Annotated in this window: 62 protein-coding genes (2 of these 62 cut by a window edge); 21 read left to right on the top strand and 41 right to left on the bottom strand. The window is 62.0% G+C overall.

Annotated elements, in window-relative coordinates:
- The 3 genes in view from AB6724_RS12480 to AB6724_RS12470 are tightly spaced (at most 25 nt apart) and all read left to right on the top strand, a layout consistent with a single transcriptional unit that may run on beyond the window.
- A protein-coding gene (locus AB6724_RS12480) for a quinone oxidoreductase family protein (RefSeq protein ID WP_369338844.1) crosses the window boundary here: on the top strand, window positions 1-297 show its final stretch. Its footprint begins 690 nt before the window's first position; 297 of the gene's 987 nt are visible here — the last part of the coding sequence; its start codon lies beyond the left edge, outside the window; it ends in the stop codon at window positions 295-297.
- Between the two features lie 12 nt (window positions 298-309).
- On the top strand, window positions 310-660 hold the full coding sequence (locus AB6724_RS12475; protein ID WP_369338843.1) for a cupin domain-containing protein: 351 nt from the start codon (window positions 310-312) through the stop codon (window positions 658-660).
- Between the two features lie 25 nt (window positions 661-685).
- Complete coding sequence (locus tag AB6724_RS12470; RefSeq protein WP_369338842.1) at window positions 686-1,666, top strand: Bug family tripartite tricarboxylate transporter substrate binding protein; 981 nt, start codon at window positions 686-688, stop codon at window positions 1,664-1,666.
- Window positions 1,667-1,697: 31 nt separating this feature from the next.
- Here AB6724_RS12470 and AB6724_RS12465 read toward each other — a convergent pair whose 3' ends face one another.
- Complete coding sequence (locus tag AB6724_RS12465) at window positions 1,698-2,714, bottom strand: LacI family DNA-binding transcriptional regulator (protein WP_369338841.1); 1,017 nt, start codon at window positions 2,712-2,714, stop codon at window positions 1,698-1,700.
- Between the two features lie 178 nt (window positions 2,715-2,892).
- On the opposite strand from AB6724_RS12465, the gene AB6724_RS12460 reads away from it, so the two are divergent.
- Both AB6724_RS12460 and AB6724_RS12455 read left to right on the top strand, forming a co-directional pair.
- On the top strand, window positions 2,893-3,402 hold the full coding sequence (locus tag AB6724_RS12460) for a PH domain-containing protein (protein WP_369338840.1): 510 nt from the start codon (window positions 2,893-2,895) through the stop codon (window positions 3,400-3,402).
- A 179-nt stretch (window positions 3,403-3,581) separates the two neighbouring features.
- Window positions 3,582-3,914, top strand: coding sequence for a cupin domain-containing protein (locus AB6724_RS12455; protein ID WP_369338839.1), 333 nt, complete (start codon window positions 3,582-3,584; stop codon window positions 3,912-3,914).
- Between the two features lie 85 nt (window positions 3,915-3,999).
- Here the strand turns inward: AB6724_RS12455 and AB6724_RS12450 are convergent, their stop codons facing one another.
- Both AB6724_RS12450 and AB6724_RS12445 read right to left on the bottom strand, forming a co-directional pair.
- Entirely contained in the window at window positions 4,000-4,767 is a 768-nt protein-coding gene (locus tag AB6724_RS12450) for a hypothetical protein (protein ID WP_369338838.1), read from the bottom strand.
- A 76-nt stretch (window positions 4,768-4,843) separates the two neighbouring features.
- Window positions 4,844-6,310, bottom strand: coding sequence for an aminotransferase-like domain-containing protein (locus AB6724_RS12445; RefSeq protein ID WP_369338837.1), 1,467 nt, complete (start codon window positions 6,308-6,310; stop codon window positions 4,844-4,846).
- 129 nt (window positions 6,311-6,439) lie between these two features.
- Between AB6724_RS12445 and AB6724_RS12440 the strand changes: the two genes are divergently transcribed.
- Both AB6724_RS12440 and AB6724_RS12435 read left to right on the top strand, forming a co-directional pair.
- On the top strand, window positions 6,440-7,057 hold the full coding sequence (locus AB6724_RS12440) for a LysE family translocator (protein ID WP_369338836.1): 618 nt from the start codon (window positions 6,440-6,442) through the stop codon (window positions 7,055-7,057).
- 9 nt (window positions 7,058-7,066) lie between these two features.
- Entirely contained in the window at window positions 7,067-7,603 is a 537-nt protein-coding gene (locus AB6724_RS12435) for a GNAT family N-acetyltransferase (RefSeq protein ID WP_369338835.1), read from the top strand.
- A gap of 4 nt (window positions 7,604-7,607) precedes the next feature.
- Here AB6724_RS12435 and mnmH read toward each other — a convergent pair whose 3' ends face one another.
- Both mnmH and AB6724_RS12425 read right to left on the bottom strand, forming a co-directional pair.
- Entirely contained in the window at window positions 7,608-8,663 is a 1,056-nt protein-coding gene (mnmH, locus tag AB6724_RS12430) for a tRNA 2-selenouridine(34) synthase MnmH (RefSeq protein WP_369338834.1), read from the bottom strand.
- Window positions 8,664-9,108: 445 nt separating this feature from the next.
- On the bottom strand, window positions 9,109-9,651 hold the full coding sequence (locus AB6724_RS12425; protein WP_369338833.1) for a retropepsin-like aspartic protease family protein: 543 nt from the start codon (window positions 9,649-9,651) through the stop codon (window positions 9,109-9,111).
- Between the two features lie 118 nt (window positions 9,652-9,769).
- On the opposite strand from AB6724_RS12425, the gene AB6724_RS12420 reads away from it, so the two are divergent.
- The gene (locus AB6724_RS12420) at window positions 9,770-10,528 is read left to right on the top strand and encodes a DsbA family protein (RefSeq protein WP_369338832.1); all 759 of its coding nucleotides are present in this window, start codon (window positions 9,770-9,772) and stop codon (window positions 10,526-10,528) included.
- 185 nt (window positions 10,529-10,713) lie between these two features.
- On the opposite strand, the gene icd is transcribed toward AB6724_RS12420, so the two are convergent.
- Entirely contained in the window at window positions 10,714-11,976 is a 1,263-nt protein-coding gene (icd, locus tag AB6724_RS12415; protein WP_369338831.1) for an NADP-dependent isocitrate dehydrogenase, read from the bottom strand.
- 696 nt (window positions 11,977-12,672) lie between these two features.
- On the opposite strand from icd, the gene AB6724_RS12405 reads away from it, so the two are divergent.
- Window positions 12,673-13,179 carry a DUF192 domain-containing protein gene (locus AB6724_RS12405; RefSeq protein ID WP_369338830.1) on the top strand — a complete coding sequence of 169 codons (507 nt, stop codon included), beginning with the start codon at window positions 12,673-12,675 and terminating at the stop codon, window positions 13,177-13,179.
- 264 nt (window positions 13,180-13,443) lie between these two features.
- Here AB6724_RS12405 and AB6724_RS12400 read toward each other — a convergent pair whose 3' ends face one another.
- From AB6724_RS12400 to AB6724_RS12390, 3 genes are all read right to left on the bottom strand, one after another.
- Window positions 13,444-15,675, bottom strand: coding sequence for an NADP-dependent isocitrate dehydrogenase (locus AB6724_RS12400; protein WP_369338829.1), 2,232 nt, complete (start codon window positions 15,673-15,675; stop codon window positions 13,444-13,446).
- 588 nt (window positions 15,676-16,263) lie between these two features.
- The gene (locus AB6724_RS12395) at window positions 16,264-16,437 is read right to left on the bottom strand and encodes a hypothetical protein (RefSeq protein WP_369338828.1); all 174 of its coding nucleotides are present in this window, start codon (window positions 16,435-16,437) and stop codon (window positions 16,264-16,266) included.
- A 1,146-nt stretch (window positions 16,438-17,583) separates the two neighbouring features.
- The gene (locus AB6724_RS12390) at window positions 17,584-17,811 is read right to left on the bottom strand and encodes a DUF1010 domain-containing protein (RefSeq protein ID WP_369338860.1); all 228 of its coding nucleotides are present in this window, start codon (window positions 17,809-17,811) and stop codon (window positions 17,584-17,586) included.
- Here AB6724_RS12390 and AB6724_RS12385 point away from each other — a divergent pair.
- On the top strand, window positions 17,810-17,983 hold the full coding sequence (locus tag AB6724_RS12385; protein WP_439329863.1) for a tyrosine-type recombinase/integrase: 174 nt from the start codon (window positions 17,810-17,812) through the stop codon (window positions 17,981-17,983). The two genes, AB6724_RS12390 and AB6724_RS12385, sit on opposite strands and share 2 nt — an antisense overlap.
- A gap of 95 nt (window positions 17,984-18,078) precedes the next feature.
- On the opposite strand, the gene AB6724_RS12380 is transcribed toward AB6724_RS12385, so the two are convergent.
- The gene (locus tag AB6724_RS12380) at window positions 18,079-18,465 is read right to left on the bottom strand and encodes a YkvA family protein (RefSeq protein WP_369338827.1); all 387 of its coding nucleotides are present in this window, start codon (window positions 18,463-18,465) and stop codon (window positions 18,079-18,081) included.
- Window positions 18,466-18,783: 318 nt separating this feature from the next.
- Between AB6724_RS12380 and AB6724_RS12375 the strand changes: the two genes are divergently transcribed.
- On the top strand, window positions 18,784-19,071 hold the full coding sequence (locus tag AB6724_RS12375) for an H-NS histone family protein (RefSeq protein WP_369338826.1): 288 nt from the start codon (window positions 18,784-18,786) through the stop codon (window positions 19,069-19,071).
- Between the two features lie 76 nt (window positions 19,072-19,147).
- On the opposite strand, the gene AB6724_RS12370 is transcribed toward AB6724_RS12375, so the two are convergent.
- The 10 genes from AB6724_RS12370 to AB6724_RS12325 all read right to left on the bottom strand — a co-directional run bounded on the left by AB6724_RS12370 (window position 19,148) and on the right by AB6724_RS12325 (window position 30,959).
- Window positions 19,148-19,939: a DNA adenine methylase gene (locus tag AB6724_RS12370; protein WP_369338825.1), complete on the bottom strand. Its 792-nt coding sequence runs from the start codon at window positions 19,937-19,939 to the stop codon at window positions 19,148-19,150.
- On the bottom strand, window positions 19,860-20,093 hold the full coding sequence (locus AB6724_RS12365) for a Com family DNA-binding transcriptional regulator (protein WP_369338824.1): 234 nt from the start codon (window positions 20,091-20,093) through the stop codon (window positions 19,860-19,862). The genes AB6724_RS12370 and AB6724_RS12365 overlap by 80 nt, the downstream gene beginning before the upstream one ends.
- Window positions 20,094-20,253: 160 nt before the next feature.
- On the bottom strand, window positions 20,254-20,475 hold the full coding sequence (locus AB6724_RS12360; RefSeq protein WP_369338823.1) for a hypothetical protein: 222 nt from the start codon (window positions 20,473-20,475) through the stop codon (window positions 20,254-20,256).
- Complete coding sequence (locus AB6724_RS12355) at window positions 20,468-22,297, bottom strand: hypothetical protein (RefSeq protein WP_369338822.1); 1,830 nt, start codon at window positions 22,295-22,297, stop codon at window positions 20,468-20,470. Before AB6724_RS12355 ends, AB6724_RS12360 begins: the two co-directional genes overlap by 8 nt.
- Window positions 22,298-22,300: 3 nt before the next feature.
- On the bottom strand, window positions 22,301-22,699 hold the full coding sequence (locus AB6724_RS12350) for a hypothetical protein (protein ID WP_369338821.1): 399 nt from the start codon (window positions 22,697-22,699) through the stop codon (window positions 22,301-22,303).
- Window positions 22,696-23,082 carry a hypothetical protein gene (locus AB6724_RS12345; protein ID WP_369338820.1) on the bottom strand — a complete coding sequence of 129 codons (387 nt, stop codon included), beginning with the start codon at window positions 23,080-23,082 and terminating at the stop codon, window positions 22,696-22,698. The genes AB6724_RS12350 and AB6724_RS12345 overlap by 4 nt, the downstream gene beginning before the upstream one ends.
- Window positions 23,079-24,356, bottom strand: coding sequence for a hypothetical protein (locus AB6724_RS12340; RefSeq protein ID WP_369338819.1), 1,278 nt, complete (start codon window positions 24,354-24,356; stop codon window positions 23,079-23,081). The genes AB6724_RS12345 and AB6724_RS12340 overlap by 4 nt, the downstream gene beginning before the upstream one ends.
- Window positions 24,357-24,374: 18 nt before the next feature.
- Window positions 24,375-27,977 (bottom strand): hypothetical protein, encoded by a 3,603-nt coding sequence (locus AB6724_RS12335; protein ID WP_369338818.1) that lies wholly within the window; start codon window positions 27,975-27,977, stop codon window positions 24,375-24,377.
- Between the two features lies 1 nt (window position 27,978).
- Window positions 27,979-28,374: a hypothetical protein gene (locus AB6724_RS12330; protein WP_369338817.1), complete on the bottom strand. Its 396-nt coding sequence runs from the start codon at window positions 28,372-28,374 to the stop codon at window positions 27,979-27,981.
- The gene (locus tag AB6724_RS12325; protein ID WP_369338816.1) at window positions 28,371-30,959 is read right to left on the bottom strand and encodes a tape measure protein; all 2,589 of its coding nucleotides are present in this window, start codon (window positions 30,957-30,959) and stop codon (window positions 28,371-28,373) included. Before AB6724_RS12325 ends, AB6724_RS12330 begins: the two co-directional genes overlap by 4 nt.
- Between AB6724_RS12325 and AB6724_RS12320 the strand changes: the two genes are divergently transcribed.
- A complete protein-coding gene (locus AB6724_RS12320) occupies window positions 30,939-31,232 on the top strand; it encodes a hypothetical protein (RefSeq protein WP_369338815.1) in 294 nt (97 codons plus the stop codon). The two genes, AB6724_RS12325 and AB6724_RS12320, sit on opposite strands and share 21 nt — an antisense overlap.
- Window positions 31,233-31,858: 626 nt before the next feature.
- Here AB6724_RS12320 and AB6724_RS12315 read toward each other — a convergent pair.
- The 21 genes from AB6724_RS12315 to AB6724_RS12215 all read right to left on the bottom strand — a co-directional run bounded on the left by AB6724_RS12315 (window position 31,859) and on the right by AB6724_RS12215 (window position 48,488).
- A complete protein-coding gene (locus AB6724_RS12315; RefSeq protein WP_369338814.1) occupies window positions 31,859-32,860 on the bottom strand; it encodes a hypothetical protein in 1,002 nt (333 codons plus the stop codon).
- Window positions 32,861-32,863: 3 nt separating this feature from the next.
- The gene (locus tag AB6724_RS12310; protein ID WP_369338813.1) at window positions 32,864-33,067 is read right to left on the bottom strand and encodes a DUF7210 family protein; all 204 of its coding nucleotides are present in this window, start codon (window positions 33,065-33,067) and stop codon (window positions 32,864-32,866) included.
- A complete protein-coding gene (locus AB6724_RS12305; RefSeq protein ID WP_369338812.1) occupies window positions 33,064-33,573 on the bottom strand; it encodes a hypothetical protein in 510 nt (169 codons plus the stop codon). The genes AB6724_RS12310 and AB6724_RS12305 overlap by 4 nt, the downstream gene beginning before the upstream one ends.
- Window positions 33,570-34,070: a hypothetical protein gene (locus AB6724_RS12300; RefSeq protein WP_369338811.1), complete on the bottom strand. Its 501-nt coding sequence runs from the start codon at window positions 34,068-34,070 to the stop codon at window positions 33,570-33,572. The genes AB6724_RS12305 and AB6724_RS12300 overlap by 4 nt, the downstream gene beginning before the upstream one ends.
- Window positions 34,067-34,744, bottom strand: a complete 678-nt coding sequence (locus AB6724_RS12295; protein WP_369338810.1) for a hypothetical protein — start codon at window positions 34,742-34,744, stop codon at window positions 34,067-34,069. The genes AB6724_RS12300 and AB6724_RS12295 overlap by 4 nt, the downstream gene beginning before the upstream one ends.
- A 115-nt stretch (window positions 34,745-34,859) precedes the next feature.
- Window positions 34,860-37,223, bottom strand: a complete 2,364-nt coding sequence (locus AB6724_RS12290) for a phage major capsid protein (RefSeq protein ID WP_369338809.1) — start codon at window positions 37,221-37,223, stop codon at window positions 34,860-34,862.
- Between the two features lie 3 nt (window positions 37,224-37,226).
- Entirely contained in the window at window positions 37,227-37,442 is a 216-nt protein-coding gene (locus AB6724_RS12285) for a hypothetical protein (protein WP_369338808.1), read from the bottom strand.
- Between the two features lie 794 nt (window positions 37,443-38,236).
- On the bottom strand, window positions 38,237-38,851 hold the full coding sequence (locus tag AB6724_RS12280; protein ID WP_369338807.1) for an ImmA/IrrE family metallo-endopeptidase: 615 nt from the start codon (window positions 38,849-38,851) through the stop codon (window positions 38,237-38,239).
- A 13-nt stretch (window positions 38,852-38,864) separates the two neighbouring features.
- Window positions 38,865-39,233, bottom strand: coding sequence for a helix-turn-helix domain-containing protein (locus AB6724_RS12275; protein WP_369338806.1), 369 nt, complete (start codon window positions 39,231-39,233; stop codon window positions 38,865-38,867).
- A 290-nt stretch (window positions 39,234-39,523) separates the two neighbouring features.
- Window positions 39,524-40,480, bottom strand: coding sequence for a putative phage head morphogenesis protein (locus AB6724_RS12270; RefSeq protein ID WP_369338805.1), 957 nt, complete (start codon window positions 40,478-40,480; stop codon window positions 39,524-39,526).
- Complete coding sequence (locus AB6724_RS12265) at window positions 40,473-41,996, bottom strand: hypothetical protein (RefSeq protein ID WP_369338804.1); 1,524 nt, start codon at window positions 41,994-41,996, stop codon at window positions 40,473-40,475. The genes AB6724_RS12270 and AB6724_RS12265 overlap by 8 nt, the downstream gene beginning before the upstream one ends.
- Window positions 41,993-43,663: a phage terminase large subunit gene (gene terL / locus AB6724_RS12260; protein ID WP_369338803.1), complete on the bottom strand. Its 1,671-nt coding sequence runs from the start codon at window positions 43,661-43,663 to the stop codon at window positions 41,993-41,995. The genes AB6724_RS12265 and terL overlap by 4 nt, the downstream gene beginning before the upstream one ends.
- Before the next feature lie 2 nt (window positions 43,664-43,665).
- A complete protein-coding gene (locus tag AB6724_RS12255) occupies window positions 43,666-44,163 on the bottom strand; it encodes a DUF1804 family protein (RefSeq protein ID WP_369338802.1) in 498 nt (165 codons plus the stop codon).
- Window positions 44,163-44,435, bottom strand: a complete 273-nt coding sequence (locus tag AB6724_RS12250; RefSeq protein WP_057092523.1) for a hypothetical protein — start codon at window positions 44,433-44,435, stop codon at window positions 44,163-44,165. Before AB6724_RS12250 ends, AB6724_RS12255 begins: the two co-directional genes overlap by 1 nt.
- A 25-nt stretch (window positions 44,436-44,460) precedes the next feature.
- On the bottom strand, window positions 44,461-44,988 hold the full coding sequence (locus AB6724_RS12245) for a hypothetical protein (RefSeq protein WP_369338801.1): 528 nt from the start codon (window positions 44,986-44,988) through the stop codon (window positions 44,461-44,463).
- Window positions 44,985-45,629: a lysozyme gene (locus tag AB6724_RS12240; RefSeq protein WP_369338800.1), complete on the bottom strand. Its 645-nt coding sequence runs from the start codon at window positions 45,627-45,629 to the stop codon at window positions 44,985-44,987. Before AB6724_RS12240 ends, AB6724_RS12245 begins: the two co-directional genes overlap by 4 nt.
- A gap of 126 nt (window positions 45,630-45,755) precedes the next feature.
- Window positions 45,756-46,250: a hypothetical protein gene (locus AB6724_RS12235; protein ID WP_369338799.1), complete on the bottom strand. Its 495-nt coding sequence runs from the start codon at window positions 46,248-46,250 to the stop codon at window positions 45,756-45,758.
- A gap of 16 nt (window positions 46,251-46,266) precedes the next feature.
- Window positions 46,267-46,890, bottom strand: a complete 624-nt coding sequence (locus tag AB6724_RS12230) for a hypothetical protein (RefSeq protein ID WP_369338798.1) — start codon at window positions 46,888-46,890, stop codon at window positions 46,267-46,269.
- A gap of 32 nt (window positions 46,891-46,922) precedes the next feature.
- Window positions 46,923-47,468: a hypothetical protein gene (locus AB6724_RS12225; protein ID WP_369338797.1), complete on the bottom strand. Its 546-nt coding sequence runs from the start codon at window positions 47,466-47,468 to the stop codon at window positions 46,923-46,925.
- An 85-nt stretch (window positions 47,469-47,553) separates the two neighbouring features.
- Complete coding sequence (locus AB6724_RS12220; protein ID WP_369338796.1) at window positions 47,554-48,036, bottom strand: hypothetical protein; 483 nt, start codon at window positions 48,034-48,036, stop codon at window positions 47,554-47,556.
- Window positions 48,033-48,488, bottom strand: a complete 456-nt coding sequence (locus AB6724_RS12215; protein WP_369338795.1) for a helix-turn-helix domain-containing protein — start codon at window positions 48,486-48,488, stop codon at window positions 48,033-48,035. The genes AB6724_RS12220 and AB6724_RS12215 overlap by 4 nt, the downstream gene beginning before the upstream one ends.
- A 95-nt stretch (window positions 48,489-48,583) precedes the next feature.
- Here AB6724_RS12215 and AB6724_RS12210 point away from each other — a divergent pair, with 95 nt between their 5' ends.
- From AB6724_RS12210 to AB6724_RS12170, 9 genes are all read left to right on the top strand, one after another.
- On the top strand, window positions 48,584-48,910 hold the full coding sequence (locus tag AB6724_RS12210; protein WP_369338794.1) for a helix-turn-helix domain-containing protein: 327 nt from the start codon (window positions 48,584-48,586) through the stop codon (window positions 48,908-48,910).
- A complete protein-coding gene (locus tag AB6724_RS12205) occupies window positions 48,907-49,476 on the top strand; it encodes a KilA-N domain-containing protein (RefSeq protein ID WP_369338793.1) in 570 nt (189 codons plus the stop codon). Before AB6724_RS12210 ends, AB6724_RS12205 begins: the two co-directional genes overlap by 4 nt.
- 11 nt (window positions 49,477-49,487) lie before the next feature.
- Window positions 49,488-51,665 carry a Mu transposase C-terminal domain-containing protein gene (locus tag AB6724_RS12200; RefSeq protein ID WP_500683334.1) on the top strand — a complete coding sequence of 726 codons (2,178 nt, stop codon included), beginning with the start codon at window positions 49,488-49,490 and terminating at the stop codon, window positions 51,663-51,665.
- 63 nt (window positions 51,666-51,728) lie between these two features.
- Entirely contained in the window at window positions 51,729-52,466 is a 738-nt protein-coding gene (locus AB6724_RS12195) for an AAA family ATPase (RefSeq protein WP_369338791.1), read from the top strand.
- 32 nt (window positions 52,467-52,498) lie between these two features.
- Window positions 52,499-53,074: a hypothetical protein gene (locus AB6724_RS12190; protein ID WP_369338790.1), complete on the top strand. Its 576-nt coding sequence runs from the start codon at window positions 52,499-52,501 to the stop codon at window positions 53,072-53,074.
- The gene (locus AB6724_RS12185; RefSeq protein WP_369338789.1) at window positions 53,071-53,538 is read left to right on the top strand and encodes a hypothetical protein; all 468 of its coding nucleotides are present in this window, start codon (window positions 53,071-53,073) and stop codon (window positions 53,536-53,538) included. Before AB6724_RS12190 ends, AB6724_RS12185 begins: the two co-directional genes overlap by 4 nt.
- Window positions 53,522-53,767 carry a hypothetical protein gene (locus AB6724_RS12180; RefSeq protein WP_369338788.1) on the top strand — a complete coding sequence of 82 codons (246 nt, stop codon included), beginning with the start codon at window positions 53,522-53,524 and terminating at the stop codon, window positions 53,765-53,767. Before AB6724_RS12185 ends, AB6724_RS12180 begins: the two co-directional genes overlap by 17 nt.
- A complete protein-coding gene (locus AB6724_RS12175) occupies window positions 53,760-53,948 on the top strand; it encodes a hypothetical protein (protein ID WP_369338787.1) in 189 nt (62 codons plus the stop codon). Before AB6724_RS12180 ends, AB6724_RS12175 begins: the two co-directional genes overlap by 8 nt.
- A gap of 40 nt (window positions 53,949-53,988) precedes the next feature.
- A protein-coding gene (locus AB6724_RS12170; protein ID WP_369338786.1) for a DUF3164 family protein crosses the window boundary here: on the top strand, window positions 53,989-54,271 show its beginning. 347 nt of this gene lie beyond the right edge of the window; the window shows 283 of its 630 coding nt (coding positions 1-283); the start codon lies at window positions 53,989-53,991; its stop codon lies off the right edge, out of view.

Raw genomic sequence — 54,271 nt, 5'->3', positions numbered from 1 at the left:
CTGCAGTCCCTGGCCATCGGCGGCACGCAGATTCTGATCTCGACCATAGAGCGCCAAGTCTCCTTCGACATTCTGGCCTTCTACCGCCGCAACCTGCAGATGCTGGGAGTGGACAGCCTCAAGCTCACGGTCAGCCAGTGCGCAGAAGTGCTCAATAGCCTGCTGCCGGGCTTCGATGACGGCTCGCTCAAGGCTTTCGATGTCGATGAGGCCACGCTGATTCCGCTGTCCGGCGCCGGGGATGCCTATCGCAAGGTGCTCAGCGGCTCCATGGACCGCGTCGTGCTCGCCCCCTGAAGAAAGCCGGCCATGCATGTCGTTGCCTTTCCCCAGGCGCCGTTCTACAGCGCCCCCGGCCATGCACACATGGTCATGCAACGCCTACAGGGCATGGAGGCAGGCCCTTCCGACTCCGTCTGGATAGGCTGCTCCCTGATCGAGCCCGGCGGCGGAACCACCTCCGGCGCCTCGGATGTGGAGAAGTTCTACATCTGCCTGGAAGGAGAGCTGCAAGTCACGGCCAGCGACGGCAGCAAAACCCAGGTGACCGTGCTTCGCCCCATGGACAGCTGCCGCATCGCGCCACAAGAAGCGCGCCAGCTGTTCAACGCAGGATCGTCGCCAGCACGCGTGCTGCTGGTGATGCCCAACCGGATCTGAGACCACCTTTTGAGGAGACAAGTCCATGAGCCCGTTTCGCAAACTGATGACCGCCATGGTCAGCGCCGCAGCCTTCGGTGCGACCGCCTCCAGCGGCTTCGCCGAGGAAAGCTATCCTTCCAAGCCCATCAAGATCGTCGTCCCGTTCACCGCGGGGTCGGCCACCGACATCATCGCGCGCGCCGTGGGCGAAGGCATGCGCAAGGAGCTGGGCCAGCCCATCATCGTGGAGAACAAGCCCGGTGCCGGCGGCACGCTGGGCGCAGCCCAGGTCGCGGCGGCGCCGGCCGACGGCTATATCCTGCTCGTGCATTCTGCGGGTCATGTGGCCAATGCCTACCTGTACCCGTCGCTGCGCTACGACCCGGTGAAGGACTTCAAGCCGCTGGCCATGCTGGCCTCGGTTCCCAATGTGATGGTGGTCAACCCGCAAAGCGGGCTCAAGGATGCCAAGGCCGTGGTGCAGAAAGCAAAAGCCGAGCCCGGCAAGCTGCTGTACGCGTCGGCCGGCAATGGCAGCGCCACCCATATGAACGCGGAGAAGTTCCGAGTGGCCACGGGCATCGATGCCGTCCACGTCCCCTACCGGGGCACGCCCGAGGCCATGACCGACGTCATTGCGGGACAGGTGCAATGGTTCTTCGCGCCCATCACCAGTGCGCTACCCATGATCAAGGACAGGAAGATGGTCGCCCTGGCCGTAGGGTCCCCGCATCGCGCGGCGGCCCTGCCCGATATCCCCACCACGGTGGAAGCGGGCTTTCCGGGCTCGGACTATGACTTCTGGATTGGCCTGTTCGCCCCATCCAAGCTCCCCGCCCCCGTTGCCGAGCGGATCAGAAAGGCCACGGACGCCGCGCTGAAATCCGAAGCCATGAAGACCCGGCTGCTTGCCCTGGGAGCCGACTACCCATCGGTGGAGCCGGCTCGGTTCGAGGCCTTTGTGCGCAATGAATCCGCCGAGGTCGGCAAGCTCGTGACCAGCGCCAAAATCACCCAGAACTGAGCACCTGCCACCGGCACCGGCGCGGGTGAGGCTATAGCCCGCCCGGCGCCTTTGCCGTGGACTGCCGCACCACCAGCGTGGTCTGCAGGATGCGCGTGGTGGCAGGCATGGCGCCTTCGCGCACATGCTCCATGAACATCTGCGCGGCCTGCCGGCCCATCTCCGCAATCGGCATGTGCACCGTGGTCAGGGGCGGCTGGACGATGTCGACAAACGGCATGTCGTTATGCCCCACGACCGACAGCTCCTGCGGCACCGCCACCCCGCGCTCACGCGCGGCATCCAGCATGCCCAGCGCCAGCAGGTCATTGCTGGCGAAAACGGCGGTAAACGCTCCGGGCCCCAGGTCCAGCAGCTGCAGCCCTGCCCTCAGCCCTTCCTCGCGGGTAAAGGCCTGGGCTTCGGCAATCGGCAATACCCCGTCGCACGACGGCTGGGCCAGCTCCTCAAAAGCCTTGCGCCGGGCCAGACCGGTCGACAAAAAGGCCGGGCCGGCGATATGCGCGATGCGCCTATGCCCTAGAGCATGCAAATGCTCGACGACGAGGCGCACGCTTTCGTGGTCGTCGTTGACCACACTCGAAAACCTGCGGTCTCCCGACCCGCGGTTCACCAGCACCGTCGGAATCTTCTGCTGCATGGCCATCTCCAACATAGCGTCATCCTGCTCGGCCGCCAGGATCAGCAGGCCGCTGACCTGGTGCATCACCAGCGCGCGAATCAGCTCGGCACGCTCGCGCCTGTCTTCGGAAGGTTGCGTGATCAGCGCCAGCATGTCATGCCTGCGCAGCTCCTGTTCCAGTGCTTTGACCAGTGGCGCAAACATCGGGTTGGCCAGATCCGGCACCACGATGGCCGCGATATTGGTGCGCTTGGTGCGCAGCGATGCCGCCACCACATTGGGCGTATATCCGAGTTTGCGCGCAATGGCTTCGATCTCCGCCCGTTTTGCCGCCGACACCTTGCCCGCCACACCGCGCAATGCGCGCGACACGGTTGCCGGGTTCACGCCCGCAGCCGCGGCTACGTCATTAATGGTTACAGGCATTCCGCATCGATTCAGGCTATGGACATGGCCGTCGATTTTAGAGCAAGCCATGGCGCGACTTTCTCTCGCGGCGGAGGCTGGCGTCGGCCGTCCAGGGAACGAAATCCAAGCCTCGGGTGCTAGCATGTCACGACCGCCGGGCCGGACCTTTGCCCATCAGCCACCCACGCCACAGGCCATGCATCCCAAACAGCACCTTGCCCCCTGGGGCCGCGCACTGATCGTCATTTCCTTGCTGAGCAGCCTGCTATGCCTGGGCATCTCTGCCGGTTTGATGCTGAGCCGCGTCCGCGGCCTGTCTTGGCCCGCCCTGCTGCCCTTGGCCGTGCTGGCGATCTGTGCGCTGTTCACGGTGCGCGGCTATGTGGTCACGGCCGATGCGCTGCTGGTGCGGCGCTTGCTGTGGAACACCCGCCTGCCCTGGCGCGGATCGGCCGCACTGCAGTCCGTCCAGGCCGAACCCGATGCCATGCGTGGCAGCATCCGCCTCTGGGGCAATGGCGGAATGTATTCCTTCACAGGGCTATTTCGCAGCAAGGCCCTGGGCAGCTACCGCGCCTTTGTGACGGACCGGCACCGCACCGTGGTGCTGCGCTTTGCAAACCGCACGGTCGTGGTCTCGCCCGCCTCACCACAGGATTTTGTGCGCGATGTGCAGCAGGTTCTGGGACTCCCCGCCGCCTCTTGAGGGCACATGCCGCACTTCGGAAGGTCGGCATGCCCGGCTGGCGATGCGTGCAAGGTGCCCATGGCTGACAAGCAGCGGCGACAAGATCCGACCGCCAATTTGTCATCAAGCCGAGGTTGAAGTCTGCGTGCAGGCAATGGACAATAAAGTGTTTGCCGTTACTTCGCGGAGGTATCGCCATGGCTCTTCTTCACGCTTCACCTGCCGAGGCCATCGACGTGACTCCCTACGGTGCCCGGCTGGGCAGCGCCCGCACCTATGCACTGTTCAAAGCCGATGATATGGAAGTCATCCGCGTGGTGCTGCATGCCGGGCAGTCGCTGCCGCCCCACCATGTGCCCGGCAGCGTCAGCCTGCATTGCCTCGAGGGTTGCTTCGAGGTGCTGCTGGGCCAGTCCGTGCGCCAGCTGGAACGCGGGCAGCTCATGCACATACCGCCCAATATGCCGCATGCGGTGCGAGCCATCGAGGACTCCTCGGCGCTGGTGACCATTGTGCTCTGCCAGAGCTAAGGCACTTGTCTGGAAGCTGCTGCCCATCGGCACCGAGCCGGGGCCTGCCGCGGCGCAGATGCGCTCCCGCGGCGACTCCGGGAAATCAATGCACCGGCAGAAACTGCATGAACGGCCCGGCCAGCAGGCCCTGGCCGTAGCCTATGACGGCGCGCCGGTAGCGCTCGGTGGTGTAGCTGGCAATCAGGTCCAGCCGGCCTATGATCTTGCCCATTTCCCGCTCGAAGCTCAGATTGCGGCCCTCCTCGCTTATCTGGTTGGACAGCAGCAAAGGCTGGCCGCTGGCCGACCGGCGCGAGTTGAGAATCCAGTTGGCGATCTCCAGATTGCGCGCGGCATTAAACACATGCTGGGGCTCCAGCCCGTCAACCAGGGTGAATGAAGTGCGCCCGCCATGGGCGGTGACCAGCATGTCGGCCGCCGCATAGGTAAAGGCCGCCACCCTGTCGCCTCCGAAATCGGGCTGCAAGGCCAGGGACAGGGCCGCCACATCGCGCCGGCCCTGCAGCTCCTGCCAGGGCTGGCGCTCCATGACGGCGCTGCGCACATGGCCGATGGCCACTTCGCGGCTGGAAGCCGTTTTTTTCCATTCGGCAGGATTGCGCCGATAGAGCTTGTCCATGAGCAGGAACAGGCTCTCGAGATTCTGCTTCATGGCCAGCGTCGCCATGCGGTTGCTGTCGGACTGCAGCAGCTCACGCGAGCGAAAGCTCTCGCCCTGCACCTGGCCGTGATCTGCGCTCGGACTGGAGCAGGCCGCGAGCCCCAGGCCGAGCAGCAGACAGACGGCCCGGCAAATCCCCGAGCATGGCAGATCGGCGGCCGCAGGGACCAAGGTTCGTGCTGCTGTCATGCTACAAACATAACAGCAGACAGCGCCCTAGCGGCGATTCTGGCGGGCTCCGATTGTTATCAATCGTGAACGCCGCCTATCTGCGCAATTGCCGCAATATCTGCTCCAGCACCGTCCATGGCGCGGCCTGATCGGCCATGGCCACAGGCACACGCAACATGCTGCTGGTGGCCTGCCTGGGCGAGAACAGCAGGCCCGGCGCCAGCAGCAGATCGCTCATGGCCGCCTGGCGCGCCAGCACTTCGGAGTCCACGCCGCAGTCCACCCAGGCAAAGGTGCCGGCCACTGGTTCGTATTCGGCATGGCAGCCCAGCGCTTCCAGCTTGCGCAGGCAGCGGCTGCGCGCACGGTCAACGCGCTCGCGCAGCCGATCCACATGTTTGCGAAAAGAGCCATCGGCCAGGATATGGTGGACGATCTGCTCTGCCGGCAGCGAAGAAGTCAGCCCGGCCAACAGCTTCATGTCGGTGAGGCGGTGCACATACTCGGGCCTGGCCGCGATATAGCCCACGCGCAAACCACCCGACAAGGTCTTGGAATAGCCACCCACCAGGATCACGCGTTGCAACCGGTCCATGGCCGCCAGCCGCAGCGGCATGGCGCCCAGAAAATCGGCATAGGTATCGTCTTCGACCAGCAGAAAATCATGGCGTTCGGCAATGCGCAGCACCTCGTGGGCCACGCCCGCAGACAGACTCAGCCCCGTGGGGTTGTGCACCACCGTATTGAGGATGAAGAGCTTTGGCTTGTGGCTCTGGGCCAGGGACGCCAGGGCCACCACATCGGGACCGCCGGGCAGGCGCGGCACGCCCGCGACATTCACGCCCATATATTTGAGCCGCCCGAAGATCAGAAACCAGGCCGGGTCCTCGACCAGCACGGTATCGCCAGGCTTGAGAAAGCAGCGCACGACCAGATCCAGCCCGTGGGTCACCCCGCCCACCGTCATGAGATTCGCCTCGGGGTGGGCAGGTACCTCCTGGGCCTGCAGATTAGAGGCAATCTGCTGGCGCAGTGGCAAAAAGCCCTGAGGGTGGCCATAGCTGAGGAAACTCTGCTCGGCCCGCGCATTGTTGCGGGTGATAGCGCGCATGGCACCGGTGATCAGGCCCTGATCCATCCAGCTTGAAGGCAGGCAGCCTGCGCCCCCCATGCCCGCGCTGTCATCGCGAAAAATGCCACGCAGCAGATAGGCGGTGTCAAAGTCTGCCGGCTGCGAAGAGGCTGCGGCCACGGCGGCAGGCTCCATCACGCGGCGCTGGGCCGCCACATAGAAGCCGCTGCCGCGCCGCGATTGCACCAGACCCTGGGCAGTCAGCTTGTCATAGGCCTGCACCACGGTGTCGCGGCTGACGCCGGCGCTTTCTGCCAGCGCCCGCACCGAGGGCAGCCGCATACCGGCGCGCAGGCCATGGTTGCGTATCAGCCCGCCGAAATGCTCCACCAACTGCTCCACCAAGCCCAGGGCACTGGAGCGCACGGGGCGCCACTCCATGGCGGAGGAAGCCGGCAGCGCCGGCGGTTCGGTTTCGGCATCAAACATGGGCGGACCTCAAAGTGTCAGGGTGGCACGGGCAGGCCAGCTCATCAACTGGCATGGTCAAGTGTACTGTTACTGTACTGATAACTGCACATAGGATTAGCCATACCAATGTTTTTCACCTCTGCAGCCATGTCTCTGTTGCCCGACTCTGCCTCATTCCTGCTGCCGCTGGCCATGTTTGCCTTTGTCAGCTCCGTCACGCCCGGCCCCAACAATGTGATGCTCACCGCCTCGGGCGCCACCTTCGGCTACCGCCGCAGCGTGCCGCATATGCTGGGCATCTGCCTGGGCGTGGTGGTCATGGTGCTGCTGATCGGCGCGGGCCTGGGCAAGCTGTTCGAGGCCGAGCCGCGCATCTACACCCTGCTCAAATACCTGGGCGCCGCCTATCTGATCTGGCTGGCCTGGAAGATTGCGCGCGCCGGCGGCGTGGATCAGGGACAGTCCGGCAGCCGCCCGTTCAGCTTCTGGCAGGCAGCGGCCTTCCAGTGGGTCAACCCCAAGGCCTGGATCATGGCCGTGGGCGTGGTCGCCACCTATACGCCGCGCGAAGGCTTTTTTGCCAATCTGATGCTGTCGGCCATCGTGCTGGGCCTGGTCAACTACCCCAGCATCAGCGTCTGGACGCTGTTCGGCAGCACCGTGGGCCGCGCGCTGCGTACGCCCCAGGCCTTGCGCGTCTTCAACGGCCTGATGGCGGGCCTGCTGCTGCTGTCCCTGGTGCCGATTTTTGCGGAGCACGCCTAAACTGTGCCCATGTCCCAGCCCCTGCATATCCGCCGCCTCGCCGGCTCCGACCTGAATCCCTACCGCCGGCTGCGCCAGCAGGCGCTGCAGGAATGCCCGGGCGCCTTCAGCGCCACGGCGGCCGGCGAGCGGCAGCTCAGCGACGTGCAGTTGCTGGCACGCTTTGCAGGCGCACCTGGTCAGGCCATGTGGGGAGCCGTCACGGAAACCGGCGCCTTGTGCGCCACCCTGGGCATGGACCGCGACCTGGGCGAGAAACTCGCGCACAAGGCCCAGCTCTACGCCATGTATGTGGCTCCCGAAGCACGCGGCCAGGGCCTGGCGAAGCGCCTGCTGCACATCGCCCGGGCCCATGCAGCACAGCTGGGTCTGCGCCAGCTGCTGCTGGGCTGCAATGCCGACAACGGCCATGCGCTGCGCCTCTATGAGCAGGCCGGCTTTCGCCGCTACGGACTGGCGCCCGAGGCGATAGGCATAGACGGCCGCTTCTTCGATGAGGTGCTGATGGTTATGACGCTGACCGCAGGGCCGCCCGAAGCAGGCTAGCAGGCTAGCGGGCTTGCAGCGCCTGCACCTGCTGCGCGAGGCCGACGATCGCAGCATCGGAAAGGTCGGCCGTCTCCAGCACCTGGCGCCGCGCCCATTGCTCGAAATGGTTGGACTGGGAGCGCTCGTAATGCGGGTCGTAGTGGCGCAGCATCAACTCCTCGAACAAAGGCGCCAGATCCCGTGCCTGTGCCCATTGCTGCCAGCGCCCCACGGTTTCATTGCCCTGAAGCTCCTTGAGCCAGCCCAGCTTGAGAGCCAGCGCTTCGGGGTCGTCGCCCAGATAGGCATAGTCGCGCAGCAGATAGGCCAGACGCGCCTGCGTGGTGGCACGCACCTCGATCACCGGCGCCTTGCGCATATATTCCACCAGTACCAGGGGCACGCCGAGGCGGCCGATCTTGGCGCTCTCGCCCTCCAGGTATACGGGGCGCGAGAGGTCGAAGCGCTCCAGCTGCTCGGCGATCAGGGTCTCGAAGCGCTTCTGGCTGGGCTGCTCCACCCCGGGCAGATTGCCCAGCAGCGAGCCCTTGTGGCTGGCATAGCCCTCCAGGTCCAGTACCTGCTCCCCCTGCTCGGCCAGTGCGTGCAGCACCCGGGTCTTGGCGGAACCCGTGGCGCCGCAGAGCACGCGCATCTGCAGCTGGGGCACGATTTCCTCGAGCTGGCTGATCACATGGCCGCGAAAAGCCTTGTAGCCGCCGGCCAGCTGCTGGGCGTCCCAGCCCACCAGGCGCAGCCAGGTCACCATCGAGCCGCTGCGCAGGCCGCCGCGCCAGCAATAGACCAGCGGCTTCCAGTTGGCGGGCTTGTCGGCAAAGGTCTCGCGCAGATGGCGGGCCAGATTGGCCGACACCATGGCCGCCCCCAGACGCTTGGCCTCGAACGGGCTGACCTGCTTGTAAATGGTGCCGATCTGCGCGCGCTCCTCGTTGTTGAGCACGGGGCAGTTGATGGCGCCGGGAATATGGTCCAGCTCATACTCGGCAGGCGAGCGGGCATCGATCAGGGCGTCGAACTGATGGCGGTCGGGAACGCGGATGGGCAGACGGTGGGACACGGCAGGCTATGAATGGCGGTGCCCGGCAAAGCGCAGGGCCGCCGGGCAATGGGCCGGGCGTAAAGCAGCGATCGCGCAAGATCTGGCTCGAAGCTCGGCAACATGAAACACCCGCTGCCGGCCAAGCCGGCAACAGGCCACGAAGCAAGGGTGTGGATCGAGCCTCGATACGCACGACGGCGGCCGCGGCAATGCCCGGCCCGTCATACCCTGAGGCTTGGCATTTTCGCAGATGCCGCGTCGCATCCGCATCCGGCGCCCCAAAACCGCACCGGGCGCAGCTGCTTGCAGCTCCGCTGCCCAGCCAATTCCCATCAAACCATGTTCAAATCATTGGCAGAATTGCGCAAACAGCTATCAATCCGGGAGTCACCTCGACCTGCCTCACACACTCTTGCGAGTCTCGCGGGCCTGGAGCCAGTATCAGGACCGCCGGTCAACGCCCCTACCGGCGCGGACGCAGCAGCATTTCATCGCCGCTCATCTGCACGTCGAAGAAGCGCAGAAAGTTCTGGCCCAGCAAGGCATCTTCGCTGTCTTCGCCCGTATAGCCCGTGCCCACGCGCACATCGCGCACGCTGAGGCTGGCGATGCGCACCTCGTCGGCCACGACGAGGCGGCCGTCGCGCTCGCCGTTGGCGGTGCGAAAGCGCGTCTTCTGCCCGCCCTCCAGCCCGGCCCTGGCCGCCAGCGCATCCGTCACGCTGACCGAGGAGGCGCCCGTGTCCACCAGAAAGGTCACGGGCTGGTTGTTGACATAGCCCTTGACGCGGAAATGCCCGTCCATGCCGCGCTCTATGCGCACGGCGCCATCGGCCGTGACCTTGGCCTGCGCGGGCTTGAGGAAATACTGCATGGCCAGATACATCACGCCCATCACCAGCAGCCAGAACAGCAGAAACAGCAAGGTGCTGCGCCGCGCCACCGATTGCGGCGTGGGTTCGGATTCCGGCGAGGACTTGGGCGGTGGTGTGACATTCAGGCGCATGGGCGGCAGACATGGAAACAATCCGGCCATTTTGCCAAGGTCATAGCCAAGGCTCCAGCGGCTGCGCGGGCGCAGCGCTTACATTGAAGCCTGTTTGCATTTCATTGTCTGAGCTCACATGGACACCTCCACCCTGCCCCCGCTGGTCCTGCACTATATTTTTGATCCGCTGTGCGGCTGGTGCTATGCGGCCGCGCCGCTGGTCAAGGCGGCACGCAGCGTGCCCGGCCTCGCGGTGCAATGGCATGCCGGCGGCATGCTCACGGGCGCGCATACGCGCACCATCACCGCCGACTGGCGCGAGCATGTCATGGCCAGCGACCAGCGCATTGCCGAGATGACCAGCCAGCCCTTTGGCGACGCCTATTTCAACGGCCTGCTCAACGATATCGGCGCTCCGCTGGATTCCGAGCCACCAACCACGGCGCTGCTGGCCGCCGAGGCGCTGGCCGGCAAGGGCCTGGAGATGCTGTCGGCCCAGCAACAGGCCCACTATGTGGACGGCAAGCGCATCAGCGAACCTGCCGTGCTGCGCGCCCTGGCCCAGGACCTGGGCCTGGATGCGGACGCCTACGACCAGGCCTATGCCGCCCAAAGCGGCGCGGCCACGCAACAGCACATCGCCGAGAGCCGCCAGTGGCTGGGCATGGTGCAAGGCCAGGGCTTTCCCACGCTGGCGCTGGAATTCAACCATCCCGAGCAGCCCGGCCAGCGCGCCGTGCAGCGCATAGACATCGGCCCCTGGCTGGGCGATGTGGAAGGCTGGAAGCAGCAACTGGCCGAGTGGGCCGAGCAGGTGGCCGGGCTCGAGCAGCAGGCCGATGCCGAAGCCGCTCCGGCCTGCGGCCCCGACGGCTGCGAACTGCCTCAGCGCTGATCCGGCAACCTATTCCCCCTAAACAAGAACAGCCCTTTTCAGGGCTGCTTTTATATCGATGCGACGGACCGAGCGATGCGGGGCCTGCTCCAGGTCAGGGACGCCAGCCAGGGCCCGGCCGGCCGCGCCATCCCGCGGCCAAGGCGTCGTCCCCAAGCCGCCACGCGGCCCGGGGGATTGCAGGGTCAATCCATCATGGAAATCACGATGTCCCCGAACCTCGAGCAAGACACCTGCACCGCGCCATCCATCAGGCGCGCAAAGTCATAGGTCACATGCTTGCTCTGGATGGCTTTCTCTAGCGAGGCCACGATGAGGTTCGCGGCCTCGCTCCAGCCCATGTGGCGCAACATCATCTCCGCGCACAGAATCATGGAGCCGGGGTTCACATAGTCCTTGCCCGCATAGCGCGGCGCCGTGCCGTGCGTGGCTTCGAAGCAGGCAATGGACTCCGACATGTTCGCGCCGGGCGCAATGCCTATGCCGCCCACCTGGGCGGCCAGCGCGTCCGAGATGTAGTCGCCGTTGAGGTTGAGCGTGGCCACCACCGAATAGTCGGCCGGGCGCATCAGGATCTGCTGCAAAAAGGCATCGGTGATCGAGTCCTTGATGATGATGTCCTTGCCCGTCTTCGGGCTCTTGAGCCGGCACCATGGGCCGCCGTCTATGGGCTGGGCACCGAACTCGCGCTGCGCCAGCGCATAGCCCCAGTCACGGAAAGCGCCTTCCGTGTACTTCATGATGTTGCCCTTGTGCACCAGGGTCACGCTGGGGCGGTTGTTGTCGATCGCGTACTGTATGGCCTTGCGCACCAGGCGCTCGGTGCCCTCCCTGGACACGGGCTTGACGCCGATGCCCGAGCTCAGCGGAAAACGGATCTTGTTGACCCCCATCTCCTTGGACAGAAAGTTGATGAGTTTTTGCGCGTTCTCGCTGCCTGCCGCGTATTCGATGCCCGCGTAGATGTCTTCCGAGTTCTCGCGGAAGATGACCATATCGGTCTTTTCGGGCTCCTTCAGCGGCGAGGGCACGCCGTCGAAGTATTTGACGGGACGCAGACAGACGAACAGGTCCAGCTCCTGGCGCAGCGCCACGTTCAGCGAGCGTATGCCCCCGCCAACGGGTGTGGTCAACGGCCCTTTGATGGACACGGCATAGTCGCGCACCGCGGCCACCGTCTCCTCGGGCAGCCACATATCGGGACCGTAGAGGCGCGTGGCCTTCTCGCCCGCAAACACCTCCATCCACTGGAGCTTGCGCTTGGCGCCATAGACCTTGGCCACGGCGGCATCCGCCACCTTGCGCATCACCGGCGTCACATCCACGCCCACGCCATCGCCTTCGATGAAGGGAATGATGGGCTGATCGGGCACGTTCAGCGTCATGTCCGCATTGACGGTGATCTTCTCGCCCTGCGGCGGTACCTGGATGTGCTGGGAAGCGCTCATGCTCTGGAATCTCCTAGTCCTTGATGGTGTGCGGCAACGCACCTTGCTGGTGCATTTTGCATATGACCGAATTCTGACACCACTGCACGGCGCAAATTCTAAGAAACCGCTGGTAAAAACCTGTCAACGCCGGCACAGCGCCGCCGTTGAATGAGTGTGAGGCGCAGATAGTCTGCACTGCACAAAACCCTGAAACCTGGCATTGCCGCATCTTTAGGAAATTGGCACACATGAAAAAACTACTCGCTGTCCTGATTGCCGGTACGTTCGCCGCTGGCGCATTCGCCCAAGCCGCTGCGCCTGCGAAACCTGCCGCCGCCCCTGCTGCGCCAGCCGCAGCCACCACACCTGCTGCCATGCCGGCCGCAGCAGCCCCTGCCGCTCCCGCTGCGGCACCAGCTGCAGCACCAGCCCCCGCAGCAAAGCATGCGAAGTCCATGCACAAGCATGCCAAATCGCACACCAAACACAGCACCAAGAAAGCCGAAAAGCCCGCTGCTTGACAGACGCTGAACTGCTGCACCGGCACAGAGCCTAGGTCCTGACCTCCGGCCTCTGTGGCCGGCAAGCGCGCAAAGCCCGCAGAATGCAAATTTCTGTGGGCTTTGTGGCTTGAGGCAGGCCGATTTCAGCCGAAATTCAGGCTCCATGCCTTAGGCTCTCGGCTTTCGATTCCTTTTTTGGCATGCAAGGCTTATGAAGAATTTCTCCAGCCAGACCTCTGACTCGCGCCAATACGGCTGGCGCGCCATGGCGCTGGCCGCAGCTACCCTGCTCGGACTGCTGGGCACGGCTCCGGCCATGGCCGGCGATCAAGGCCAGCCGCAGATGAATTTGCGCCGCACGGATCTGACGGCGGGCATGTACCGCATCGACACCCAGTTGGCCGTGACCGAGCGCCAGCGCGAAATCGGCCTGATGTTCCGCAAGGAAATGCCTCAGCAGGAGGGCATGCTGTTTGTGTTCGAGGTGCCCGGCGTGCAGTGCTTCTGGATGCGCAACACCATACTGCCGCTGACCGCGGCCTTTGTGGCCGACGACGGCACCATCGTCAATCTGGCGGACATGCAGCCCATGACCGACGACTCCCACTGCTCGGCCAAGCCCGTGCGCTATGTGCTGGAGATGAACCAGGGCTGGTTTGCCAAGCGCGGCATCAAGGCCGGCACCAAGCTGGGCGGCGCGCCCTTCGGCCGCCAGTAGCGCTCATCGCTCAAAGCGCTTTGCGCTATCTAGCTTCTGACTGACTCGCCTCCGCCCAACCCAGCCATGCAGCAAAGATAGAGCCGGCAGTGCTTGCAGCGCCGCCGGCTTTTTTCGCGCTAAAAACTCACTGCAACGCATGCCCAAACAGCGCCAGAAGCTTCATATTTCATAGCATCAGACGTCAAAAAGCCGGCGGCCTTTTCAGGTCCGCCGGCTTGGCGCTGGCAGGCGGAGCGAGCCCCGCACTGCAAACAGCTTGGCTTACACCGCAGCGATGGCGGCGTTGAAGGTGGCGCTGGGGCGCATGATGGCGTCCATCTTGGCCACGTCGGGCAGGTAGTAGCCGCCGATATCGGCAGCCTTGCCCTGCACGTCCTTGAGCTCGGCCACGATCTTGGCCTCGTTCTCGGCAAGCTGCTTGGCCAGGGGCGCGAACTTGGCGGCCAGTTCCTTGTCTTCGGTCTGGGCGGCCAGAGCCTGGGCCCAGTACAGAGCGATGTAGAACTGCGAACCGCGGTTGTCCAGCTCACCGGTGCGGCGCGAAGGCGACTTGTCCTCGTCCAGCAGCTTGCCCGTGGCTTCGTCCAGGGTCTTGGCCAGCAGCTTGGCGCGGCCGTTGTTTTCCTTGATGCCCAGGTCTTCCAGCGACACGGCCAGGGCCAGGAACTCGCCCAGCGAATCCCAGCGCAGATGGTTTTCTTCCACCAGTTGCTGCACATGCTTGGGAGCCGAGCCGCCGGCACCGGTTTCGTACATGCCGCCGCCGGCCATCAGAGGCACGATGGACAGCATCTTGGCCGAGGTGCCCAGTTCCATGATGGGGAACAGGTCGGTCAGGTAGTCGCGCAGGATGTTGCCGGTCACCGAGATGGTGTCCAGGCCGCGGGCCACGCGCTCCAGCGTGTAGCGCATGGCGCGCACTTGCGAGAGGATGTGGATTTCCAGGCCGCTCGTATCGTGATCCTTGAGGTACTTGTTGACCTTCTTGATCAGCTCGGCTTCGTGCGGACGGTAGGGGTCCAGCCAGAACACGGCGGGCATGCCGGAGTTGCGGGCACGGGTCACGGCCAGCTTCACCCAGTCGCGGATGGGAGCGTCCTTGACCTGGCACATGCGCCAGATGTCGCCCTGCTCCACGTTCTGGCTCATCAGCACTTCACCGGTGGCCAGATCGACGATGTTGGCCACGCCGTCTTCGGAGATCTCGAAGGTCTTGTCGTGCGAGCCGTATTCCTCGGCCTTCTGGGCCATCAGACCCACGTTGGGCACGGTGCCCATGGTCTTGGGGTCGAAGTTGCCGTGCCACTTGCAGAAGTTGATCATCTCCTGGTAGATGCGGGCGAAGGTGGACTCGGGCATCACGGCCTTGCAGTCGTAAGGCTTGCCGTCGGCGGCCCACATCTTGCCGCCGGCGCGGATCATGGCGGGCATGGACGCGTCAACGATCACATCGTTGGGCGAGTGGAAGTTGGTGATGCCCTTGGCGGAATCCACCATGGCCAGACGCGGACGGTCTTCCTGGCACTTGTGCAGGTCGCGCTCGATTTCTTCGCGCAGCGAGTTGGGCAGCGTGGCGATCTTCTCGTAGAGGTTGGCCATGCCGTTGTTCACGTTCACACCCAGCTCGTCGAACAGCTTGCCGTGCTTCTCGAAAGCTTCCTTGTAGAAGATCTTCACGCAGTGGCCGAACACGATGGGGTGGGACACCTTCATCATCGTGGCCTTGACGTGCAGCGAGAAGAGGATGCCGGACTCCTTGCAGTCCTCGATTTCCTTCTCGTAGAAGTCGCACAGCGCCTTCTTGCTCATGAACATGGAATCGATGACCTCGCCGTCCTTCAGCGCGACCTTGGGCTTCAGGACAATGGTCTGGCCGCTCTTGGTGACCAGCTCCATCTTCACGTCGCGGGCCTTGTCCAGCGTCATGGACTTTTCACCATGGTAGAAGTCGCCCTTGTCCATATGGGACACATGGGTCTGCGACCACTGCTTCCACTCGGCCATGGAATGGGGGTGCTTCTTGGCGTAGTTCTTCACGGCCGCGGGAGCGCGACGGTCGGAGTTGCCCTCGCGCAGCACGGGGTTCACGGCCGAGCCCAGGCACTTGCTGTAGCGGGCCTTGATTTCCTTCTCGGCGTCGCTCGTGGGGTTCTCGGGGTAGGCCGGAATCTTGTAGCCCTTGTGCTGCAGCTCCTTGATCGCCGTGGTCAGTTGGCCCACGGAAGCGGAGATATTGGGCAGCTTGATGATGTTGGCTTCGGGCGTCAGCGTGAGCTTGCCCAGTTCGACCAGGTTGTTGGGAACACGCTGTTCCTCGGTCAGGTAGTCGGGGAACTCGCCCAGAATGCGGCCGGCCAACGAGATGTCGCTGGTTTCCACATTGACGCCGGCGGAAGTCGCGAAGGCGCGGACCACAGGCAGGAAAGCGCTGGTGGCCAGACGGGGCGCCTCGTCAGTCAAGGTGTAGATGATGGTGGATTGCTGCGTGCTCATCTCTTGTCTCAGGTTGTGAAAAAGGTGGGGGCGTGCCTTGGGCCTGCATCCCGAGTCTGCGCAATGGGGCCTGACACAGCGGGAAGCATTGCTATCTTTTGCAATACGTTCCCACGATACAAAATTCTAAGCCCAACCGGGCCGATTTTTTTAAGTCTTGTACAAGACTCAGGGATTTAGCTGTACTTCTGCAAGGCACTTTCATTGGAGAAGCATCTAAAGACCCCTGTTTTCTGCCATGTAAAAAGTTGCGGCGCTGCGTCGTGCATTTCGGCCGCCTTGCGCCGTCTCAGGCACCAGAAAGTTGCGTTGAGTTGCGTTGCGCGGCCTTTGGCACAAATTTGCGCGAGCTTTGGCACAAAGTAGCACAGCCTTTGGCACCAAGGCTGACAAAACAGCAAGCGATCGCATCATGCGATGTGTTGCTTTGTTGTCTATTGGCTGGTGTGCGTCTGTCTCAGAACGACCCGTTACGCACAGTCGGCACTGCGAAAGTCCATCAACGTTGAAGATATGCGAACGCCGCAGGCGGCTTGTTTGACTAGCTAGGCGTGGTGCCGGGGGCTCAGCAGCAGAGGCCCTCAAAAATCACAGCGGCACACTGCCTTGCCCTGAATTACTTGTTTCCAGCAGCACCTCGGACGCCACATTTGGCGGGGTTCCCTCAGTCGCTGCAGCTTTCCGCTGAGCCTTCTCGGCCTTTTTTTTCTTCTTCTCTTGCTCGCGTTGTCGTTTTTCGAATTGGTAGTTGGGTTTGGGCACCAGACGATTCCTTTTGTGGTTTAGCTGCTCACCATACCTGATGTACCGCTCCCGAAAACTCCAACCTCTAGCGACGGTGCTTTTTTTGTGCTGTGGTCAGCTCAGCAAAGTGGGATGTGTCCAGTCAGATTTGTCCAAAGTGAAAGCGCTCTTGGCCACACCGTAGCAACGTATCTACTGCCACGATCTACATACACTGAAGGTCGCTGCGGATGACATGATCAGTCCGTTGGATCTGCTTACTGGAACTTGAATGTCTGTGCCTGTCCGGTAGCAACCTGCGACCGAGGACGGCTCACGACCCAAAGCGGTAGTAGCGGACTTTGGAAAGAAGTCGTTCAACGTTCGACATGGGCGCCAACCGTAGGCCTACGAAGTAGGCCGTAGGGCATCCGTTCTATGGAAGTGTTAAGTTGCCGCAGGGCGTGCCATCTTAGCCACCGCAACGAGCTGCCGTAACGTCTTGCGGGGCTCCTGCATCCCCTCGCCCAACCCACCGAAAATGATCTTTATCGACCATTTGGTACCTATCCTGAAACCCATTCTTAAGATGCACGGTAAATTCGGTGTCGCTTAGGAGGCTAACTGTTCCAGTATTTCCCGACTTACTCCCATCGTTTCCAGAAAAAGCGAAAGTAATAGTCCCGTTTGCAATCACTATTCGATTACTCCCATATGAATCTTGCGCACACCACGTTCCATTTATATATAAGGTCAATGGAGATTTCGGTGTGCCCAACTTCGTGCCAACGTCTCCTTGGGGGCCGGCATGCGTAACGGATTTGCAGATCTTGCAACTGACGCCGTTGATATTCTCGCGCGTGATCGGTTTTTGCCCCCAACTGCTGTCCGTTCCGCGGTTGCCTTGACTGAGGATGGTGAAATACGGCGTACTATCGATATAGTAATCGACCTTGGAACAGGCGGGCGCCGATGACTGAATCGTCAGGTCGACCGCATACGACCCTTTTTCAGATTTGGTAGGGATGACGGTGATAGAAGCTGAACACGATCCGACGAGCTCCTGACAGTCGCAGTTACTACTCTGGGCGCGTGCCACACCGCTAACACAGATGACGATGATGGATACGATAAGCCAATCGATAAGTAGGGCGATGCTTCTCATCATATTTTCTCCAATGCAGCCTAAAGACTGAGGTAAGCCAACTGCCGTAGGCGGGCCGGTTTGACCGATGGGTTAGACCCAAAGGCCAAAAGGAAGCACCCAGATTTGAAGACGGGCGCGACCCACGAAAAAGCGCTGTGCCACGGAAGCGGCGTTGAACGGCGCCACCATTTGTATGAGGATCGTGTGCAGTGGGCGCTTAAAAAGCGGTGACACTGGTGGAGTTTATATGCCGATTCAGCCCATATGTTGCGTCACTCGTTTGCCACGCGCCTGCTGCAATCAGGGACCGACATTCGCAACGTGCAAGAGCTGTTGGGCCACAGCTACGTCAGCACCACCATGATTTATACACATGTCCTCAAGGTGGCGGCGGGTGGTACGCCCAGTCCATTGGACTCGCTCATGGCGTGCCGATGACCGCTTTCGCGTCATTCTGCGAAGGCCCCCTTTTGGCCGGTAGCAGCCAACGACCGGTTGAATCCGCCACCCTGAGCGGCCCTTCATGCACGTATCTAAGGAGTCAACCAGTACCAGGCTGCAGCTCCAATGGCTATCCACAACACGATGATCATGATGGCGCCTGTGCGGCTACTTGGCTTCGATCCTTTCTCAGCCATCCATGCATCCGCTTGAACACGGCATGCAGCAAGAACTGGCTTTGGCAGGAGATTGACCGTCAACCAGATCAGTGCCGGAAGCAGGAGGATATCGTCCACATATCCTAGAACGGGGATGAAGTCAGGTATCAAATCAATCGGGCTTAGCGCATAAGCCACTACAAAGAGGCCCAAAGCCTTCGCAAACCAAGGCGTGTCGGGGTGTTTTCCAGCGAACCAGAGTGTCACGCCATCACGCTTGATCCGCTTTGCCCAAACCTTTAGGTTGCCACTGATCGTCATAAAAAGCTTTGAAGATGAGCCAAAATTTTCTCATCATTTGCGAAGACGGCTTATGGCCGAACGCAGCCAGTCCCCCTATCGCTTGCGATAAGACAGTGGTCGTGCAAGACAAGACGCTTTAGGGCCGGCCTGTCTCTACAGCACAGCCAACTTTTTTGGGTTGTTCCTCAGTTTTTTGGAATTGGCACGCGTCAAACTGGGACACAATGTGCGCGGTTACTTTCGCTTGAAAGCGAACCAACTGCATATACGACGTATCTCATGTATGAGTGCATCCTTTTGGTGCTAATTCGAACATTTACAGAGGACCTCTTTTAGATGAGTACACATTCTTATAAGGACTTGTTGGCACAACGCGAAGCTCTTGAGCAGCAGATTGCTGCTGCTCGCAAGTCTGAAGTCGCAGGTGCGGTGCAAGAAATCAAGGGCTTGATCGAGGCTTTTGGTCTGACGCAGGACGATGTCTTTCCTCCCGCCAAACAAAAGCGGGAGACCGGCTCTGTAGCCCCAAAATATCGTGACCCCGCGACCGGCCAAACATGGACTGGCCGAGGAAAGCCTCCGGCCTGGATCAAAGATCAAGACCGTTCTCAGTTTGAAATTTAAAAGTGGCCCTCGAGGCCACTTTTTTATTTCTTGGAGGCGCTGCAGCCTCCTATCTTGCTGATCCAGCTGGCATTGTTCAAAACAGCCCGGCAGGCTCCTCGCTCCTGGCCCAGCTGTAAATCACCAGCTCTCCTCGCTCTACCCGGTTCGCGCCACCACCGACGGTGTAGTCCAGTTTTAAAGCCTCCATCTCAAAATCCTTGAAGCACTCCCTGATCGCCGGGTGATCGTTGATGCTGATGACGGCCTTGCCCTTGATCGTCTTGAGCTTCTGGGCCATCCGCTCGTACTGTTCCCAGGGGAACGGCACGCCATAGCCCTCGGTTTCCCAATACGGGGGGTCCATATAAAACAAGGTGTGGCTTCGGTCGTAGCGGTCGATGCAGGCGGCCCAATCCAGCTGCTCGACATAGGTTCCAGACGCCAGGCGCAGATGCGCGGCCGAAAGGTTCTCCTCAATGCGCAGCAGATTGATGGCCGGGGCCGTGGTTGCCGTGCCAAAGGTCTGACCGGAGACCTTGCCGCCGAAGCTCTGCTGCTGGAGGTAAAAGAACCGGGCCGCGCGCTGGATGTCGGTCAGGGTTTCGGGCCGGGTGTCCTGCAGCCATTTAAAGACCTGGCGACTGGTCAAGGCCCATTTAAATTGCCTGACGAACTCCTCCAGGTGGTGGGTCACCACCCTATAGAGGTTCACCAGGTCGCCATTGACGTCGTTGAGTACCTCGACGTCGGCCGGGTGGCGGGCAAAGTACACCGCCGCGCCACCGGCAAAGACCTCTACGTAGCAGCTATGGGCTGGAAAGCGCTTCAGGAGTAGATCGACCAGGCGGCGTTTGCCTCCGATCCAGGGGACGATGGGGTTGGTCATGGGGTTCAGCTGTCGGCCCTCTTGGCGGCTCTGATGTGGCGCTCGAGGCGCTCAGCTGATTGAAGGCCCCACACCTGGGGCACTTGATGTTCAGACGTTGATATACGCCCTCACCTAACTTTTTGCGGCAGTTGCCGCAGCGGATCTCGTTCATTTGCAAGCCTTTAAACCTTTAAAACTCTGGTAGGCTCAGCGCCGCTCTGTACAGGGTGAGCGGGCCTTGCCGGCTTGCAGGTGTGTTCTGCAGTTGGGGCTTTGCTGGGTGTTACAGCACCTGGCAAAGTCGCCCGTTCTTTTTTCGTGGCGCTACATGGCTACACCTCCCCTTCGGTGTAGGTCAGTTCGGGAGCCGGCCCTTCGATAGCACCGTCCCGCACAAACACCCGCAGGCCCGCAGCGGCTTGGCCACGCGCCTGGACCATGGCGCCGCCTGGCAGCTTCACGGTGGCCACGCCGCCGATCACATATTCCACCGTCCCCACCATGAGCGGCTTGGGTGGCTGCAGATCCATGAACTGCTTGTAGAGGTTAGGCATGGGTCTCGACCTCCAGCACCTGGCGCAGCCTGGGCGCTGCCCAGTTGATCGCCGTCGACCGCACGATGCCCATGACCGTCTCCGGCCCCTTGTAGCGCACGAACTGGCCCGGCAGGATCACGCCGGTCTCCGGCAGCACCTGCATCGAGAGGGAAACATGAGCCTGGCGGCCAGTGTCGGCCAATTCGGCTAGGCCGCGCTGACGCTGGGCGGTCGCGTCCGTGATCAGGGCATGTGTGGCCTGGGGCGCGATCAGCTCGCCGGCCGTGCCGGCCCGCGTGACGGGGCCGAAGACGCCGGCACTGATGCCGCCCACAAAGACGCGGTTGTAGATCGGCTTGTCCATGAACTCGGTGCCCTCGACCTCGGCCGCAGCGGCCGGGATCTCGAAGTCGGGCACCACGTCGCCCCAGGCCCAGGGCGCCGTGGGGTACTTAGGCAGGATGCGCAGGATCTGTTCTGTGTTGTGTGGCTGGACATAGCCGCCCGCAGCCGACGCAATGTCGTTGATCGCGTCGATGTAGCTGCCTTGCATGGCCCAGGCCCCGGCCGGCACGACCCAGTCTTCCAGCTTCCAGTCCACGCCCCAGCCGATGGACACGCCGTTGATCTTGAGCGCCTCGACCGCGAGCTGCTGGGCGGTCAGCAGTTGGCCAGGATTGCCGAATGGCAGGCGCTTACCCCAAGGCTCACTGATCACGGCCGCCAGCCCTCGGCCGGAGACTGCCCAGCGCTCCTGGGGCATGAAGCGGCGGTCACGGCCGGTGCGCTCCAGGCGCAGCTTGAACGGCACGCCATTGACGACGGCCAGCACCACGGCGGGGTCACCCTGGGCGTCCCGGCCGAGGTGATGGGCCGCATCCTTGTGCAGCGAGGCGCTCCAGGTCCAGGTCCATGAATTGAAGTCGAGGGACATGCTGAAAGCCAGGGCCTGCAGCTCCACGCCCGTGTCCAGGCAGGTGAGCATGACTTGATTGAGCACGATATAAGCCTTTCGTGTCGGAGCGACGATCAGGGCACCAGGGCCGTCGTCCTTGCACTCACAAACAAAAATCAGCCGGCCATTGCGGACCGCAGCCGCACCAAACACCAGGTGCGGATCTGGCACATAGCAGCGGTCAATGGGCGGCTCGGGGTCAACCGGAGGCCCCGGCCGTTTGCTGATGCCGGGCGGTGGCGGCACCGCCTCTTGCCAGCGGCTGGCGATGCCCAGCAGCCATGGCAACGCGCTCTGGAAGTCCGTGGCCAAGCCCGCGACCAGCGGCAGAGCCACCTGGTGGCGCACGCGTTGCAGCGCAAAGCGGTCGTGCAGTCCATCCTGGTGCGGCAGCTCGGCCTGGCGCTGCATATGCGCCGCCACCTGGTGGCGGGCCTGCAGGTCGATATCCGAGCGCAATGCCGACTGCGCCTGTACGGCCGCCGAGGTCTGCAGGGGCTCGCCGTCCTGATGGCGCGCGGCCGTGGCCATGTCGCCCGGTCGCAGCGTGCCGGCCTGGCGGGCCTCCGTGCCCTCGGGCTGGGCCTGGGCCGTCTGCCACCGGGCCTGCCAGCCGGCCGGACTGCGTATCGTGCCCTGCATGCCGGAGGCAATCCCGGCCTGAAGCTCGTCGGTGGACCGCCAGGGCGCGACCGTGCTGCTCACCATGGGCCGCTGCGCGCGGCTGTCGTATGCCATGTCGCACACCAGGGTCAGCTCGGGCAGCTCGCCATCGAGCGACAGATCGACGCCAGGCACCCCGACCTCGCCACTGTCGTTCAAACCAAACACCAGCCGGCCGTCTGTGGCCGGCTTGCGTTTAAAGATCAGGCGGGCGTCCGTCATCGATCACCCCATGATGGCCGAGACCAGGCGCACGGCGCCGCCTGCATAGAGCTGCAGGGCCGATAGTCGGAAGGGGCCGTCGCCATTGGACGCCGTGCACAGGCCGTCGCAGACGATCTCGCCCGCGCCGTTGACCAGGCGGCCCCAGCCGACCACGCCGGTCAGTACGGCCATGCCGTCACCGGCCGGCACCAGGTGCAGCGCGTTGCTCACGATCTCTCCGGCAGGCAGCTGCAGGGTGATCACGGCCAGCAGACGGGCACTGGTCACCGCATCCGGGGCGCTGGGTAGCAGGCCGTCGAACAGCTCGATACGGGCAGGATTCGGCCCGGCATTGATGTCCGCCAGCGTGGCCTTGAGCCGCTCCAGCCGGTGCCTGGGCGTGACGCGCAATCCGCTCATCGTGTCGGCGCCAGGTTGTCGGCCAGCACGCCGCGGAACTTGTGCAGATGGTCCAGCGCCACGACCGTGAACCGGGCATCGGGATTGAGGCCGTCGAAGCGATAGGCGCCGGTATCGGCATTGCTCACGGTCTCGGCCACCAGTTGCATGGTGGGCTCCAGGAACAGCAGCACGCGGCGCGCAATCGGCAGGGGCGCGGGGTCTTCGGCCTCCTGTTTCTCGACGGTCGACGCGATATGGCCCAGACCACCGGCACCACTGAGCAGCGGCTTGATCAGCACTGCAGAGCCAAACAAGGACATGCGCGGCTTGCTTGAAGAAAAATCCAGCGGCGTCAGCAATGGCAAGAAGGCCGGCCCCACCAGCAGCGCGGGACCGCTCATCGCCAATCCTTCACCAGCTCGACAAAGTAACCACCGATACCCGCCAAGCTAGGGCTGCCACCGCCGTAACTGCCGTTCGATCCGATATGCGCGGGCAGCGGCAGCAACACGGAATGGGGCATACCGGCGGGTGTTTCGAGCGGGGTTACCGTCATTGGCCACAACATATCGGCAGGTACCGAATACAGGCCAGGCATCAAGGCGCGCGCGGTGAAGTTGGCGCCATCATTCAAGCCCGTCGGGCTATGCGTTGCAATGATGGCCTGCCCAAGCACGAATCCAGAGTCCGCAGGATTGACCGCATCCAAGCCGGCGCCTTGAACGGTATTTGACAACCACCGCTTGCCACTGGTGAGCCAGCCAAAGGGGGTGCCAGCGTACTGATTCTGCATCCCGAGGCCCAAATAGCGCATCGGTATGGCAACTCCCGTTTGGGCCAATGCCCTGGCGATCATCCGAGTGCCATTGTTCATCGCGTTCATGCTGCCGCCAGCCGCCCCGATCCCGTTCATATTGGTCGCAGGAGCATCGATAGATGGTGCGGCGCCCTCCAGCATCGTGGCGTACTGATCGCCTGCAGCCCGAGTATTGAGCTGTATGAAGTGGTTGCTGACGACCCCTATGCCGTTACCGATGACATCCACCGCCGAATAAAAACCGAGGGCGTCGCCCGTGATGATCCAGGGGCGCGCGACGGTGCCAGACACAGCAGCAGACTTGTACCACCAGGTAGTACCCAAGGTGGTAAAGGAGTCGATGGCGATCACGTCGCTGACCAGGCGCACCGATGCCATCGCTTTGTTGGTACCTGTGTTCCACCCGGAGACGGTGTTGGTGTCATCCACAAACAGGCTCACGGCATTGCGGCGCGGGTCTTTGCTGCGGTAGATGCGCTGATTGGCGGCCGTGGCCTGGATCTCGAAGCCCAGAGGGGCCACCTTGGTGGAGCCGCCGTTGTAGGTGCCGTTGGGCACGCCAGCCGCCTCAAAGGTGTAGGAGCTGCCCGTCAGCGCAATGATCCGGAATTCGCCATTGAGCCCGGCATGGCCGGCGTCGGCATTGAGCGCCACCTGCCATTTGCGGAACTTGTGGCCCAGCGTGGTCGTGGCCACGGCCATGCCATCGGTCACGACGATCTGGTTGATGACGGCCGCGCCGTAGCCGTTGACCAGCACGGCATCGAGCAGCGCCACATAGGCGCCGGCATCGGCATACAGGGCCGGCGCGCCGGGCGTGTCGGAGGTAAAAAACTTGGTCTGCGTCCCGTAGGGCATGGCAATGTGCTCCAGTGATTAGGGTTTGGGGTTGTCCACGTCGCCACGGCCGAGCAGCGTGAAGGTGTCGTCGGGGACGGTCTCGGGACCGGGCTGGACGGTGCGGGCCACCCACAGCGGCATGCCGGCCTCCACGGTGTTGAAGCGCAGCACGTTGCCCACGGCCCAGTTGTTGCCCCAGCCCTGCCAGGGCAGCACGAAATAAGGCACGCCCTCGGCCGGATTGATCGGCTTGCAGTCCGTGCTGGTGTTGCCCACGGCGATCACGCCCACGTTCTCGCCGATGACGTCGAAGGCCGTGGGCGTGGTAAAGCGCAGTGCCCAGCGCTGCGTGATGGCGCCGCGATTGGTGACCTTGATCGGGTACTGCGCCGCATTGAAGGACGCCAGCGCATCGGCGCCCTGGGGCACGTCGGCCCAGGTCGGCACCCAGGTCTGCTGGTCAAACACCGCGTTGACGCGGGCAAACAGGTCGCTGGCCACACCCGAGCCGGCCGTCAAGGCGCTGGAGATGTAGCTGCCCAGCGGGTAGTGATGCGAGAGCGCGCTCGCAAACGAGATCTCGCCGCTGATCTGCACGTCGCGCACCACGGCCATGTCCTCGATGCGGTGCTCGATGGTCGCGGGCTGCGACCAGGTGGCCACGTCCACGATATGCACGGTACCGGCTTCCAGATTGGCGGTGTAGCCGCCGTGGATGACCTTGCCGTCGGCTCCCACAATGCGCACCCGCGACAGGCGCACACGGCCGCAGTCCACGGTCTGGTCATTGGCGAAGGTGGCGGTGATCGACCCCGTATGCCCCACCACGGCCACGCCGCCCGGCCGAAAGATCGGCACGCGGCCGTCGCTGGGCAGGCGCACCGGGTCGATGCCCAGCAGGTCCGCATCCAGCGGCAGGTAGCTATAGGCCACGGCCGAGTAGCGCAGCGCGCTGGCGACCACCGGGGCGGGTTTAAAGATTTTGCCGTCCGGCTGCACGTTGGCCGGGTCGTACCAGGGCTCGCCCGCGTTGCCGGCCGCGTTGACCAGGACGCCGAACCCCAGGCGCACCAGGCCGGTCTCGTAGTCCACGGTGCCGACGACGCCAGCCGCGGAGATCGTGCCGTCGATGCCGGCAGTGACGTTCTGCACGCCGCCGCTGGCCCGGGGCACTTGCACGGTCAGCGAACCGGGGCGCAGCGGGCTCGATGCGGTGCGGAACACGTAGGCGCTGGAGATGGCATCGCCCAGGGTCGTGATGCAGCTGGCCCGGCGCACGGTATTGGCGTTGCCCGGCGTCCAGGATGTGAGCGCAATGCGCCCGGTTGCGTAGTTGACCGTGCCGCGCGTCACAAAGCCGGCCGGCGTCAGCACCCGCAGCGTGCCACGGCCGTCATCGCTCCAGGGTTGGCCGCTGGCCGGCAGCATGACGACCGAGCCCGGCACGACCGGCGCCTGCACGCCCGTGACCAGTGCGAACTCGGGAGCAAACTGCACTTGCAATGTGTGGCGGGTCGCGCTGCCCGTGGTCCGAAACCGCAGCTTGACGTAGCCGCTTTCGTCGTTCGGGTAGATCGAGGGCGCGTTGATGTACTCGATGCCCGAGTAATTGAGGCGGTACTTGGCGGCGTCGGCAAAGAAACCGCCGCTGCCACTCACCATGCTGGCCGAGTAATGGGGCTTGGGGATCTGGATCGTGACGTCCGGCAAAAAATCCATGGTGCCGGCCGCATAGTCCACGGTGCCGACCTGCAGGGTTCCCAGCATCAGCTTGCCCGCGCCATCGTCGCGCGCGATCTGGGTGGGGTCCACCAGGGTGACCCCCATCTCTGCGAGCTGGGCCCGGGTGTAAGTGCCGAGCACGCTCTGATCGGTTATGGTGTTCCACTCGACCTGGACCGTAAAAGGCACCAGGCCGCCCACGCCGGCAGCCACGGCCAGCCGCCCCTGCCCGTTGCGGGACGGATGGGCCAGGGTCACCTCGTTGGCCGGGGCCGTGTCGACCGTCACATCGAGCACGGTGCCGATGGCCGGCAGCAGCTTGGGCGCGAACAGCACTTCGGAGCGGCCGACGCGCACTTCGCCGCTCGCGTCACCCTGGAGCTGCCAGGCGGCGTTGGCGGTCGCCGCGCGCGGCGTTGTGCCATCCATCCACTTGATGTCGAACGCCCCGGGATACAGCGCCTGGCCCGCAGGCAGCTGCAGCGCAATCGTCTGCGAGATCAGCATGTCCAGGGCGGCATGCACGGTCTCTTGGGTCGGGACACCCCATCCGATGATGATGGAGCTGCCCGCATCGGGCAGCGCGCCCAGGGTGATGACGTAGGAGCCGGTGTCGGGGTTATAGGTGCCCGCGCCATAGCTGGAGTCGATGCCGCGCAGGGAGCCGTCGCCAGCGTCCGACAGCACATACCAGCGGCCCTGGGCGCGGTAGCTGAAAGACAGCGTGCCACGCGCGGCCGTGGGCGTGATGAAGCCCACATAGGACTGGCTGCGGGTCTCGGGGGTGATGCGGATCTCGCTGGACTGCGGCATGCGCTGCATATAGGCAGCCGGCCGGTAGCTGATGGTCTTGCTGCCGGCATAGTTGCCCGAGCTGCTGGCCACGATGCCGTTGGCGTAGTCGACCGTGCCCACTTGCTGGGTGCCCGACATGAGCATGCCCGCCGCATCGGTGAACTGCGCGCCGGAGCCGAGACGGATCTTGAGCGAGCTTGGCAGGCAGCCGCCCGGCAGCACCAGCGTGGTGTTGTTGTCCCAGGCCTGCGTCGTGGTGAAGGTCACCTCTTCGGCGCCGGCGGCCGGCAGGCCGGCCATCGCGTAAGGGATACCGCCCGGGATCGGTGTCTCGGTCTGGGCCGAGGGCACCAGCTGCGTGAACACCGACCGGGCCACGGCCGTGAAGTCGCCCAGCGCTGCGGCCCTGGCCAGGGGGCTGACGCCCACATAGCTGCCGGCATCGGCCACCACGGTGTCCCGAATCCGGGCGGCATTCGCCGCGCGCGTGAAAAAGCGCGAAGCAGGCGAGCCGATGAAGTCGGTGCGCAGCTTGTCGCTCAGCTCCACGGTGACGATGGCGGCCTTGTAGTCGGTGCCGTTGGGGTCAGTGAACATGCGGACAACGGAACTCACGCGGGTAGCCCGCACATACTGCTCGATCTGATTGGCGGCGCCCTCGTTCTGGATGATGACCAGGGTTTGGCCCACGGCCGGCCGCGCCTCGGCCTCGCGCTGGAAGATCTGGATCACGCGCTGGCCTGCGAGGTGGCCCTCGTACAGATAGCCCGCCCACTCCGGCCCTTTGTTCAGATAGGCCTCCACGCGCCGGATCGCTTCACCGCGCACGTCGAAGGCCTGGCCCGTACGAAACAGGGTCACGCTGACGCGCGGGTCTTTGGGTGGATCGGCCACGATCACGTTGGCGCCGAAGTAGGTATCGGTGTCGTCGGTGCGCACGCCCAGGGTCACTTTGCGCAGGCTGACACGGCCGATGGCCCGGTCGAGCTGCGAAATGTCTGGGAATATGGCGTTGCTCACGCCGTCGGGAATGGCCTCGCCCGTGGGAGCGCCGCCACCCTCGGGGGCGTCGCTCATGACCGCGGACTTGAGCAGCTTTACGTCGCCTGTCTGGATCGGCATGTCAAACCTCAATGAAACGGAAAGTCGGGAGATAGAGCTGCTCGGGGGACTCTTCGCCGTCCTGCAGCTTGAAAACGGGCTGGCCCACAAAGCCGCCACGGGCGTGGTCGAACATGACCTGGCGGGCCTGGCCACGCAGCACCAGGGTGAGCTCGATGCCGGGCAGCTCGGCCCAGGCCTGCAGCGTTGCGCAGAGCGCGCGGGTGATCCAGGCGGCGGTCTCGGTGCCCATGAGCGTGATCGGGCGGCCGGCCTGCTTTAAAGCCACGTCGACCAGCAGCGCGCCCGTGGTGCTGTAGCTGGTAGCCTGGTCGACCGGGCTCCAAGAAAACTCGTCCTGCCAGTCCAGGCGGTCGCTGATATGGGCCGTGACGCCGCTGTATGTGAGGGTGATCATGTGGAGGACCCTTTCTGGCGGCCCAGCTCGTTGAGGTACTGAGTCAACGTGGCGCCGCCTGCAGGGTCGGTGTTGACCTGGCCGTAGGGCTGGCCGTTGATCTGCAGATTGACGGTGGAGACCTGGCGCGAGACCATGGCTTCCAGCGGGGTCTTGCTGGAGGTCTCGGCGTTGCCGTTGCCCTTCATGGTGTTGCGCAGGTTCATGGCATCCACTTCCCTGCCCCACTCGAACATCATCAAGTCGTAGCCCAGGTTGCCCAGGGCGCCATGGCTGTTGGTAGAGAACGGGTTGTCGCGCTGGTACTGCTCTTTCTTCTTTTCAAGCCAGGCATCGGCCTGGGCCTGGCTTTCAAAGGAAGGCACGGCGTCCAGTCCTTTGATCGTCCCGGCGTTGCGTTTGGCCTCCATGAGCTGCAGCTCTCGCGTAGCCAGCTCGTTTGCCTTTTCCTGAGAGGCAATTTCGCGCTCACGCTCGGCATTCAGGCGCTCAAGAGCGGTACGGTGCTGGTCGACGGCGTTTGCGGCGCGGGTATGCGAGCCCGCCGCATCATCGGTCGCGCCCTTGAGCCTGAGCGTGGCCTTGCCTGCGCTGTCGACCGCCACCTCATAGCCACGCATGGCGGCTTCGGCCTGGACCCAGGACGGCGCAATACCTTTGTTGGCGGCAATCGCAGCATCCGCTGACTTCTTGAAGGCCTCGCTCAGCTCCCGAGCGCTGGTCGTGCCGCTGTCGCGCAGCACGTCATAGGCGGCTTTAGCGTCTGCAGCCGTCTTTTTAAGCGTTTCGTCCGAGGTAATGCCCAGCTGCTTGAGGGCTTCGCGCACGCTGTTGATACCGGGTTTGGCGGCGTCCAGTGCGTCCTTGAGCGCATCCGCTTTCTTTTTAGCCTGGTCAAGCAGCCCATCCGTAAGCTGCTGGCCCAAAGCGCTGCGCACCGATTCAATTTGCCCACGAACGGCTTTTAATGCAGCCTCACTATCCGCCGCTTCAATGGCTTTGCTGAAACTGGCCGTGAGCACGCGCCCGGTGTCGATACCCTCCTGCTTGAGTTTGCCCATTTGATCGATAAGGGCCTGGGTATCATTAATCGCGCTACGCGAAGCGGCACCGATACCGCCTTTGAGCACGTCATATTCAAGACCTGCGCGTTTGACCGCCTCGACCAAAACCGCCTCGGTTAATTGGGCAAGGCGTTCTGCCTCACGAGTACTGCCCAGAAATGCCGCGCGGGCTCTGGCTTCAAATACCGCTAAATCCTTGCCCGATAAAGCCTTGGCCCAGGCCGCCTCCACTTCACCGGCAGCAATCTTTCCGGTCTCGCCCAGTTTGTCCAGGGTCGCAGCAAAATCCTTAATGCCTTGGACCTTATTCAAATCAAAGCCATCGGTGACGCTCTTTAATGCATCCGCACTGGTTTTTCCCGATTTAGTGAGCTGCTCGAATTCGGCAACGGCATTGCGCGCGGCTTTGGACAGGTCAAACAGTTTGTCGGCGGCCAGTTGGGTCTTCTGGGCTTCAGCCGCCCTCGCCGCAGCCGCCTCACGAGAAACTTCTGCAGCGGCCTTTTCGGCTTTTGCAAGCTCCTCCGTCATATCTTTGTAGCCCATGAGCTTGGCGGTGGCCTCGCCCAGCCAGGTGCCGATATCCTTGATATTGGTCGCCAGACCGACCAAGGTGAAGGTCTTGAGTCCGCCCATGACGGCCGCAAAGCGGCCGGTACTGGCGGCAGCTCCAGCAGCCGCTGCCTGAGTGGCCACGAGCTGAGCATTGGCCGCTGCAATACCTGCTGCTGCGGCCTGGGTGGCTTGGCTAATGCCCAGAAAATGCTGCGCCAGGCGCAGTGCGGTAAAGGCGGCAGCCGCCTGGCCCAGGTCCATGAGCAGGCCGGCAACGCCCTGCAGGTTATTGGCCAGCAGTTGAATGGCCTTGGCTGCGGCCGCACTGGCGCCGTTGGCCTGGTCGACCTTCTGGACATACAGCGTCCACTGGGTGGACAGGTCTTGCATGGCCCGGCCCACGGTAGGAGGCAGGCGCTGAAACTCAGCGGCCACGGCAGAGCTTTGGCCTTGCAGCGCGGCGATCACCGTCTGGGTGGTCAGCAGGCCGGACTCGGCCATCTTGCGCAGCTCGCCCGTGGTCACGCCCAAGCCATCGGCCAAAGCGCGAGCCAGGCGCGGCGCCTGCTCCATCACGCTGTTGAATTCCTCGCCGCGCAGCACCCCGCTTTGCAGGCCCTGAATCAGCTGCGTAATGGCGGCCGAGGAAGACTCGGCACTGGCACCGCCGATCTGGATGGCCTGATTGATGGTTTCCGTCAGCCCCAGGCTCTGCACGCTGGCTTGCTGAGCGCTCAGGCCCGCATCCCGGCCCGCCTGCGCGATACGGGTAAATAGAACCCCGGTCTCTTCCAGGGCGCTATGGGTGCGCAGCGCGACCTCCGAGACACCCTCCCAAGACCTGGCGAAGTTCTCGCCCTCCCCGGTGACCAGCTTGAGGCGCGCCTGCAGGTTGTTGGCCTGGTCAGCGGTCGCAGCCAGGTCGAAGGCCATGTTTTTAAAGCCTTGCAGGGACTGCAGGCCCATGTAGAACTTCTGCAGCCGGGCCAATTGCTGGCTGATCGACTCCACGCCATCGCCAATCTGGCGGTGCGTGCGCACCATGCTGGCGCCCGCGCCCTGAGCCCCGGCCGCCGCAGCCTGGTGAGCCGGCGCCAAGGCGTGGACCGAATCGCGGACCCGCTCGACCTCCTGACGCAGACGCTGCTGCGCCTGCTGGGCATTCTGGCCAGCAACGCCAAAGCGCTGCAGTTCGGCCTGAGCCCCCGAAAGTGCCTGCTTCTGCTGATCAAAGGATGAGCGGGCACTATCGGCGGCGGCGTTGAGCCGGTTGAGTGCTGCGGCCTCTTTTTCCGTGGGCGGCCCCATCGCCGAGATCTGGCGCTGATAGTTCTTGGCCTCGGTCTCTGCCTGGCGCAAGCTGGCCGCAGAAGACTTGGCTTCGGCCTCCAGCTTGGTAAAGGCGCTGATCGCCGCGTCCTGCTGGGCCAGCTCCCGCAGCCTGGCCGCCGCCGTGCGGGCTTCGGTGGCCACCTCCCCTTCCAAGACTTTGGCCACATTCTCCAGATCGTCAGCCAGGCCCACGATGGACTCGCGTCCGCTGACCCCGGCGTCGATCTGAAGGCTGATTTGCTTATCTGTCATGGATTCTTACAATGGGTGCATGCCACGTCTCATCGCCTTCATTGCATGCATCGCCTTCCTGGTGGGCGCGGGGGTGTCTATGCGCGCGGGCATGGCACTAGCACTTGTGGCCTACGGCCTGCTCGCTGCCTATGTCCTGTGGAATGGGCTACAGGTGTTTTTCGGCCCCAGGCGGTGACGCTGCTTGAAAGCGGCTCTCAGGCATCACTGTCGGTTTTTGGGCGCCAACAAAAAAGGCCAGCGAGTGCTGGCCTTAGTGTTTTAAAGAGTGTGGTGCGGCGTCAGGTCTTGCGCACGCGGTAGTACTTGCTGATGCCGTCGCCCACCTTGGTGGAGTCCATCAGGACGGTGCCGGTCACCTTCAAATTGATGAAGCCGCTTTCCTGCAGCAGCGCGATGGATGATGCCACGCCCTGGCTGGCGCGCCAAATTTCCACGATGGCCAGCTTCCCGTCGTCGGCTTCGTTCAGGCCCTCCAGAATGATCTCCAGCTCCTTGGGCTTGGTGGTCAACGCCTCGATCACGGCATAGCCCACGTGGGAGTAGGCAACCTTGACCTCGTCGCCATCGGCCAGGCTTGCGGCGTCCTGATGCACAAAGATGCCGGCCGGACGGACGTCGTAGTTGCCTGCGGCCGGGATCACATCGCCTGTGGTCGGGTATTTGTAGCTCACCCAGATACCCTTGCCGTCCGTAACGTCGGTCGCAGCGGCATCGATCTGAATGCCCGCAGCCGTGACGGTGTAGTTGCCGGCCATGGTCAAGGCCGTGGCGCTGGCCACGCTGTCGCCGATGCGGACGGACACATTGGTGGCGTTGCCATGGGCCAGGGGCACCAGATCGCCCTTTTTCACATTCAGGTGCTCTTCGTCGGTCACGGTCGCCGTGCCCTGCGTGGTCCCCTTGGTCAGCACCACATTGCTGGGCTGCAAGTGCTTGGTACGCAGCAGACCACCACGGGTGACCGTCAGCGATTCATTGCTGGTCTGCCCCTTTTCCACTCCGCTGACTGTGCCCTGCGTGGCGCGCGCCAGGTTGATGGGATTGATGTCGGCCAGCGTCATGGCCAGCTCCACGTCGGTCACGCGGCGGATCTCGGAATGGGTGCCGCCGCCCAGCGTGGTCATATTGGGCTGCTTCTTCACATCCTCCTTGTGCGACAGCTCTGCGGCCAGCACGTTGCCGATGGGCAGCGGCGCGGCCGTGCTGCCGTATTCACGGGCATAGATCTGGCCGACCAAGGCGGCAGGGGCAAAAATGCGTTTGATGACGTCATCAGACATGGGTCAGTCCTTTGTGTTGACAGGTTGGATGGCGGGTTGAGCGGGAACGGCGACTTCCATGGCCTCAAGCCACCGGGCGGTATCGGGGTGAACGCAGACCTCCGCGCCGGGCTGGAGCCATTCGCCCAGGTGCTCGTGCTCTGCGGTCAGGGTCATGAGAACCATGGCCGGCTGGGCCGGCATGGCTTTGCGGGTGCGGGGTCTCATGGCTTCCTCCATTCGGCCCAGCTGCGCGTGCTCAGCTCCAACATGGCGCTGTGGCACAGCACTCCGGCAAACATCACCGGGCCGGCACTGGCCACCTGCACGCCGCGCTCCTGCTGAGTGGAGCCACCCAGCAGACCTGGCAGGCCCAGCGTGGTATCGACGCGCACCGCAGCGCGGATGCGCTCGACCAGCTCGTCAAAGATCAGCTCGCTCTCCACCGCGTCTTTAAAAGCCATGTAGCCCCGGATCAGCCAGTGGTGCTCGTTCAGGATGCGGCCGTTGGCATTGACCTCGGCTGTCGCTGTGCGGCGCACATACCAGCCGCGGATATGCGGGTCCACGCCAAAACCGTCCTCGGCCTGCGCCGGGGTGTATTGATAGAGCTTGCGAAACTCGGCCTCGCTGGCGGCAAAGCGCTCCCGCGAATGGACAATGCCCACGGCGGGCACGGTGGCCAGCACGGCCAGCAAGGCGCTGCGGGCCGCAGACAAAGTGGCGGCGGTCATGCCTTGCCTCCGGTGATGAAGTTGAGGATCTGGCCCGCTGCGGCCTCAAACATGGCAATGACCTGGCTGCGCGTGGACAGCACTGCACGCTCCATGGGCCGCTGGGGCTCGGTGCCTTCGCGGGCAATCTTTCTGGCAACCAGGAAGGCCACGCGTTTGACTTCCTTGGGCTCGCGGATGCCCAGCACATCCCTCACCCAGGGTTCAATGGCCTTGATCGGTGGCATGTGCGGCCTGGTGCCCAGTTCGATAAACAGGGCCGAGGGCTGGCTGCTGCCCACGATGCCCAGCACACCGGCCGGCGTGCTGGCCACATCGCTGGTGATGCTGCGGGCCGTGAGGCCGCTGACGCGCGGCATGTTCTCTTGCCATTCACGCTGCACCAGCAGCGTGGCCTGGTGCATGGTGGCTTCCAGCACCTGGCGGCTGTAATCGGGTGCCTCACGCAGACCTCGCTCGATGGCGGTCAGGTCGCCCAGGCTGACGTCGAGGTTCATACACCGCCCCTACTCACCAGGCGATGGCGCGGGTTGCGGCGAGGCCAGCTCACGACCGCCGACACCGCAGAGCCGGCAACGGCGTCCTGCAGGGCCGGGTCCAGCAGGCCAATGCCCGCGAAATAGGCAGCGCGGTAGTCCTTGGCCCGGGCCGCATAGTTGCGCGAGCGGCTTTCGGTGCGGGACATATCCGAGCCCATCGTGGTCTCGCGGTCGCCGGCAAAGCGCGTGGCCAGTTGCTGGCACAGCAGATGGGCGGCAAACGAAGCCACGGCCAGGCGGTGGCGCTGGGGGATGCTGTCGGAGCCGGCGTCCAGCACATGGGGCAGTTGATAGCTCACCCGCACCAGGGCGCTGCCAGGCAGAGCCCTCTCGCTCTCAAGGCCCCAGCCCGTGGCCGTTCGGTAAGCGTCCGCAAACACCAGGGATGCGGGACGCCTGCCCACGGGAAACTCCACGGCTTTCACGACCGAGCTGTCGGTCCAGCCTGCGGGCACCGGGCCGAACACGCCCGTCGCGGACCAGGTCACCTCTTCCACCTCCAGGCGCGGCATGTCTTCGCTGTAGCGCATGCGGGCCTGGTCAATGGCGCGGTCGCGCACTTCGGAGGTGATCGCATCGTCCTGGTCGGAGACCATGTCCTTGACCAGTTCCTGAAAATCCTCAAGCGCCACTGCAGCTCCTAGTGTTGAAAGGTTCGGACCATCGGGTTTGCAAAGACTCCGGGCCAAGCTGGGGGCTTTGCGAACCCGCCCCTTGTGGGGACGGGCCGGGAGAGTTCAGACCGCGTTAGGCCACGACGGCCTTGGTCGTGCCCTTCTCGCCGTCAACGAGGACGGCGCCGCCGTAGATGTGACGGATCTTGTAGGTCAGCTTGTCGTTGCTGAACATGGAGCCGCCGTTGGGCTGGTCCTGCACGAACAGCTCGGGCTCTTCCTGGCCGTCCAAGAAGCCGATGTCCAGCACCGGCAGCACCATGGGGTCGGCAACCGTGCACCAGTCGTTGCCGTCCGTCCAATAGCTGACCGGGATCACCTCGGGGTTGATCGTCTGCACAAAGGTCTTGTCCAGGTTCTGGTTGCGCACGAACAAATCGAACGCCGCCTCCTGCAGCTCGAACGGCACCAGGATGCTTGCCGGCCCGGTGGCCAGGCGCTTGTTGCTGCCGGCGCGGGTCTGCTTGAGCATGGCCAGGCGGTGCGCAGCAAACTCGGCGGCGGTCAGTGCCCCGGTGAACAGGTTGCCGTGATCGGCGTGGTACAGCGCCTTGCTGTCGTAGATCGGGCCATTGACGCGGAAGAAGTCGAAAACGAACTCGTACAGCGTGTTCTTGGCCGCCAGCGCCAGCTCGGTCGGAATACGGCGCAGCGCCTGGACGTCGTCGTTCTTGATGGCTTCGAGCGTCACATCCTCGGTGCCGCCGCGCTTGGTCACCGCAAAGGTGGCCTTGTCATCGCCCGGAGTGCCCAGCGGCTGATAGGCAGCGCCCTGAGCCACTGCGGGCAGATTGCCGTAGCCGCCGATGCGGATGCGCTCCTGCGTGCGGAAGTCCTTGACCGGCCCCGTGGTGGCCACGCGGCGCCATGCGTCCAGATTGGTCTGGCCCGTGTAAACGGCCTGCATACGGCGGGTGATGCTGTCGCCCAGCGCATCGGCCCAGCTGGAGCTGTTGACCGACTCACGCATGATGCCCAGGCTTTCTGCCATGCGGCCGAGGTCGCAGTCCCGCACCATGCCCGTCACACGGCGGTCGCCCGTGATCTCGATATAACACTCGCGCAGCGACTGCGCGTTGCGGTGTTCCTTGTGCGCCGGGTCGAAAAATGCATTGAGCATCTCGCGGATGGACACGCTGCGGTCTTCGACATGGATGGAGCCCGAACCAAAGGCAGGCACGCGAACCGTGCCGGACTCCGTCATGCGGGCGATGTAATCGCCCTCGGCCTTGATCAGCTCGCCCACGGCCGCTTCGGTGAGACGGTCGGCCGAAGCAATGGCGATCTGGCCCAGCAGCCGATCCTTGGCGGCCTCGGGCAGCCTGGCCGCAGCGATGCGGTCACGCGCCGCGCCACGCAGTTCATAGACACGCAGATCGGCACGGGTCAGAGGGGCGTCTTCGCCCTGGGCCTCGGTCATGCGCTGCGTACCGGGCTGGGGCACCAGCGGGCCGCACACGGCTTCATGCAGATTGACCACCTCGTCGTCGGTGATCGCTTCCAGGTTGATGGCGGCATGCTTCGCCGGGTCTTTGGCCTTGATGGCCTCCAGCATGCGTTGCTTCCACAGAGGCATGGTTTGGCTTCCTTGTTGAGATTCGGGGGAGATAGAGGGAGTGCTCGGGTCGGCGGCGGCTTCGGTGAGGCGGTCCAGCCCGCCGCCCGCGCCTGGCTCGACAATCAGGTCGACCGAATGCACCTTCACGAAGCGCACGGCCTCGCGCAGCTGCTCGGTGCCTTCCTTGCGCTTTTTGGTGCGCGCGTCGGCGTCGATGGACAGGCCCAGCAGGTCCTGCATGCCGCGCTTGACGGCTTCGACCATCTTGGTGACGGCCGCGTCCGAGGGGTCGATGGCTTTAAAGATGCCGACGAGCTTGCCGGTATCGGTCTTCTGCCCTTCCACGAAGCGCACGCTGTAGATGCCGCCGATCAGATTGCGCACGTCCTTGCCCTTGCCTGCGCTGTGATCGGCGTCAGACTTGGCAAACACACGCACGCCCTCAAACATGGGAGCGGCTTCGCGCAATGCCTGGTCGGGGTAGTAATTGCGATTACCGCTGCGGCCGGCGCGGATCAGGGTCACTTCGATAGAGCCGTCCTGGGCTTCGCGGAATGCGCCGTCGGCCAGGGACTCACGCACGGGGCCAGCCGCTGCTGTCACAGGCTGGAACTCGGCCACGACTTCGACGGCATCGGCCAGGGCCACGATGTTGTCAGCGCCGACGGTGTAGCCGTAGCTGTACATACGGCCCTTGTACTGAACCACCACGCGGTCGGCCCAGATGCCGCGCACGTCGACGTAGTAATCGCCGTTGACCGACAGGCGCAGCTTGTCGCGCACGGCCTGGCGCACCAGCTCTATGAGTTGCCCGTATTCAGAGGTGACCGCCTCCGTCAGGCGGTCAAAGCCCGTGCCAGAGGGAATGAGCTTAGCCATGGCTTACTTGCCGTTGCCCACGAGCTTCTGGCCATCGCGGGTGACCACGACCACATGCGTGCCGTAATCCTTGAAGGACAGCACTTCGTCTTCGGTCACGGCAACGCGGTTTTCACGCGGCTTGTCCTTGCCCTCGACGGCTTCGAGGATCACGCGCTTTACGCGCTTGGCGGCAGTGGCCGCCGTCAATTGGGCTTCTTGGGTCTCGGATTCGGACATGGGTCACTCCATCGGTGTTGCGCCGCGTGGCGCGGCATTGCGATGGAGTGACTGTGCCCAGCGAGGCACAAATAAATAAGGCCCGCAAATGCTGGCCCTATTGTTCCTGTACGTCTCACCTCGTACTCGGTAGATACTCACTCAAACTGAGTTCGAGTGTAGATAGCGTTTGTTACGCAAACAACCGTTGAAGGCTGTTCAGATCACTTCCGCTTCTTCGAGTCGTCGACCCAGAAACGGAAGACTCCGCCATTCTTTGGGTAGATCGTGCGCCCATTTTTGACGATGTAGCGACACACCACCCAATGGCCTCCAGTGCGAGGAGCAGTCATGGGAACCTTTCTCACGGACATACCGTGAAAGGGTTGCCAGGGGTTGCCGGTTGCAGCGCCAGACCATGAGACGTAGAATCTCTTGGCCTTCCCTTCAAAGAAAGCACCGCCGATGCCTCACCCGTAGTCGGCACCAAGGTGGCGGAAGCTGGTAACTTCCGTCATCAACCTTGGTCAGAACAGGTTCATCTGCCCTGGATGTGAACGCCAGTGCTGGCTCACCGTCTCCCAACGACCGTAGCGACGACGGGTGTAGCGGCGAACATACACAGATTTAGTGCGCATGTAGTACATCTATCTTCCTTTACAAAAGGATTGAGAAGTTTTGGCTCACCTACACGCTCTGAACTGATACAGTCCGTTCCTGTCTTCCCCAAGACATGCGTGTGTAGTTGGTTTGGTAGACCTCTATTCACCACCCCAAAGCCCCGAGTTGTTGGTAGCATCTCGTGGGCTTTTTCTTTACCCTTCATACCCGAACTCCCAAAGGGGGTAGTTCGGAGCGAGGGTCTTCAGCTTCTTCACCAATGTCTTGATGCGGTAGGTAGCGGACTCAACACTAGTTCCACACATAGCAGCAAGATCTGACGGTGATTTAGCAACCTGACATGCTGCCAAAGGCATCATCAAAGCCGCCGTGCACGCTTTTGCCTGCCATTCCGAGTCTTCAAAAAATGCATGCTGCGTCAAGGTTGCGCCTCTGTGCAGAGTAATTGCATGATTTTGGGCAACATGGCTCAACTCATGAATGACAGTGCTACGACCAAACGGATTGCCTGCGTGAAGCTTGTCGTAAATATCCTCACGCATCACCACCAAGTTGCAATCAGGTGCGGTAATTGTGAAAGCAGCGCATTCATCGATCTCATCGATCCCTGCTGTCCGGTAGTGATAACCGAGCTGGGGAAACGTGCACTCGAAAATCGTCAAGGCATCTAAACAGTAACGTTCACCACGCAATGTTGGAAGATTTCCACGAACAGAATCTGCGAGGGTCTCAATAGACAGATAGCTAGCAGCTTTAACTTTCAGGCCGCTAGGCACTCGAATCACGCCATCTTTCACAATCGTCGTCATACAGTTCCTCTAGTTATTGCGACTTGGTTTTCGTTCCCTCGATCCAGCTCAAGATTGCAGGTGTCGGCGTTCCGCCTTCTTGTAAGCGACGAGCAAAAGCTGCAAGGTGGCCTCTGGCCTCTGGAGACATCCCACCTGTATCGATAATTTGTTTAGATTGCTCGGCAGCGTCACGAACCTGACGAACTTGCTCTTGGTCACAGAAGCGTTCCAGGAACGAGATAGCACTATCAATGTGCTTTTGGGCCAAGCGTTTCTCACCAAATTCAATAGAGCTCAGGTAAGCGGAGCTGATACCCATGGCCTCTGCCATGGCCTTTAATGACAGCCCGTGCTTAACCCGCATCACGCGGACAGCCTCTCCAAATGGCGTCAACTTCATAATTTCTCCTACGCCGGGGGGATAGCGTTGGGTGGTTTGCGAATAGATTTTGCGTCTCGATGGTTTAGTTACCCCGGCGTTTCCAGTATAGCTCACAACTTTTCCAAAAAGTTAACAACTATGCAAAATTGTTCACGAAAGTGGTTTTCGTGCGTCTTAGAGACGTGCGAGCGATGCCAAGTGCACGCCATAGCTTTAAAGGCGCTTTAAACGCGTCCATAGCTGCTAAGCAGCAAAAACTCGATGCGGCATAGCGTTCTAAGCATTTAAAGCGCCTGAGCGTCCTCAAGTCACTCCACCCGACTCCCTGCCCTCTTCGCTGCCTGATCCAACGCAGCCTTTCGCCCATCCAGCTGCAGCTCTCGCTCGGTAAAGGGCTTGGCCCCTGGCGTCATCACCCGCCAGCTCTTCATCCACGGGACTGAAATACACCCGCAGTGGATGATCTGCTCGACGGGAGCCCTGGGGTCATGTGGGCACTGCATCTTGTCGATGCCGCCACCAGGGTTGGGCACCTTGAAGGGTTTGCTGGCTTCAACGACCTGGCCGTCGATGATGTCGTGATTCCAGCGGCTGTGGATCTTGCCGCTGCGCCGCCACTGTTTGCCCAGGCCTGGCACCAGGGGCTCGGCCTGCAGCAGACGCTCATTGGAGGCCACGGCAAACGCCCGGCTGACTTCGGTACGCACAATGGTGGCAGCGCGCCTGGGCGACTCGGCACCGAGAATCTTTTGCACAGCCTGGATGGCCTGGTATGGCGTCTGCGCCCCGATGGTGGTCTGGCCCAACTGTTGCCCGATCTTGCGGGCAGCTTCATTGCCCACGTCCTTGAGGCGCAGCGAGCCAAAGGCCTTCATTTGCTTGAGCACCCCGACATCGAGCTGGGCCAGCTGCAGCTCCACCCTGTGGCCGATGATGGCCAGGGGCTTGTCTACGAAATCCTCCCCCTGTGTCCAGGCATCCTGCATGCGCATCTCGAACAAGGCACCGGCGCGGCTGGTGGCTCCCGTCAGCACATCCTCAATCTGCCCCAGCAGACGCGAGAGCTGCAGCTGTTGCCAGTCTGCTGGCAGGCCCGCCAGCGTGACCAGTATCTGATCCCGGGCCGCCTTCAACAGTTGCAGCACCTGGGTTTCACCAGCCAGCAGCAGCCTGGCGCGCTCTCGCAGGCGCCGGGCCAGCTCGGCCTCAAACGCCTTGTCTGGCTTCTGGCCTGCCTCCTGTTCGCTTTTTTGCTTCTTAGCCATGGCCACGACCAGTTGCCCCAGCCGCTTCAGCCCGCGCCGCTGCAAGGTCCGCAGGCAAATTGGTGAACACGTCCGCTGCATCCCTCTTGGCCTTGCGCTCGGCGGACTCCTTGCGTGCGGCCTCCAGCTCGGCCTTGGCATCGAAGTCCTGGCCGAATCTCTGGGCCACGTCCGCGACGATCTTGAGCGCAGTCTCCTCGGTCATCAGCCCGGCCTCGATCATCTGTACGACGGCCGCCGCCAAGGTCTGCATGGCGCTGGCAAATTTGGTGATGTCGCGGTTGAGCAGCTCGGGGAAGACGGCCGTCACCTGCCATTTATCTTCTGACCAGTCAGGCGTGACGCCCTTGGTCCGAGCCTTGCACAGCAGCACATGGCGGCCGATCTCTTCGAGCATGATCTTGAGGAAGGACTGGCGCATGCTGTACATCTTGAAGGTGGGCTCGCCCATCTCCGAAGCTGCGGCGCGATTCACGTCCCCGCCGCCGCCAAACCAGTGCTCGGGCATGGTGCTGCCGCCTAGTACATGGTTTCTCAGTAAGCGGGCGCTCTCGCTGGTGTCTGCCGCCTGCAGGCTCGGGCTCTTGGCCTCCAGCGTGACACTGTCGTTATGGACAAAGGTGCTGTTGGGAGCTGGCGGCACAAAGGTCTTCTCGTATTCCTTGACCTTGGCGTCGTCCGCGCCCTTCAGCTCCACATCCCAGACAAAGGAGCGCAGATAGCCAATGCGATCCAGCTCGTTGAACAGGAACTCATCGTAGGCATCCAGCCAGTCCATCTGGCCCAGCAGGTCGGAACGGCCACGGCTGCCATTGGGAAACTTGTTGAGCTGGTAGAGCAGACACTCACCATCTGTAAAGTCCTCGGCGCGGATGCGACGGGTGTTTTCGCTGAAAAGCTCCGCGTCCTCGCCTAGAACAATCACCTTGTATTTGTACTGCCGACCCCGGTTGTCGCGCTTGGTGATCACGCCGATGGGCTGCTCAGGGTTGCCGGGGTCGTTGACCACGGTGGCGATCTGGCGCGGGTCCAGATAGCCCAGACGCACAAAGCCATCGCCCTCACGCACATTGGCGATATAGCACTGCTCTCCCAGCAGGCCCAGGGCGCGCACCCGCCCCTGCAGCTTGAGCGGCCAGTTGTTGATGGGGTCGGTCCAGAACTGGTTGAGCAGTGCCTGGTGCTCTTCGTCCTGGCACTGCAGAGAAACGCCTTCGGCCAGCAGATAGGCCAAGGGCAGCTCAGTCAGGCGGTTGGCCAGCAGATTGCTTTGCCACAGATACTCGGCCAGCTTCTGCATGCGGTCCTGGGCCATGGGGGCCAGGTCGCGGTCGTTCAAGGTTTCGAGACCGCCTCCGCCGAGCCTGCGCCAGCCTTCGTCGCTGCTACCCTGGGCGCTTGCGGCTTCACGCATGGGCTGCGTCTGCGGCTGCGGCGATTGGGCCATGACCTCCGCGGCCGCTACCTGGTCAAGGCCGAGGAAGGATTTGAACCGGCTCCATGCCTTGGGCTTCATGCATTTCTCCTGAACATTCGTGTCGCCTGACGCGCATAGCGCTCGCGGGCGGTCTGTGCCTGGTGGTTATTTCCGCCCTGAGTGGCCGCAGCAACGCCGCCCGTGACAGCCAGCATGTAGAGCATCTGGAGCATGTCGGGACCGTCGTCGTGGTCGGCCTTGGGGAAGTGGCGAAACTGGTCGATCAGCGTGGTCTGGCTGCTGTGCAGCCGGATCAGGCCGTTGTGCATATGGGGCTGCAGGCTTTCAATGCGCAGCAGCTTGTCGCTGATAGGCAGGAGCGCGCGGGCCGGCACGGGCACGCCTTGCTGGGCGCTACGCTTGACCAGCTCGGTGCGCAGGAACTCCTGAAACTGCACGGACTCGAAGCCCCAGACGATGCAGCAGTACTCGCGCTGCATCTCGATCACGTCGCTGATGATGCGATCCGGCACGCGCTTGCGAATGGCGGCCTCGACCACATCCATGATGCCGGTCTCGCGGTTGTAGCCACCAATGCCGATGGCGCTGGGGTCGCGGCTATTGCCCGCCTTACCCAGGCTGGGGTCGCATGCGCCATAGAACACCCACTCGGCCAGGCGGTTGACCCAGAAGCGAATGGAGTTGGCAAACGGTGCGTCCTCCCCTGCGGTCGGGTCGTTCTGCTGCTCGGAGTCAAAGGCCGAGTGCCCTTCACGGGCGCGGCGGATCATCAGCTTGACCAGGGGCCGCAGCGCCGGCCAGGAGACCTTGGCGCCCTCTTCCATCTCAGCCTGGTGCTCTCTATATAGAGCCATGGCAGCGGCCTCGCCCTCCTGGGGCGTGTCGGCATTGAGCAGAAAGCCCTCGAACTGCTCCCACAGGTCCATGCGTTCGGGCCACTGGATGATGGCTTTAAAGACCTTGCGGTTCCACAGCGGGTTCTTGAGGAAGCGCGCCAGCACGCTGTCGTAGTGCAGCACGGTGCCGACCAGGATGGCATCCATGGAGTCGTCGGGCGGCCCCAGCGACAGCACGCTCTTGGTCACAAAAGCCTGCAGCTTGTCGCGCTGGGCCGGCGTGTTGACGTTCTCGTCGTTCTCGATGTCGTCGCAGATGGCCAGATCCGGACGGTGCGCGCCATGGCGGCGGCCCCGGATCTTCTTGCTGGAGCCAAAGGCCTCCACCTTGCGACCATTGGCCGTCACGATCACGCCGGCCCGCCAGACGCGGCCCTGGCCGCAGGCCTCGGGGAAGTCACTGGCAATGCGCGGGTTGGCTTCCAGCTCGGCCTTGATGGCTTCCAGCATTTCTGCGGCCTGCTCGAAAGCATCCATCACGATGATGGCGTACCACTTGGCTCCGGTGACCAGGCACCAGCTCACAAAGCTCATGCTGATCTTGGTGGACTTGGCCTCGCCGCGCGGGGCAGCAATAGCATCGCGCTGACCCGCCGCAGTATTCACTATCTCGGGCAAGCGCTTGTAGAGGTACTTGTGCAGCTCACTGGGCTCGGCCCGGCCGTAGTGCGGGAAGTAGTTACGGTCCCAGTACTCATAGCCATTGACCGGGTCGCAGACCTTGCGGCGGCGCTCGGCAATCGCTGCAGGGTTGGTATCCCAGCCGTCCAGGTTGGCGTCGATCTGCTTGCGCAGGTCGTCGGCCAGGGCCGTCAGCCCCGCCAGAAAGTCCTTGCTGTTCTTGGCCATGGCTATTTCACCTTGGCCAGCTCTTCGCCAAACGGCTCCAGCATCTCGACCAGGGCGGCCAGATGCTGCGGAAAGCGCTGCTGGGCAAACCCGGCAAAACGCTGAAGGACGTCCAGCTGCACGGCCTGGCGGTTCAGTTCGGGATTGAGGCGCTTGAAGCTGGACATGGTCTTGTTGAAGCTGTCGCTCATGCTGGCCAGGGTCTCGGCGCGATCGCGCGGCCCCATGTCCTTAGCCTCGCGCAGCAGATCCATGGTGGCCTGGTGCTGAATGAGATAGTCCTCGAGCAGCTTGGCCGAGAGGTTCTTGAAGTTCTCATCGCCCATGGCCACGGCAGCTCTGGCCGTCTCCCAGTCATCGCCCTGCTCCGCAGCCTCCTGCTTCCAGCGGTTGCCGGTGCTGCGCGGCAGGCCCAGCTTCTTGCAGGCGGCTTCCATGGCCATGCGCTGAAACACATACAGGCCGCGCAGCTGGGTGCGCTTTTCTTTGCCGTGTGCCATCAGTTCCCCAGGCCACCGCCACGAAAATACGTCTTGATGCCTTCGACGATCAGGGCCGTACCCACCGCCACGGCGCCGCCCGAGACGGCGCCGGCAACCGCCGCTTTTTTCTCGACCTCGCGCAGGCGCGTATCAATGGAGTTGAGCCGCTGGTCCACGCGCTCATCCAGCTCTTGAATGCGTTGGTCCTGGCGGTTGAGATGCGCGGTGATGCCGTCCAGCTTTCCGTCGATTTTTCCCAGCAGCATCAGTTCGTCTTTTTCGAGTGACATGGTTCCTCTGTGTTTTTGTGGCGAGTCATGGGTGCAGCAGTTGCGACCGGCAGGACGCATAGGCCGCGTTAAGGGTTTCGATCTCCTGGATCACTCCTGCAAGGCGCGCAGAATTTGCTGCTGGAAGTAGCCCGTAGGCCTCGGCTGCGTCTGCTGCACCAGAGTCGGTGCTGGCGGCTTGCTCACCTGCGGAGCGACAACCACCTGCCCCACTGGCTGCGGGCTGGGAGACGATGCGCACCCGTACAGGGCGCTGCTGAAGCTCACCAGTAAGGCGAGCGATTTCTTGGACTGCCTGGGCATCGGTTTTTTCCTGCTGTTGGTAAAGCTGATCCAGCCTGGCCTGGGCCGCGTTGCGCTCGGCCGTCAGTCGCTCCAGTTCGGCCGTGGCGGTGCGCTTCTGGGCGGCCACGCTGTCCTGCAGCTGCTTTAGCTCGGAAGTAGCGACCTGGGCTTTGGTCTTGAAGTGCTGCATGCCAAAGCCAAGCACCAGGCACGCCAGCAAGGACAGCGCCAGCAGCCCCGGGGCGATGAATTCCAGAAAGCGCTTCATGGCTGCGCCTTCCAGGTGCCGGTGGCAAAGTCGTAGTTGGCGCGCAGCAAAGCCACGCCCTGCAGGCAATCAGCGCGCTCTTTTAAACGGCGGTTGTAGAGGCCCTGGACAAAGCGGTACTCCCATTCGCCCTTGGCATTGCGCCTGCCGGTCTTGGTATAGCTCCAGACAGGAGTGCCGCTCGGCGCATGGGCCAGCGCATCGCAGGCATCTTCATAGCGCCTGGTGTTGAGCAAGCCCATGGCGCGGCTGGTGCAAGTCGCTGGCTCGCCGTTGTTGTGACCGTGGCTTGAAAAGGCGTCCAAGATGGACTGGGTCACTGGCACCTTGATGCAGTCCAGTATCTTGGCCTGCCCATTGCCCAGCACCTGGCTGCCCACGGCCATGCATTGCGCATCAGGCCAGTAATCGCCCAGCACCACGGGCACCGGGCTGGCAGCCTTGGTCAGCCCCAGGCAGGCCGTTGGCAGGCCCGCAGCCAGCGAGTCTGCATAGACCACATTCTTGAACTGCGGTGTGCCGTCGCGCCTTGCCGGGCCGTCTTCATAGCTGGAGATATACCCAACATAGGCACCGCCGCCCAGCACCAGCGGGATGCCAAAGCGCAGTACCGTTTTACCGAGGGAAAGTGTGTTTGCCATGCCCTCGACTTTCGTGGGGCAGGCTCAAACAAAAAAGGCCCGCAAATGCTGGCCTGAGATGGGATGCGCGGATTTTTTACAGTATCACGCCAAAAACCAATTCGTCAAGAAGTTGGAAAATCCACCTTACTTGGCAACTTCTATTATTGCGGGGACCTCAATTCTCGTCCCTTTTGTGGTGACAGCAAATATTTTTGCGCTTTTATCTTGACCCAATTGAAAATTATTCAGAAGTTGATTTTTTATCTTAACTACATTTTTTTCCATCGGAAAATATGCTTGCTCCCCTGGTGATAAATTCTTTGCTTTCTCTCCGCTAGAGTAATAAACATGATTTGGCATATCAAAATCATGATAACCAACTTCCAGTAGTCTAATGGAGGTGCTTCCTGTATTGGTAACAAATATAGCAGCCTCTAGATCTTCTCTTTCTTCCACTCCACTTATGATTCTTAATTCGAGGGGACTCAATGGACGCCCATCATTCGTCATCTTTACTTCTAGCTTCACTCTCTCTTCAACGGCATCCTGTCGTGTTTGATATTGGAAATACCCAGTACCTGCAGAGATAATGAGTGCCAGAAAAGAAATTCCAATCGAAGTAAATTGATATTTATCCATAAATAATATATTAAAATTAATAGAGCAAATTATCCATAACAACAATTCCCTTCACTTCATCAAGGCAATTTGATCTATTTTTTTTGCATATTTTTTCAAATTCACGGTATATTCCAGAATTAACAAAAAGCAATGTTGCCTCTTCTAAAGAGAACTCCATATCATCTGGAACTCGCCATTCTCTTTCGTGAGTCCAATCCACAAAAGCCGTGGGGTCAGTTAAATCATAATTAACGATTCTCCACCACTCGGATTTTTGAATATATTTTTTAGCTTCAGAAGTTTTATCGTATATTACGGGTCTTCCACCCTTTTTATAAACAAATGGCTTCGTAAAAGCTATACCAACAGCTCGATAGCGATCTTTTGACTCAGGATTGGCTTTTTTATATTTTTGCTCATAAAAGACATTTTGGCAAATTGATACTAACGGAGCATCTTGAAAGCAAACAGCAGTGCGAGATCCACAAATGAATCCGCTCTTCGTCGAACTTCCTTTTAATTTTTTTCCGTTAACAATATCAAATAACACTTCACTTATTTTTTTACCTTCAGCCGCCCTTGTTAAATGGACCACTTGTGATGAAATATCCGTACGCTCTGCAACTCTTTTGCGCCATGTGTCCAAATCGTATCCCATATCACCTCCCAATTTTCTGTTGATTTATTTGATTATTTTTTAGCCATGATGTAGCTATAGGTCTTCTGCAATTGATCTGTCGCAAGCTCGGCCAGTGATTCCAGTTTGAAGTTCTTGCGAATGTATGGCCTGTATGCATCAGGATCATTCAGCTGATTCCGGCAACGGGTCTTGATCGCTGCAATGCGCTTTACTCGCCACTGATCATCCTTGGATGGCGCGGATCTCATGCTCCTAAGCATTGCCATTTGCTGTCGAATGTACAGGGTCACCACCTCAAATTTTTCACGATGGATCAGGTGGTATGAAGTGCTACCCGCAGCTTTATTGATGAGCACCCAAGCCGCTGCATCGGTAAGCTTGCGTTTCTTCAATGTGTTGTGCAAAGCCACCCATTCAGCCCTCAGATCAGTGATGACACGACGCTGCAGGTCATCGATGTGTTCAGGGCCTGGGCTAATTACGTTACGCACAACCGGTCTCTTCTGGACTTGAATCACATCCCGCCCGGCAGTCACATTCCCCCAACCTGTGACGTAGATAACGTTGCCTCCTGACTCGCTCTTCTGATCACTCACTATTTTTACTCCGTTGCTTTCGAGCGCCTATTGCCTGTGCTGTCGCCCTTTGCGGCCACACGACAGGAGAGCCACAGGAGATGACTCACAGGCGATCTCTTCCAAAATTTATGCGCCGCAATTCCACATCAATTTCTCGTATCGCTTTGGCAGCCACCACGACCTGCTCGCTTGCTTCACGCCGTATTTTTAGATGCATCGACTTCGCAACGTAAATACTCAAGACCAGGGCTGTGACAAAAATCAGCTCAGGGACGAAGACTCCAGGCTTGCTAAGCGCCGCGATACCGCCCCCAAGAATCACAATGATTTCATTCAAGAAATAGACAAAAGATCCCAGCAGCATGATCGCCAAAATGATCAGAAATAAAAAAGGCGCATTCCATTTTTGACGACGTCTTGCTTGCGTGTATGACTCAAACGCCTGTGCTCGATAAGCACGCAAAGCCTCTTCATCAAGACCTGTCCACTCCGACATGGGCATGTAGTAATTGTTGACGTCTCGTCCCGCCGTCACATTAGCTTGGCCGGCAACGCTGATGAACTGGCCGCCTGGATAGTCACTCACCTCTGCCTACTCCCTGCTTTTGTTTTCTCAGATCCATTGACGTCGCGCCCGGCAGTCACATTGCCGCTGCCACGAACATGAACACCGCCACCTCCAGTCGACGGCATTCCTGCAGCAAGCAAAGCAGCTGATTGCAGCAAATTTTTTCTCGCTGCAGCGCTACACATTTCATAGCTATTCAACAATGCCTGATGCTCTTTAGGTAGAGATGCCTGCACAGGTACCGCTTGACTGCGCTGCCCAGTAACTACAAACAAAACATCCACGCCAGCAGATGCAAGCGCGGATAGCTGCACTGCGGTCGGTGAAGAAACGCCTTTCTCCCAGTCGATCAGTGTTCGCTTACTCGCTCCTGCGATTTCCGCGAACACCGGCTGCGTGAGTCCAAGCCTCTCTCGCTCGATCTTTAGCCGCTCATTGATCACGAAAATATCCTCACCTTCATATTGCATAGTGCAGATATCTGCACCATAATTCAGCCTAAGACAGCGCCGAACTCCGTCCGGCGCTGATTCACCTAACTACTTAGGCAAAGGATATCAAAGCAATGCATCCGGAAGAGATCAAAGCAGCAATGCGCATCGCAGGAACAACACCCGCAATGCTGTGCGATGAGTTGGAAGTTGCAGCCTCGTCCATTTCGCAAACGATCAGCGGCCATATCAAAAGCAAGCGCATTCAAACGCGCATTGCAGAAATCATCGGCAAGCCTATTGATTTCATCTGGCCCAACCAAGTGGTGCTGCGCCGCACTCGCGCCCAAATTGATTCCCAGCGCCAAACCGTTTCGGCCCGCCACCAGCGCTCGATATCCGGAGCACCTCAGCTCCACTCAAGCGAACACCCTTTTGTAGAAAAAGGAGGCGCAGCATGAACGCCGTCACCATCTTCAACACAGGCATCCGTCAGGACTCTGAGGAACGTTTTTGTCTCAATGACTTGCACCGAGCCGCAGGAGGAGAAAACCGCCATCGTCCATCGCTCTGGGTGGAGAACCAGCAAACGCGTGCTCTTGCTCAAGAAATAAGCAAAGCAGGATTTCCTGCTTTGGTCTCCAACAAAGGAGGCAAGACTCCAGGTGTCTTCGCAGTGCGCGAACTCGTCATTGCATATGCCGCATGGATCAGCCCAGCCTTTCACGTGAAGGTGCTGCAAGTTTTTCTGGCTGCAACGTCACCTGCCAGATGCTCGATGCAACGTACTGCGCCTGGCTACATGGGCGAAGCATGGTTTGCCATCCTCCGACATCAGGCGGGCTGCACCATGCATCGGGCCCTGGCTCGGGCTTTACAGATTCATGAGTCCACGCTGAGCCAGGTTCTCAATGGCTCCGGCTACTACGGCGCGGGCCGCTGCTCTACAGATCGCATTGCACGCCGCGTCATGCGGGTGTTCTGCGCCAAGCAGCGTATTCACCCCCGACAACTAAGCCTGGTCTAAGGAGCAGGCTTATGTGGCTCACCTCCAAGCATCTGGCAGGTCTTGATGGCTTGCCTTTTTCTGAAAAAGGTACTCGCCTCTGGCTGCAACGCCACGGCGTACCTAGCCGCCCACGCAATGCCAGCGGAGGCGGTCTTGAATACGACTGCTCCAAGCTGCCAGAGGCCGCTCGTGCAGCCTTGAGCACAAGGGTGATTACAGAGGCAGGCTCCAAGGCCCTCGCTGTAGTGGACACGCCTGCCGTGCGCAGCTTTGTGCCTGCGGTGCCCTCTGTTTCGGTCAGCACTACCCATGTGCCCAGCCAGGCCGAGAAGGATGTGGCCGACGCCCGTGTGCGCCTAGTCAATCTGGTGCATGAGCTGATGCCCATGCACGGCCTGCGCCGCGCCTGCCAGTTGCTGGCCGCACGCATCGTGACCGGCGAAGCGGGCGCTGAGGCGCAGAACATCGCGCGCCAAGCCAATCAGCGTGCACGCGGCTCCGAGGTCAGCGCACGCTCGTTGGAGCGCTGGGTCGGCATGCATCGCAGCAATGGCTGGTTCGGTCTGCTGCCCGCGGCATCTCAATCAGCCCCTACGCCGCAGGTGGATGATGATGTGGCCGCTGTGCTGGGTCTGTTCCATAGCAAGGACCACCGCTTTCGCAAGCTGAGCGGCGCGGCCAAGGAAGTCACACGCATGCTGGGCCGCGACTTTGACGAGTGGCGCAAGTTGTACCACCGCGCCCGCCGCGTGCTGGACAAGCTGGGCCAATCTGCCGAAGCCAGTGTGGCGCTGATCAAGTCCCGCCATACCGGCGCGCAGCGCGATGCCAAGCTGCCTTTCAAGCGCCGCGACACCTCCATGCTGGCTTTTGCCGATGTGTTCGTGATCGACGGCCACACCTTTAAAGCCAAGGTTCGCCACCCGGATCATGGTGCGCCGTTCGCGCCTGAGCTGACCGTGGTGCTGGATGCCGCGACCCGCCTGATCGTGGGCTGGTCGGTCAATCTGTCCGAGAACGTGATCGCGGTGGGCGATGCCCTGCGCCACGCCGTGGGCCAGCACGGCATTCCTGCCATTCTTTACGGTGACAACGGTGCTGGCGAAACCGCCAAGGCCATGGATTGCCCGATCGACGGCATCTGTGCCCGCCTGGGCATCGATCACCGCCTGGGCCTGCCCGGCAAGCCCCAAGGCCACGGCATCATTGAACGCAGCTGGCAGACCCATGCCATCAATGCGGCGCGCAAGTTCGGCAGCTTCCAAGGCGGCGATGTGGACGCGGGCACCTTTCGCAAGGTGGCAGCAGTCCTGGCCAAGGAGCAGCGCGCCATCAAACGCTCGGAGCAGACCGGAGAGGTCATTGCCCTCACTCCCAAGGCTCCGACCTGGAAGCAGTTTGTGGACGGCATCGAGGTGATGGTCCACGAATACAACACGCAGCACCGCCATCGCGGCCTGCTCAAGCGCGCCGACGGCAAGCACCCGACACCCATGGAAGCGTTTGAGGCCTGCTTTGACCCAGCCCTGCAAGAGAAGCCTTCGGAGCTGGAGCTGCGCACGCTATTCATGCCTAGCGTGATCCGCACGGCCAAGCGCGGCCAGGTGCAGTTCTTCAACCAGTTCTACCAGGCACCGGACCTGATGCGCCGCGATATCGACGGCCGCGAAGTTAGCGTGCGCTACGACATTCACAACCCGAACTATGTGTTGATTTACACGCTGGGAGGCGAGTTTGTCTGCGAAGCCCAGTGGGATGCCAACCGCATCGACTACTTCCCCAAGCCCGTCATCCAGATGGCCCGCGAGAAGCGCGTGGCCCAGGCCGTCAAGCGCCGCGAGCTGCAGATCGACACCGCTCTGCGCGAGCTAGGTCCGACCATGGACGCCGGCCCCCTTTCCCTGCCGGAGCCCAGCACCCCATTCGTGGCGGTGCCCTCCTTCGTGGAGACACCTGTCTCCGCCATCAACTCTCCCTCCACGGAAGCGACTGCGCAAGCAGCCGCAGGCAGGCCTTTCTTTAATGGACCCAGCGACCGCTACGAGTGGCTCATGCGAAACCAGGACCAGTGGACCCACGCAGACGGCACATGGCTGCGCAACTACACGGCATCGGAGAGCTATGCAGATCTACGCGACTACTACGAGGGGCGGGGATTGGGATGGAACGACGCGGGCGAGGAACCCGGTTTTAAGAGTGCTCTGTGATGGCGGCAACCACCACAGAGCGTGCCAGAGATTTTTGAGAACAACCAGCGGGAGAAATGTACTGTGAAACGAGGCTTTGTCAAAACTGAAAACTTCAAGCGCCTATCCGAAGCGCAAAAGCTGGTGGAACGCCGCGGTGCTCGCGAGGCCGGCTTGGTGCTGATCCAAGGCCGCTATGGCATCGGCAAGTCTGAGCTGACCGAGCGCTGGGCTGCAGATAGTGGCTGGGTGTTTGTGCGCGCCCAGAGCACCTGGACCAAGCGCGCCATGCTGGACGTCCTTGCAGAAAAAATGGGCCTGGCCAAGACCGGGCGCAACCAGGAGGTGCAGGCCCGCATCATCGGCAAGCTCGCCGTAGAGATGGTCCCCATGATCATCGACGAGGCCGACTTCCTGGTCGGCTCCACCGCCAGCCTGCTGGAGGTGATCCGCGACATCACCGACCTGACCGGCACCATGTGCTTTTTGGTGGGCATGGAGCACTTCCCCATGAAGGTGGCCCGCTTCGGCCATATCGCCAGCCGGGTGGCCAAGGTGGTGGAGCTGCAGCCGATCTCGCTGGCGGACGTCAAGGCCACAGTCGCCGCCAAGTCGGAGGTCGATATTACTGACGATGTGCTGCCCGAGATGCTGACCCAGGCAGAAGGCCGCATGCGCCTGCTGCTCAATGCGATTGCCAACATCGAAGCCTGGGCCGACGCCAATGGCTGGACCAAGGTCACGCTCGAGCAGATCAAAGGCCTGCCTCTGTGCCCTGAGTTCAACGGCAAGCCGCTGGGCCGCAAGGGGGTCCAGAAATGAAGCCGACATCGGTGAAGCCATACGGATGGTTCATGCCTGCCACCTTGATCGCTCTGGGCCGCTACACCGCCCATGCGGTGCAGCCCTTTACGGCGGCCGAGCTGCAAAAGATCGTGACCGAGCTGAGCGAAGGCAAGGATGCACGCGCGGCATGCAAGCTGCTGGAACAGCGCAAGCTGGCCTGCCCCAGCACAGCGCGGCCACGCGCCTGGGAGCTGACCCCCACGGGTATCGAGGTCTGCAAAGCAGCCCTGCACTCCTCGCTGGTGGAGCGCAAAGGCAAGGCCGCGGCTATGCGGCCCAACAAGGCCACGCCGGTCACCGTGAGCGAGCAACTGTGCCCACGCCTGTGGAATCTGCTGCGCATTCGCACCGTGCTCACCAGCGTGGATGCAGTGTCTGTCCTGGCCAATGCGGGCGGCAACACCGTGTATTTACAGGCGGTCATCGGTCGCCTGCTGCGCGCCTGGAGTCAGGCCCGCCCCGATGCCGTTGAGGTCGGCAAGAAGCGGGTCAATGGCGCGCTGCGCTATGTACTCAAGCTCGACATCGGCCCTCAGCCGCCCGAGCTGGCCAAGCCGGCCATGGCGAAAAAGGAGGCGGCATGAAGCCCAGCTACATGCAAGAGCCTTGGTTTGCTTTGCTGCAGGAGCGCGCCCAGCGCCCGGAATCGGTGCGTGCCCATATGGCCAAGCAGCTCGGCATCAGCGCTGCGGCGCTAAGCCAGGTGCTCAATGCCAGCGGCTGCTACGGCAACGGCACGGCCAGCACCGGCCGCATCGCTGAAAAGGTGATCCACACGTTTGGCCTCTACACCTGCCCTCACCTCACGGCCGAGGCCAGCGGCGACGACCAGGTCATCACTGCCGAGCAATGTCGTGCATTTGCCCACCGGGAGGCCCCGACATCCAGCCCGCGCGAGATGCAGCACTGGCAGGCCTGCCTTCAGTGCCCGCACCGCGAAGCCAGTGCCCCGCCTGTGCCGCGCGCTCTTCAACCCAGGGGAGGCCGAAAGGTCATCCCTCTCGTCAACGGCAACGCGCAGGAGGTCCGCCATGCATCACCGCGTTAAAGACGGCGCCCTGCCTCTGGTGATCGGCTTGGCGCTGCCCATGGCCGAGGCCGATTACCAGCGCCCTCCTCTGGCATGGATCAAGCGCCGCGCCAGACGCCTGATGCGCGCCTACAGCATCGGCCGCCGCTATGCCATCGCCTGCGCCGCCGACGACTACTCCGACTTCACCCATATGCACCGCGAACGCCTGTCTCAACTGCTCAAAGGAGAACACCACTATGTCTAAGACCACCCAGCCCAAACAGCGCCCCCTGCCCGCCTGGACCATCGAGCACGCCAGCACAGCCCCCGCGACCCGCCGCGAAAAGCTGGCCCTGACGCTGTTCATCTTTGTGCTGCTGATGGCCCTGGGCTTCCTGGTCGCAGCCATCACCGGCTACGTGGAAATGCGCTCCGTTTTTCCTTGAGCGCCCGCACGCCCTTCTCACCACCAACAGAAAGAACGAAATGAATCAGCAGATTTCTCTTCCCGAGATCCCCGCAGGCTATTGGGAGAACGCCAAGGGCGACCTGGTCCCTGAAAGCAAGGTCTCCGACATCGACAAGCTGCGCGACCAGCTGGTGCGCGACCTCTGCGCCCAGGCAGAAGCCAGGAGCCAGGATCTGGCCAAGTTCAAGCTGGACTCCATGGGCGATGTCACGGCATTCGTGGCCACCAGCGTGGAGCAGTACGGAGTGAAGGTGCGCGGCACCAAGGGCAACTTCACGCTCATGACGTTTGATGGCAAGT

Source organism: Comamonas guangdongensis, assembly GCF_041079535.1.
Taxonomy (GTDB): domain Bacteria; phylum Pseudomonadota; class Gammaproteobacteria; order Burkholderiales; family Burkholderiaceae_C; genus Comamonas; species Comamonas guangdongensis.
The sequence above is the reverse complement of the archived record's forward strand: the minus strand, read 5'-3'. Positions and strand labels throughout refer to the sequence as shown.

Bases quoted from the DNA above. Each gene is read 5' to 3' on its own strand.
- AB6724_RS12475 (WP_369338843.1), top strand. From the start codon at position 310: ATGCATGTCGTTGCCTTTCCCCAGGCGCCGTTCTACAGCGCCCCCGGC.
- AB6724_RS12470 (WP_369338842.1), top strand. From the start codon at position 686: ATGAGCCCGTTTCGCAAACTGATGACCGCCATGGTCAGCGCCGCAGCC.
- AB6724_RS12465 (WP_369338841.1), bottom strand. From the start codon at position 2,714: ATGCCTGTAACCATTAATGACGTAGCCGCGGCTGCGGGCGTGAACCCG.
- AB6724_RS12460 (WP_369338840.1), top strand. From the start codon at position 2,893: ATGCATCCCAAACAGCACCTTGCCCCCTGGGGCCGCGCACTGATCGTC.
- AB6724_RS12455 (WP_369338839.1), top strand. From the start codon at position 3,582: ATGGCTCTTCTTCACGCTTCACCTGCCGAGGCCATCGACGTGACTCCC.
- AB6724_RS12450 (WP_369338838.1), bottom strand. From the start codon at position 4,767: ATGACAGCAGCACGAACCTTGGTCCCTGCGGCCGCCGATCTGCCATGC.
- AB6724_RS12445 (WP_369338837.1), bottom strand. From the start codon at position 6,310: ATGTTTGATGCCGAAACCGAACCGCCGGCGCTGCCGGCTTCCTCCGCC.
- AB6724_RS12440 (WP_369338836.1), top strand. From the start codon at position 6,440: ATGTCTCTGTTGCCCGACTCTGCCTCATTCCTGCTGCCGCTGGCCATG.
- AB6724_RS12435 (WP_369338835.1), top strand. From the start codon at position 7,067: ATGTCCCAGCCCCTGCATATCCGCCGCCTCGCCGGCTCCGACCTGAAT.
- AB6724_RS12425 (WP_369338833.1), bottom strand. From the start codon at position 9,651: ATGCGCCTGAATGTCACACCACCGCCCAAGTCCTCGCCGGAATCCGAA.
- AB6724_RS12420 (WP_369338832.1), top strand. From the start codon at position 9,770: ATGGACACCTCCACCCTGCCCCCGCTGGTCCTGCACTATATTTTTGAT.
- icd (WP_369338831.1), bottom strand. From the start codon at position 11,976: ATGAGCGCTTCCCAGCACATCCAGGTACCGCCGCAGGGCGAGAAGATC.
- AB6724_RS12405 (WP_369338830.1), top strand. From the start codon at position 12,673: ATGAAGAATTTCTCCAGCCAGACCTCTGACTCGCGCCAATACGGCTGG.
- AB6724_RS12400 (WP_369338829.1), bottom strand. From the start codon at position 15,675: ATGAGCACGCAGCAATCCACCATCATCTACACCTTGACTGACGAGGCG.
- AB6724_RS12385 (WP_439329863.1), top strand. From the start codon at position 17,810: ATGTTGCGTCACTCGTTTGCCACGCGCCTGCTGCAATCAGGGACCGAC.
- AB6724_RS12380 (WP_369338827.1), bottom strand. From the start codon at position 18,465: ATGACGATCAGTGGCAACCTAAAGGTTTGGGCAAAGCGGATCAAGCGT.
- AB6724_RS12375 (WP_369338826.1), top strand. From the start codon at position 18,784: ATGAGTACACATTCTTATAAGGACTTGTTGGCACAACGCGAAGCTCTT.
- AB6724_RS12370 (WP_369338825.1), bottom strand. From the start codon at position 19,939: ATGACCAACCCCATCGTCCCCTGGATCGGAGGCAAACGCCGCCTGGTC.
- AB6724_RS12365 (WP_369338824.1), bottom strand. From the start codon at position 20,093: ATGAACGAGATCCGCTGCGGCAACTGCCGCAAAAAGTTAGGTGAGGGC.
- AB6724_RS12360 (WP_369338823.1), bottom strand. From the start codon at position 20,475: ATGCCTAACCTCTACAAGCAGTTCATGGATCTGCAGCCACCCAAGCCG.
- AB6724_RS12355 (WP_369338822.1), bottom strand. From the start codon at position 22,297: ATGACGGACGCCCGCCTGATCTTTAAACGCAAGCCGGCCACAGACGGC.
- AB6724_RS12350 (WP_369338821.1), bottom strand. From the start codon at position 22,699: ATGAGCGGATTGCGCGTCACGCCCAGGCACCGGCTGGAGCGGCTCAAG.
- AB6724_RS12345 (WP_369338820.1), bottom strand. From the start codon at position 23,082: ATGAGCGGTCCCGCGCTGCTGGTGGGGCCGGCCTTCTTGCCATTGCTG.
- AB6724_RS12340 (WP_369338819.1), bottom strand. From the start codon at position 24,356: ATGCCCTACGGGACGCAGACCAAGTTTTTTACCTCCGACACGCCCGGC.
- AB6724_RS12335 (WP_369338818.1), bottom strand. From the start codon at position 27,977: ATGCCGATCCAGACAGGCGACGTAAAGCTGCTCAAGTCCGCGGTCATG.
- AB6724_RS12330 (WP_369338817.1), bottom strand. From the start codon at position 28,374: ATGATCACCCTCACATACAGCGGCGTCACGGCCCATATCAGCGACCGC.
- AB6724_RS12325 (WP_369338816.1), bottom strand. From the start codon at position 30,959: ATGGGCCTGCAGTCCCTGCAAGGCTTTAAAAACATGGCCTTCGACCTG.
- AB6724_RS12315 (WP_369338814.1), bottom strand. From the start codon at position 32,860: ATGTCTGATGACGTCATCAAACGCATTTTTGCCCCTGCCGCCTTGGTC.
- AB6724_RS12310 (WP_369338813.1), bottom strand. From the start codon at position 33,067: ATGAGACCCCGCACCCGCAAAGCCATGCCGGCCCAGCCGGCCATGGTT.
- AB6724_RS12305 (WP_369338812.1), bottom strand. From the start codon at position 33,573: ATGACCGCCGCCACTTTGTCTGCGGCCCGCAGCGCCTTGCTGGCCGTG.
- AB6724_RS12300 (WP_369338811.1), bottom strand. From the start codon at position 34,070: ATGAACCTCGACGTCAGCCTGGGCGACCTGACCGCCATCGAGCGAGGT.
- AB6724_RS12290 (WP_369338809.1), bottom strand. From the start codon at position 37,223: ATGGCTAAGCTCATTCCCTCTGGCACGGGCTTTGACCGCCTGACGGAG.
- AB6724_RS12285 (WP_369338808.1), bottom strand. From the start codon at position 37,442: ATGTCCGAATCCGAGACCCAAGAAGCCCAATTGACGGCGGCCACTGCC.
- AB6724_RS12280 (WP_369338807.1), bottom strand. From the start codon at position 38,851: ATGACGACGATTGTGAAAGATGGCGTGATTCGAGTGCCTAGCGGCCTG.
- AB6724_RS12275 (WP_369338806.1), bottom strand. From the start codon at position 39,233: ATGAAGTTGACGCCATTTGGAGAGGCTGTCCGCGTGATGCGGGTTAAG.
- AB6724_RS12270 (WP_369338805.1), bottom strand. From the start codon at position 40,480: ATGGCTAAGAAGCAAAAAAGCGAACAGGAGGCAGGCCAGAAGCCAGAC.
- AB6724_RS12265 (WP_369338804.1), bottom strand. From the start codon at position 41,996: ATGAAGCCCAAGGCATGGAGCCGGTTCAAATCCTTCCTCGGCCTTGAC.
- terL (WP_369338803.1), bottom strand. From the start codon at position 43,663: ATGGCCAAGAACAGCAAGGACTTTCTGGCGGGGCTGACGGCCCTGGCC.
- AB6724_RS12255 (WP_369338802.1), bottom strand. From the start codon at position 44,163: ATGGCACACGGCAAAGAAAAGCGCACCCAGCTGCGCGGCCTGTATGTG.
- AB6724_RS12250 (WP_057092523.1), bottom strand. From the start codon at position 44,435: ATGTCACTCGAAAAAGACGAACTGATGCTGCTGGGAAAAATCGACGGA.
- AB6724_RS12245 (WP_369338801.1), bottom strand. From the start codon at position 44,988: ATGAAGCGCTTTCTGGAATTCATCGCCCCGGGGCTGCTGGCGCTGTCC.
- AB6724_RS12240 (WP_369338800.1), bottom strand. From the start codon at position 45,629: ATGGCAAACACACTTTCCCTCGGTAAAACGGTACTGCGCTTTGGCATC.
- AB6724_RS12235 (WP_369338799.1), bottom strand. From the start codon at position 46,250: ATGGATAAATATCAATTTACTTCGATTGGAATTTCTTTTCTGGCACTC.
- AB6724_RS12230 (WP_369338798.1), bottom strand. From the start codon at position 46,890: ATGGGATACGATTTGGACACATGGCGCAAAAGAGTTGCAGAGCGTACG.
- AB6724_RS12215 (WP_369338795.1), bottom strand. From the start codon at position 48,488: ATGCAATATGAAGGTGAGGATATTTTCGTGATCAATGAGCGGCTAAAG.
- AB6724_RS12210 (WP_369338794.1), top strand. From the start codon at position 48,584: ATGCATCCGGAAGAGATCAAAGCAGCAATGCGCATCGCAGGAACAACA.
- AB6724_RS12205 (WP_369338793.1), top strand. From the start codon at position 48,907: ATGAACGCCGTCACCATCTTCAACACAGGCATCCGTCAGGACTCTGAG.
- AB6724_RS12200 (WP_500683334.1), top strand. From the start codon at position 49,488: ATGTGGCTCACCTCCAAGCATCTGGCAGGTCTTGATGGCTTGCCTTTT.
- AB6724_RS12190 (WP_369338790.1), top strand. From the start codon at position 52,499: ATGCCTGCCACCTTGATCGCTCTGGGCCGCTACACCGCCCATGCGGTG.
- AB6724_RS12185 (WP_369338789.1), top strand. From the start codon at position 53,071: ATGAAGCCCAGCTACATGCAAGAGCCTTGGTTTGCTTTGCTGCAGGAG.
- AB6724_RS12180 (WP_369338788.1), top strand. From the start codon at position 53,522: ATGCATCACCGCGTTAAAGACGGCGCCCTGCCTCTGGTGATCGGCTTG.
- AB6724_RS12175 (WP_369338787.1), top strand. From the start codon at position 53,760: ATGTCTAAGACCACCCAGCCCAAACAGCGCCCCCTGCCCGCCTGGACC.